Raw genomic sequence first — 55553 nt, forward strand, 5'->3', positions numbered from 1 at the left:
GTGGAGAGCGTGGGCTTCACCGGGGTCGAGACGTACATCAACACGGGCAACGTCCGCTTCAGCACCTCGATGCGCTCTCGTGCGCGCATCGAATCCGCCCTTGAAGCAGCCTTCGCCGCCGACCGGGGCTTCGAGGTTCCGACGATCGTGTTCTCGCAGGAGGAGTTCCGCCGCGTGGCAGAGGATGTCGCGGAGCTCTCCGCCGCCCATCCGGGGCTCGCGCGCCACTACGTCTACCTGCTGAAAGAGCCCCCGGCGCACGATGAGCGGGCGACCATCGAGGCGACCTCCGGAACCGAGGGTCGGATGGTGGTGCGCGGGCGGGCGGCCCACGCGCTCCTCCGCCCCGGCTATCAGGAGGGAAGGGTCGACCCGCTCGCCGCCGCGAAGCTGTTGGGCGTCGCGACCAACCGCACGCACACCGTCGTCACGGCCCTCGCCGAGCGGTGGTGTTGACAGACGGAACGCGGTGTCGGCGCCACCGCGTAGCATGGCCGCCGTGGCGCACGTGAATCGACCCCCCCTCGACGACGCGCCGCCGTTCGACCTCACTTCCCCCGACCTCCCGCCGCCTGACGACGACTGGTACCCGCCCGAGGACGCCTGGCTCCCCCCGGATGATGCGCCGCCGCCTGATGGTGCGCCGCCCCGGCCGACGGCCGCGCCGCCCGCCGCCCGCCGCGACTTCACCGGCACCGACCCTCGGATGGTGCTGAAGGAGGTCTACGGCTACGACGCGTTCCGCGGCGATCAGGCCGCCGTGGTGGAGCACGTCATCGCCGGCGGCGACGCCGTGGTGCTCATGCCGACCGGGGCGGGGAAGAGCGTCACCTACCAGGTTCCCGCCCTCGTCCGTCCTGGCACGGGGCTGGTGATCTCTCCCCTCATCGCCCTCATGCACGACCAGGTCGACGCACTCGTGGCCAACGGCGTGCGGGCGGCGTATCTCAACTCCACGCAGTCCCCGCCCGAGCGGTCGGCCACCGAGCGCGCCTACCTCGCGGGCGAGATCGACCTGCTCTACGTCGCGCCCGAGCGGCTGTCGCACGCCGCGACCACCGCGCTCCTGCAGCGCGGCCGGCTGAGCGTGATCGCCGTCGACGAGGCGCACTGCGTGTCGCAGTGGGGACACGACTTCCGGCCCGACTACCTCGCCCTCGGAGATCTCGCCGAGCGCTTCCCGGGCGTCCCGCGCCTCGCGCTCACCGCCACCGCTACCCGCGAGACCCATCGCGAGCTCACCGAGCGCCTTCGCCTCCCCGATGCCCGTCACTTCGTCGCGAGCTTCGACCGTCCCAACATCCAGTACCGCATCGAGCCGAAGGTCGAGCCGCGCAAGCAGCTGGTCTCGTTCATCCGCGCTCAGCCCGAGGGGTCGGCGGGCATCGTCTACGCCCTCAGCCGCAAGACCGTCGAGCAGACCGCCGAGTACCTCCGGGCCCAGCGCATCGACGCGCTGCCGTACCACGCAGGCCTCCCGGCCGAGATGCGCGCCGCCCACCAGGCCCGGTTCCTCCGCGACGACGGAGTAGTGATGGTGGCCACCATCGCGTTCGGCATGGGAATCGACAAGCCTGACGTGCGGTTCGTCGCGCACATCGACCTGCCCAAGTCGGTCGAGGGGTACTACCAGGAGACCGGGCGTGCCGGACGCGACGGCGAGCCGAGCATCGCATGGATGGCCTACGGGCTGGGCGATGTGGTCCAGCAGCGCCGCCTGATCGACGCCTCCCCGGGTGACCGCGTGTTCAAGACCCGCCTGGGCCAGCACCTGGACGCGATGCTCGCGCTGTGCGAGACGGTCGGATGCCGCCGGCAGAACCTCCTCGCCTACTTCGGCCAGCCCTCCGACCCCTGCGGCAACTGCGACACCTGCCTCGAGCCCCCCGAGACATGGGAGGGCACGGTCGCCGCGCAGAAGCTGCTGTCCACGATCGTGCGACTGCAGCGCGAGCGCAACCAGTCGTTCGGCGCCGGACAGCTCATCGACATCCTCCGCGGCAACAGCACCGAGCGTGTGCGGCAGCAGCGGCACGACCAGCTCGCCACCTTCGGGATCGGCGCGGACCTCTCCGAGCAGGATTGGCGCAGCGTCATCCGGCAGCTCCTCGCGCGTGGCATCCTCGTCGCCCGCGGCGAGTACGGCACGCTCGCCCTTGGCGAGGCGGCGCCCGACGTGCTCCGCGGCGACAGCGCGGTGCCGCTGCGCCGCGACGTGCTCGGGCGGTCGGGCGGCGGCGGTCGGGTCCGAAAGGCGGCGGCGAGCGAGACGCTGGATGACGGCGACAAGCCGCTGTTCGAGGCGCTCCGCGCCTGGCGCGCGTCCGTGGCGCGAGAACAGGGTGTGCCCGCATACATCGTCTTCGGCGATGCGACACTCCGCGCGCTCGCCGAGCGCCGACCCGAGAGCGCGGCCGACCTGGAAGGCATCCCCGGAATCGGGGCGAAGAAGCGCGAGGCGTACGGCGAGGCCGTTCTCGACGTGGTCCGGGCCGGCTGAGTCCGCGTCCCCTAGGCTCCTGGCAGGGGCGACGAGGCCCCTCGAATCATCGGGCGACGAGGCCCGTCGAGACATCGGGCGACGAGGCCCGGGAGGTCCACCCAGCCATGAGCAACATCGACATCGCCCAGGCGGCGCAGCTCGAATCCATCGGGGTGATCGCCGACGCGCTCGGCATCCCCGCCGATGCCCTCGAACCCTACGGCCGGTACAAGGCCAAGGTGGCGCTGAAGTTCGCCCACAGCATCCGGGATCGCCCGCGCGGCCATCTCGTTCTGGTCACCGCCGTCTCCCCGACGCCTGCGGGCGAGGGGAAGACCACCACGACCGTCGGCCTCGGCGACGCCCTGAACCGCATCGGCGCGCGCGCCGCGATCTGCCTACGGGAACCGGCCCTCGGCCCCGTGTTCGGGATGAAGGGCGGGGCGGCAGGCGGTGGGTACGCCCAGGTGGTGCCGATGGAGGACATCAACCTGCACTTCACGGGGGACTTCGCCGCGATCGGCGTGGCCACGAACCTGCTCGCGGCCCTCATCGACAACCACATCCACCACGGCAACGCGCTCGGCATCGACGTCCGCCGCGTCACCTGGCGGCGAGTTCTCGACGTCAACGACCGCGCCCTGCGCGATGTCGTCACGGGCCTCGGCGGCCCCGGGAACGGCTATCCCCGCGAGAGCGGCTTCGACATCGTCGTGGCGAGCGAGGTGATGGCGATCTTCTGCCTCGCCACCGATCTCGCCGACCTGAAGACGCGCCTCGGCGAGATCGTGATCGGCTACACGCGCGAGCGGCAGCCGGTGCGCGCCCGCGACCTCGATGCCCACGGGGCCATGGCGGCGCTCCTGCGCGACGCGCTGGCACCCAACCTCGTCCAGACGCTCGAGCACACCCCGGCCTTCGTCCACGGCGGGCCGTTCGCGAACATCGCGCACGGGTGCAACTCGTACCTCGCCACCGAGACGGCGCTGCACCTCGCGGATTACGTCGTCACCGAGGCGGGCTTCGGCTCCGACCTCGGTGCCGAGAAGTTCGTCGACATCCTCTGCCGTTCCACCGGGCTGCAGCCTTCGGCCGCTGTCATCGTCGCCACCGTGCGCGCGATGAAGTATCACGGCGGCGTCGAGGTCGCAGACCTCCCGAGGGAGGATGTCGCGGCGCTCCGCCGCGGCGCGGTCAACCTGCGACGCCACATCGAGATCGTGCACGGCGTGCTCGGTCTCCCGGTCGTCGTGGCGATCAACCACCGTGCCGAGGACACGGACGCAGAGGTCGCCGCGCTCCAAGAGGAGGCGGCGGCCGCCGGGGTCACCGCGATCGTCGCCCGGCACTTCGCCGAGGGCGGTCGAGGCGCCGAGGAGCTCGCCCACGAGGTCGTGCGCCTGTGCGACGAGCCGGCGGAGGCGGCGCTGACGTATCCCGACGACGCGACGCTGTGGGAGAAGATGCGCGCCATCGCCACACGCATCTACGGAGCATCCGATGTCACTGCCTCCAGCGCCGTGCGGGCGCAGATCCGTCGCCTGCAGGACGAGGGATACGGCGGATACCCGGTGTGCGTGGCGAAGACCCAGTACTCCTTCTCGACCGACCCGCGCCTGCGCGGCGCCCCGACCGGTCACGTCGTCGACATCCGCGAGGTGCGCCTGGCCGCCGGCGCCCGCTTCGTCGTGATGATCTGCGGCGACATCATGACGATGCCGGGCCTGCCGGCCGTACCCGCCGCGAACACCATCGACGTCACCGACGACGGGCGGATCATGGGCCTCTTCTGACCCGGGCTCTTCTGACCCTGGCTCGTCTGACCCTGGCCCTTTGAGGGCGTGCCTGGCACACTGGGCCGGTGCGATTCACGACGACACTTCGGCGCTTCGGGAACAACACCGGCATCGAGGTGCCGCCGGAGGTCATCGAGGCGCTCGGCGGAGGGAAGCGGCCCGCCGTGAGCGTGCGGATCGGTGATTTCGCGTTCACCAGCACCGTCGGGGTCATGCAGGGGCTCACACTCATTCCCTTCAGCGCCGAGCGGCGGGCGCAGAGCGGGCTGTCGGGCGGAGAAGAGATCACGGTCGACCTCGAGCTCGACAGTGCGCCGCGGACAGCGGTCGTCCCCGACGACCTCCGGGCGGCGCTCGACTCCGCGGGCAAGACCGACGCCTTCGCCCGGCTCTCGCCAAGCGCGCGGCGCGCGCACGTGACGCAGGTGGAGGGGGCGAAGGCCGCCGAGACGCGGGCGCGCCGGATCGCCGCCATCGTCGACCGCCTCTAGATCGCGCCGTCGCGCCCGGCTCCTCGACGCTGTTCACAACCGCGGGGATGCGGCGGCGACACGCCGGTCGAGACGTCGACGGTCCGGCGTGTCGGCCGCGAGACCCGCGGCTGTGCACGCGAGGGGGCCCGTTGCGGGGCGGGATGTCGCTTGGGCACAATCGGTCCCGGCGACATGGCCGGGACCCCTTGTGATCAACAAACAACGCACTTGGTGGCACGTTGTGGGACACCTACGGTTTAGGTGACTTCCTTCGACTCCTTCTGGAGAGGTGAGAAATGGCCGACGCCGCCGTTCGTCCTGAAACCCCCGCATCCGACTCCCGCACGCCTGCAGGCGGCGCGCCGACCGCTGCGCACACCGCGGCCGAGGCCGCCGAGGCCCGCATCGACATCGATGCCGTCACCAACCTGCTGCTCGGCACATGGGCCGACACCCGCCGCGAGGCGCGCGAGCTCATCAAGGACACCGCGTTCTGGCAGGTGAACGACCTCACCGTCGCCGAGCACCGCGAGCGCACCCTCACGCAGCTGCACCTCCTCGCCGACAACGGGGGCGGGCGCCGCGCGTTCCCCGCCGAGTACGGCGGCGGCGACGACAACGGCGCCAACCTCGCCGGCTTCGAAGAGCTCGTGCTCGCCGACCCGAGCCTCCAGATCAAGTCGGGCGTGCAGTGGGGCCTCTTCGCCTCGGCGATCTACCAGCTCGGGACCAAGAAGCACTGGGACAAGTGGCTCCGCCCCGTCATGTCGATGGAGCTCCCCGGAGCGTTCGCGATGACCGAGACCGGGCACGGCTCCGACGTCGCCGCCATCGGCACCACCGCCACCTACGACCCCGACACCGAGGAGTTCGTCATCCACACGCCGTTCCGCGCGGCGTGGAAGGACTACCTCGGCAACGCGGCGCTGCATGGGAAAGCCGCGACGGTGTTCGCGCAGCTGATCACGGGCGGCGTCAACTACGGGGTGCACTGCTTCTTCGTGCCGATCCGCGACGACGAGGGCGCCTTCCTCCCCGGCATCGGCGGCGAGGACGACGGCCCCAAGGGCGGCCTGAACGGCATCGACAACGGCCGGCTGCACTTCGACCACGTGCGCGTCCCGCGCGAGAACCTCCTCAACCGCTACGGCGACGTCGCGCCCGACGGCTCGTACTCGAGCCCGATCGACAGCCCCGGACGCCGCTTCTTCACGATGCTCGGCGCCCTCGTGCAGGGACGCGTCTCGCTCGACGGGGCCGTCACGACGGCATCCGCCCTGGCTCTCTACATCGCGATCACCTACGGCAACCAGCGCCGTCAGTTCGATTCGGGAGCCGGCACCGACGAGGTCATGCTGCTGGACTACGGCAAGCACCAGCGGCGGCTTCTGCCGCTCGTCGCGCAGAACTACGCCCAGTTCTTCGCCCACGACGAGCTGCTTCGCAAGTTCGACGGGGTCTTTTCGGGCCGCGCCGACACCCCCGAGGAGCGCGAAGACCTCGAGACCCTCGCCGCGGCCCTGAAGCCGCTGTCGACCTGGAACGCGCTGAACACGATCCAGGAGAGCCGCGAGGCGTGCGGGGGTCAGGGATTCCTGGCCGAGAACCGGATGACGGGGCTGCGCCACGACCTCGACGTGTACGTCACCTTCGAGGGCGACAACAACGTGCTCCTCCAGCTGGTCGGCAAGCGGCTGCTGTCGGACTACGCCAAGCAGTTCAAGGGCAAGGATGCTGCGGCGCTCGCCCGGTTCGCGGCGGCCCAGACGGCGGGCAAGGTCTTCCACGGTGCGGGTCTCCGCCGGCTCGGTCAGGCCGTCGCCGACTTCGGCTCGACCGCGCGCTCGGTGGAACTCGGACTCCGCGCCGAGCAGCAGCACGAGATCCTGTCGGGACGCGTCGAGCAGATGGTCGCCGATCTCGCCGCGGCGCTCCGCCCCGCCTCCAAGCTCGACACGGCCGAGGCGGCGGCGCTGTTCAATCGTCACCAGGCCGAGCTCATCGAGGCGGCCCGCGCGCACGGCGAGCTGCTGCAGTGGGAGGCCTTCTCGGACGGGGTCAAGGCCGTGACCGACCCCGGCACCCGCCAGGTGCTCACCTGGCTGCGCGATCTGTTCGGTCTTCACCTCATCGAGAAGAACCTCGCGTGGTACCTCATCAACGGGCGTCTTTCGACCCAGCGCGCCGCCGCGGTGTCGCGCTACATCGACCGGCTCTGCGCGCGGCTGCGGCCCCACGCCCAGGATCTCGTCGACGCCTACGGGTTCGCCCCCGAGCACGTGCGCGCCCCCATCGCGTCGGGCGCCGAGCGCGTGCGCCAGGAGGAGGCCCGCGAGTACTACCGTGCCCGCGCCGCCGCCGGCGACGAGCCGATCTCGGAGAAGGCGCTGCAGAAGGGCAGGACGCTGCAGACGAAGTGACGCACGCCGGGTGACAGGAAGGGCGCCCCCGAGGGGGCGCCCTTCCGCGTTCCGGTGCCGCCGAGGGGTCAGTTCAGCGTGAACGTGACCGTCCGCGCGTTCCCCGCGACGTCGTAGACGACGAGCGTGTTCTCGCCCGCGACCGCCCTGAACGTGCCGGGCTTGACGAAGTTGACATCGGACCAGGCGTTGTTCGTCAGATTCTTCGCGACCCCGTTGAGCTCGACGCGGTCGATCTTGCCCGCGTCGTAGAGCTTGAAGCTCACCAGGTCGTAGGTGCCGTCGGCTCCACGAGTGAACGAGACGCCGTCCTTGACCGTGACGGTGGGCGCGGTCGCGTCGACCGTCACGCTGAACGATCCGGTGCGGGAGATGTTGCCGGCGAGGTCCTGTGCGTTGTACCGAACTGTGTAGGCGCCGTCGGGCAGGACCACCGCGGCGGTGTGGGTGCCGCTCGTCGCACCGCCCACCGCCGACTGGGTGCTCTTGACGAGCACGCCGTCACGGTAGATGTTCGCCACGATGCGGTTCAGGCCGCGGTCGTCGGTGGCGTCGACACGGATGTCGAGGGCCGAGAACGGCCCAGCCGTGGACGGGGAGACGAGCGTGGCGGTGGGGCGGGTGGTGTCGGGAAGCTCCTCCAGCGTCACCGTGAAGGTCGGGTTCCAGAAGTAGTTGAGCACTTCGCTCGACGGGAAGTACCACGCGCCGTCGCGCTCGGTCACGGTGAGCTCGTTGACGTCGGCGGCGGTGACGGATGCCACGCGGAAGCCCGCCGGCGGAGTGACGCGCACCCCGAGGTCGCCCGGCAGGTGGCGGATGTAGCCGTACTGCCAGAAGGACTCGTACGTCCCGGGCTGGAAGTCGTACTCGGTGGCCGGATACCACGAGTCGCCCGAGCCGAGCTCGACGGTGGCCAGGCCGGAGGCGGGCTCTCCGTCGGCGAACTGCACGTCGGCGACGAGGCGGAGGGCCGACATGCCGACCAGGAGCGACTCACCGTCCGAGTCCACCGTCACCGAGGCGACTCCGGTGGGCGAGCCGAGGAAGCTGCCGACCGGGAGCTGCTCGATGTCCGCCGCCGATGCTGCATCGGTCGCGTCGAAGAAGACCTCTCCCCCCGGGCTGTTGGGGAACAGGAAGTGGACTTCAGTCTCGCCGAGGGGGAGACCCTCGAACACGAAGTCTCCGTCGCCGTTCGCGCTGGCGTCCCGCCACGTGCCGTCGGCTGCGAGCACGCGAGGCGCGCTCTCGTTCTTCCGGTCGACGTCACCGCTCGGGGCGGTCTTGCTGGGGTCGTACAGGCCGTCGGCGTATCGGTCGTCGAAACGCGTGACGGTCAATGTGCCGGTCGCGGCATCCGCTTCGGCGGCGATCGCCGGGAGCGGAGCTGCGATCAGCGCGGCGGCGAGCGCCGCCGTGCCGAGTGTCGGAGTGGAACGAGTTCGCATCGGATTCCTTTGTTCTTCTCGTGGTGTGAGGCGGGCTGCGACGCGCCGCGACCTCGACGCTAGGCGGGGCGAGCCTCATTGCGCTTCGACGTCAGCGGACGTTCATCCACCTGTCCGCGCGGCGTCACCGTTCCGGGTGCGGCAGCCAGCGTGTCGGCGGCGCCGCGCATACTGTTCGCATGAGTGTGGTCACGGGGCCCGACGGGCGCGACCGCTGCGCATGGGTCGGCGACGACCCCGAGTATCGGCGCTACCACGACGAGGAATGGGGACACCCGCTCCGCGGCGACCGGCCGCTCTTCGAGAAGATGAGCCTGGAGGGATTCCAGGCCGGGCTCTCGTGGATCACGATCCTTCGGAAGCGACCGGCGTTCCGGACCGCGTTTGCGGGGTTCGACCCGGCGGTCGTCGCCCGCTTCGACGAGGGTGACGTCGAGCGCCTGATGGCCGATGCGGGCATCGTGCGCAACCGGGCGAAGATCCTCGCCACGATCGACAACGCCCGCATCGTCGCTGAGATGCCCGAGGGGGCGCTCGATGCGCTGATGTGGGCATACGCGCCGGATGCTATGGGCAGGCCGCGCCCCCGGACGTTCGCCGACCTGCCGGCCACGACCCCCGAGTCCGACGCGCTGAGTCGCGACCTGAAGAAGCGCGGGTTCCGCTTCGTCGGCTCGACGACGATGTACGCCCTGATGCAGTCCTCAGGGCTCGTCGACGATCACCTCGTGGGATGCTGGCGCGCGACGTCTTGACACGTGATGCGCGATGCGTGATGTTTGACGCATGCGGACCACCCTCACCATCGACGACGATGTCCTCGCCGCGGCGAGACAGTTCGCCGACGCCCGCGGGTTGACGCTCGGCGAAGCGCTCTCGCAACTCGCTCGCGCGACGCTGACCGAGCGGCGTCGCTTCGGCACGCGCAACGGAATCGTTCTCCTGCCCGCCGACCCCGCTGCGGGCACCGCCGGCCTCGACGATGTGAACGCGCTCCGAGACGACGCCTGATGGCGGGGTTCCTCCTCGATGTCAACACCGTCATCGCTCTGATCGACCCTCTGCACGTGCATCACGAGCGGGCGCATCGCTGGTTCGCGTCGCGCGCCGAGGACACCTGGCACACGTGGCACACCTGTCCGATCGTCCAGAACGGCGTCGTCCGCGTCGTGAGTCATCCGAAGTACCCGAACAGTCAGCCCGCTCCCATCGTGATGGCGAGCCTGTCGAGTCTGGCGGCGCAGGCTGGCCACGAGTTCCTCCCCGACTCGGTCAGTCTCCTGGACGGATCCGTGCACACCGAGCGCCTCCTCGCCAGCTCACAGGTCACCGACACCTACCTCATCCATCTCGCGGCATCCCACGAGGTTCGGCTCGCGACCTTCGACACCAAGATCGTCGCCTCCGCAGTTCCGGGTGGGGCGAAGGTCGTCTTCCCCATCCCCTGACCGCGAGGCGATCGGACTGCGGACAGCCCCTGTCCGCAGTCGCTGGCACGCTGTAGGGTCTAGGCGCTCGAACAGACGGGAAACACATGACCGCTGCATCCGCTCATATCGCCGATTCGCATGGGCTCATCCGTGTCGTCGGTGCCCGCGAGAACAACCTCAAGAACGTCACCGTCGACATTCCCAAGCGCCGCCTCACCGTCTTCACCGGCGTCAGCGGATCGGGCAAGTCGTCGCTGGTGTTCGGCACGATCGCGAACGAGTCGCAGCGGCTCATCAACGAGACCTACCCGACCTTCGTGCAGCAGTTCATGGAGCAGCTGAGCCGCCCCGAGGTCGACGCGCTCGAGAACGTCAGCGCCTCGATCGTCGTCGACCAGGAGCGCATGGGCGCGAACTCCCGGTCGACCGTCGGCACCGCCACCGACGCGCAGGCCATGCTGCGGATCCTCTTCAGCAGGCTCGGGCAGCCGAGCGCGGGGGCCAGCTTCCACTACAGCTTCAACCTGCCGCAGGGCTGGTGCCCGCGCTGCGAGGGGCTCGGCGAGGTCAGCGACGTCGACCTCGACGAGCTTTTCGACCGTGACAAGTCCCTCGCCGAGGGGGCGCTGACGATTCCCGGCTACAACGTCGACGGGTGGATGGTGCGCATCTTCACCGAGTCGGGGTTCGTCGACCCCGACAAGAAGATCCGCGACTACTCCGACGACGAGCTGCACGCCCTGCTCTATCAGGAGCCGACGAAGGTCAAGGTCACCGGCATCAACATGACCTACGAAGGGCTCGTCCCGAAGGTCACGAAGTCCTTCCTGCAGAAGGACCGCGATGCCCTGCAGCCGCACGTCCGCGCCTTCGTCGACCGCGCGGTGAAGTTCACCGCCTGCCCGGAGTGCGGAGGATCGCGACTGAACGCCGCCGCGCGGTCATCCCTCATCGGCGGCGTCTCGATCGCGGATGCCGCGGCGATGCAGATCTCCGACCTTGCCGCCTGGCTCGACACCGTCGACGATCGCGAGGTCGGGCCGCTCATGTCGGGGCTGAAGCACCTCACAGCGACCTTCGTCGAAGTGGGGCTCGGTTATCTCTCGCTCGATCGGTCGTCGGGCACCCTGTCGGGGGGCGAGGCCCAGCGCACCAAGATGGTGCGGCACCTGGGGTCGTCGCTCACCGACATCACCTACGTCTTCGACGAGCCGACCGCCGGGCTGCACCCGCACGACATCCAGCGGATGAACGACCTCCTGCAGCGCCTGCGCGACAAGGGCAACACGGTGCTCGTGGTCGAGCACAAGCCCGAGGTCATCCAGATCGCCGATCACATCGTCGATCTCGGCCCGGGTGCCGGGCGGGCCGGTGGCGAGATCCAGTACACCGGGGATGTCGCGGGCCTGCGCGCCTCGCAGACCCTCACGGGCCGGCATCTCGACCATCGGGCGACGCTGAAGCCCACGACCCGGGAGCGGCGCGGCGCCCTGGAGATCCGCGGGGCGACGCAGCACAACCTCACCGGTGTCGACGTCGACATCCCCCTGGGCATCCTCACGGTCGTCACAGGAGTCGCGGGTTCGGGGAAGTCCTCGCTCATCCACGGCAACGTCCCGGCGTTCGACGATGTGGTCGTGGTCGACCAGTCGCCGATCAAGGGGTCGCGCCGCTCGAGCCCGGCGACCTACACCGGCATCCTCGACACCGTCCGCACCGCGTTCGCAAAGGCGAACGGGGTCAAGGCGTCGCTGTTCAGCGCCAACTCGGCGGGGGCGTGCCCGGTCTGCAAGGGCCTCGGCGTGATCATCACGACCCTCGGCTACACGCAGAGCGTCGAGACGCTCTGCGAGGTGTGCGACGGAACGGGATTCAGCGCCGAGGTGCGCGAGTACCTCCTCAACGGCAAGAACATCGCCGAGGTGCTGGCGATGTCGGCCGCCGAGGCGGCGGACTTCTTCCCGAGCGGCCCCGCGCACACCACGCTGGCGCGCCTCATCGACGTCGGGCTCGGGTACATCACGCTCGGGCAGGCGCTGAACACCCTCTCGGGCGGCGAGCGGCAGCGCCTGAAGCTGGCGATCTCGATGGCGAAGAAGGGCGCGATCTACGTCCTCGACGAACCGACGACGGGCCTGCATCTGGCCGATGTCGACAACCTGCTGCGCCTGCTCGACCGACTCGTCGACGCCGGAAACAGCGTCATCGTCATCGAGCACCACCAGGCCGTGATGGCGCACGCCGATTGGATCATCGACCTGGGCCCCGGCGCCGGCCACGACGGTGGGCGCATCGTCTTCGAGGGCACACCGGCCGACCTCGTCGCCACCGGCGACACGCTCACCGCGCGGCACCTGCGCACCTACGTCGGCGGTTGACCGCCCGGTCGCATGTCGGTCGCGCGGGCCACGGATCGCCCGGTGCGCGCCGATCCGCTCGCGCGACCACGCCGCCCGCGCCTCGCCTCGCGCGATCCGTCAGAAAGTGCTGCCCAGGATGCGGCGGGGCAGCGTTTTGTGACGGGTCGGCACCGGGCGCGAGGCGCGCGCCTCAGCCGAGCTGCGAGTGCTCGCCGAGACGGTGCCAGGTGCGGTTGTGGTAGACCAGCGCGTCGGCGGGCTCGCCCGGCTCGACATCGCGGGTGATCTGGTGCTGCAGCGCCTGCGCGGCGATGACGGTCGACGCGCCGGCATCCATCCGATTGATGATCGCGCAGCGCAGCCACGCCCGCGCACCCGGGAAGACAGGCTCCCCCGTGGGGAGCCGCGCCCACAGCGACGTGTCGGCGAAGCGGTCGATGCCGCTCGTCGCGGCGAGCTTGGCGAGTTCGAGGTCGTGCGCGTCGAGCAGGTGCACGACGACGGTGTCGGCCGCCGCGATCGTCGGGGCCGCCGACGAGATCGACGACAGCGAGAAGATCAGCAGCGGCGGCTCAGCGCTGACCGAGGACACCGAGGTGGCCGTCAGCGCGACCGGCCCGTCGCCGGCGTCGGCGGTGATGACGGCGACGCCGCCCGGGTGCCCGCGGAAGACGGTCTTGAACTCCTCGGCGCTGAGCGAGGCGGTCGGGAACGACGCGGGGTGGGTGCCAGCGGCGGAACGAGTCATGGGCGGCAGGCTAGCCCGCGACAGATCGTTCGCCGTCATCGCGTTTCGTGATGTTTCAGAGCTGGGCACGACAGAGAAAACCCCGCGGGCGTCCGAACGATTCCCACCGGGTCACCGGCCGGCGTCGTAGAGGTGCCTGGCGCCGTGACTGAGCACCTTCACGACGACCCCGCGGCGTCGGAGGGCCGCGACGGTCCGCGTCTCCTCCTCGATGTCGCGGCCGAGCGCGTGGACGTTGGCGACGACGAGGACGTCGCCCGGGCGGAGGGTGCCGAACAGGCGCACCAGCCGCTCCTCCCAGGTCTCCAACGTCTCGGGCGCGGGGTGGCGGAATCCCTCGATCGGCACGCCGAAACGGGTGAGCAGGTCGCGCTGCTCGACCACCGAGGGCATGTCGTCGCGCGAGATGACGAGGCCCACGAGCCGCGCACCCGAGGGCCGCGCGGCCCACCAGTCGCGATCGCGCTGCAGCTCGGTGAAGCATTTGGGGCAGTCGGCGGCGTCGTGCGCGAGCGGCACGGGGCTCGTCTCCATCGCCTCGCCGCCGAATCCTGCACTCATGACACCCATTCTCACCCGGGATGACGCGAGCCGCGACCTTTGTCGCGAGTGGGTCAGTCCTCTCCGTCGAGTCGGAGTTCGAGGCTCAGCTCGTCGGCGTCGAGCTCGGCGAGCGCGTGCCGGAGGACGGCCGTGCTGTAGGCCCCGCCGGACGACAGCTCGGTGAGCCGCCGACGCATCGCGCGGATGAGCACGAGGCGCAGCTCGAGGGCGTCGCGGAAGATCGCGGTGGTGTCGTCGTCGGGCGGACGGGTGTAGCGATCGCCGACACGGGCGACGAGCTCGGGCGGGAAGCTCTCGCCGTCCCGCCGGGCGAGGTCTTCGTCAGCGAGGGCGGCCACCGCGGCATCCCGCAGCTCCTGGTCCAGCCGCAAGCGCTCCTCACGGCCGACGGTCTCATCGCCCTCGCCGTCGAGGCCGAGCGCCCGGACAATCCAGGGGAGCGTCGAGCCCTGCAGCAGGAGGCTGCCGACCGCGACGAGGAAGGCGACGAAGACGAGCAGGTCGCGCGAGGGGGTCTCGGCTGGGAGGGTCTGTGCCGCCGCGAGCGTCACCACCCCTCGCATGCCCGCCCACACCATGATCGTGCCGTGCCGCCACCCGAGCGGGGTCGTGCGGTGGTATTCGAGGTCTTCGATGAAGCGCAGCACGCGCGGCCGCGCACGCGCGGGCACCCGGTCGGGCCAGGTGCGAACTCGGGGAAGATGCGTCGCCGCACGCCGGGCGCGACGCGACTCACCCCACACAAGGACCGAAACGAACACCACGCGCGCGGCGAGGATGATGAGGAGGGCCGTCGCTGCGAGGAAGACGGCCCGCTCCAGACCGCCGCCTCCGTCGGCGGACACCGAGTCCCAGAGGTCCTTCACCTCGAGTCCCATGACGAGGAACACGGCACCCTCGAGGACGAGTTCGACGGTGCGCCAGTTCAACTCGTCCGAGAGGCGCTGCTCGGGAGTGAAGCGGCGCGCCGCGCCCTGCCCGGTGACGATCCCGGCGACGACCGCGGCGACGAGGCCCGAGCCGCCGAGAGCTTCGGTGGGAAGGTATGCCACGAACGGCACGACGAACCCGATCGCGGTGTTTGCCGCGGGATTGCGCACGAGCGCACGCACGCGCAGATTGACGTACCCGATGACCGCGCCGACGACGATCGCCACGACGACGCCCCAGAGGAACGCCCCGACGATTCCACCCTCCGGCACCGATCCGGTGACCGCGGCCGCCACCATCGTGCGGAGGATCACCAGTGAGGTGGCGTCGTTGAGCAGGCTCTCGCCATCGAGCCACGTCGTGACCCGCCGCGAGATGCCGAGCCGCTTCGCGATGGACGTCGCAACCGCGTCGGTGGGGCTGAGGATCGCGCCGAGCGCGATCGCGAGATACAGATCGAGCCCCGGGATGACGGCGTGGAAGAAGAAGCCGAGCGCGACGGCGCTGACGAGCACGAGCAGCACGGCCAGACCCGAGATGGGTCGCACGTCGCGGCGGAATTCGATCGCGGGAAGCGACACCGCCGCCGAATACAGCAGAGGCGGCAGGACGCCCACCAGGATGACCTCGGGGTCGAGCTCGAACGGCGGCACGAACGGCAGCAGGCTGACGCCGAGCCCGAGAAGCACGAGCAGGAGCGGGCCGGCGAGCCGCAGGCGCGGACCGAGCGCGGTTGCGCCGGCGATGACGAGCACCGTCACCGTTCCGATGACGATGACCTCCGTCATGGCAGGATGCCCAGGCTCCGCACGGCCTCGCGCTCGGCGACGAGCTCGTCCACCGAGGCGTCGATGAGCCGTCGCGACCGCTCGTCGACGCCGAGATCGGAGACGACCCGGTACCCCGACCCGTCGGAGGTGACCGGGAACGAGCAGATGAGGCCCTCGGGCACGCCGTACTCCCCGTGCGAGACGACGGCCGCCGAGGTGCGGAATCCGCCCAGCACATCGCTGCGGACGTGCTCGACGGTCGCATGCGCCGCCGACGCGATCGACGACGACCCGCGCACCTCGATGATCTCGGCGCCGCGGCGCGCCACGCGGGGGACGAACTCGGCGTCGAGCCAGGCGATGGCCGCATCCACACCCCCTCGTCGCTCGGCGAGGGCGTCGATCAGCGGGCGTCCGGCGACGGTGGCGTGCGAGACGTCGGGGTACTGCGTGGCCGAGTGGTTCCCCCACACGATGACGCCGTCGATGTCGCGCGGATTCGCACCGAGAGCGGCGGCGAGCTGGCCGACGGCGCGATTGTGATCCAGGCGGGTGAGGGCGGTGAAGCGTTCGGGAGGGATGTCGGGGGCCGACGACTGCGCGATGAGGGCGTTGGTGTTCGCGGGGTTCCCCACGGTCACCACCCGCACGGCGTCGTCGGCGACGTCGCCCAGCGCCGCGCCCTGGGGGCCGAAGATCCCGGCGTTCGCAGCGAGGAGCTCGGCCCGCTCCATGCCCGGCCCGCGCGGCCGGGCACCGACGAGCAGGGCGATCTCGCATCCGTCGAACGCTGTGCGCGGGTCATCCGAGATCTCCACGTCCGAGAGCAGCGGGAAGGCGCAGTCCTGAAGTTCGAGCGCCGCCCCCTCGGCGGCCCGCATGCCGGCGGGGATCTCCAGCAGGCGCAGCCGCACCGGTCGCTCCGGACCGAGCATTTCGCCCGCAGCGATGCGGAAGAGCAGGGCGTACCCGATCTGCCCTCCGGCGCCGGTGAGGGTGATCGTCGTCGCGCGCATGGCTCCGAGCATAGGCCCGGGCGCCGTCGTCCCGTGAGGAGGCGGCGCGGGGCGGTACCGTGTGCAGATGACGTTCAATCAGAACGCACAGGTCGGCGGGAACACGGCGCGACGACGCGGCGGAGGGCTCGTTCTCGCCGGTGGGGGCGTAGCCGGTATCGGGGCGATCGCCGTGCTGCTGCTCAACCTCTTCACCGGCGGGGACTTCTCCGGACTCCTCGGCGAGGGAGTGCCCGGTGTCTCCGACGGCGGGGGCAGCGAGATCGCCTCCTGCGAGACGGGTGCAGACGCAAACCGCAACGACGAGTGCCGCCTCGCGGCCGGCTCACTGGTGCTGGATCAGTACTGGGCCGACCAGGTCGAGGGCTACCGTCAGCCGCAGCTGATCATCGTCGATCAGTCCACCTCGTCGGCGTGCGGCACCGCGTCCAACGCGACGGGGCCGTTCTACTGTCCTCCGGAGGAGACGGTGTACATCGACCCCACCTTCTTCGGGCTGCTGCGCGAGCGGTTCGGCGCGAGCGCGGGCGAGCTCGCGCAGCTCTACGTGCTCGCCCACGAATACGGTCACCACGTGCAGAACATCACCGGCATCACCCACCAGAACCCCGACAACGGCACCGGTCCCGACAGCAACGGCGTGCGGATCGAGCTGCAGGCGGACTGCTTCGCCGGGGCGTGGGTCGCGGCGATGACCGAACAGGTCGATCAGAACGGCGTGCCGTTCTTCGAGGCGCCGACCGGCACCCAGATCACCGATGCGCTGAACGCCGCCGCGACCGTCGGCGACGACCACATCCAGCGGGAGGCCGGGGCGCCGGTCAATCCCGAGAGCTGGACGCACGGCTCCAGCGAGCAGCGGCAGCGCTGGTTCGCCACGGGCTACGACGGCGGCGTGAACGCCTGCGATACCTTCGCGGTCTCGGGGAGCCGGCTGTGAGCGGCGGGCCGGCGCACCTCGACGGCATCCTCTATCCGCCGATCGAGCCGTACGCGACGGGCCAGCTCATCGTCGGCGACGGCAACCGCGTGTACTGGGAGGAGAGCGGGAACCCCGACGGCAAGCCGGTGGTGTTCCTCCACGGCGGGCCGGGCGCGGGCACGTCGCCCTGGCACCGCCGGTTCTTCGACCCCGAGCGCTACCGCATCGTGCTGTTCGATCAGCGCGGGTGCGGGCGGAGCACCCCGCACGCGTCGGCGCCCGACGCCGACCTGCGGTTCAACACCACCTGGCACCTCGTCGCCGACATCGAGCTGCTGCGCCGCAACCTCGGCATCGCCCGCTGGCAGGTCTTCGGCGGATCGTGGGGGAGCGCGCTAGCCCTGGCGTACGCCGAGACGCACCCCGAGAGAGTCACCGAGGTCGTCCTGCGCGGCGTGTTCACGCTGCGTCCGCACGAGCTGGAATGGTTCTACGAGGGCGGGGCGGCGGCGATCTTCCCCGACCTGTGGGAGGACTACCTCGCGCCGATCCCCGTGCTCGAGCGCTCCCGCATGATCGAGGCATACTGCCGGCGTCTCGCCGACCCCGACCCGGCCGTCCACGTGCAGGCGGCGAAGGCATGGACCCGCTGGGAGGCGGCGACCCTCACCCTCACGCCTGACGCCGACCTCGTCAGCACGATGACCGACGACGTCGCGGCGACCGCCTTCGCCCGCATCGAGAACCACTTCTTCATGCATGGCGGGTGGTTCACCGACGAGCAGCTGATCCGAGGGGCCACGGCGCTCCGCGACATCCCCGGGGTGATCGTGCAGGGCCGGTACGACGTCTGCACGCCGGTGATGACGGCCTGGGATCTCCACCGGGCCTGGCCGGAGGCCGAGCTCGTGATCGTCGACGACGCCGGGCACGCCGCCTCGGAGCCGGGGATCGCCGCCGCGCTGCGCGCGGCGACCGACCGGTTCGCGAGGGGCGACGTGCCCGGGCCGGACGACGTCACGGCGTGAGCCTCAGGGGGTGAAGGGCACGCTCCCCGCGCTGCAGTACGACCCCGGCGAGTGCACGACGTGGGCGATGCGCAATTCGGCGTCGTCGTCCCCGCTCACGGCGGGGGCGAGTTCGGGAGAGATCCGCCAGTCGAACGCCTCGGCGTCCGGGTTCTGCCGCGCGTGCTCGCGCAGTCCCAGGGGGACCAGTCGCAGTCGCCGGTCGACCCATTCGGCGTCCCACGGCCCTTCGCTGAGGATCTGCTCGGCCGCACGGAACTCGTAGTAGATGGTCCGGCGCAGGCGGTTGCCGGTCACGGCCTCGGATCCGTGGACGATCATGACGTCGTGGACGAGCACGTCGCCGGGGTTCAGCTCGACCTGGATGACCCCGGGCGCGTCCCAGCCGTACTCCTCCCGGAGCTGGCAGACGTCGACCGGCGCCCGGTGCGAGCCCGGCGCCACCCGCAGCGCTCCCTCGCCGGCCCGCGAGGCGTCGAGGTAGACGTCGATGTTGAAGATGCGGTGCGTCCGGGGGTGCACCGCGTCCTGGTGCCAGTCGATGGCGGCGCCGTCGCCGGCGTCCTTGAAGACCAGCGACTCGTAGGTCGGCACGAAGTTCTCGCCCGCGAGGCTCTCGGCGATGCCGAGCACCGCGGGGCTGCCGAGCAGCTCGAGGGAGGCGGACTGGCCCTTGTTGTGGAGGTAGTCCACACGGAACATCCGCTTCTGCCCGCCCCGGTTCGCCCAGGCGTAGTCGCCCGCGTCGGGGTGGTCGGGGCCCAGGGCGCGGCCCTGTGCCATCCAGGTATCGGATGCCGCGCGAAGACGCTCCAGCAGAGGAGCGGGGATCCGGTCGCGCAGGACCAGGTAACCGTGGGCGTCGAAGAAGGCGATCTCTTCGGCGGTCAGGTGCCACGAACGCGTCGGCGCGGCGGTGGTGAGAGTCGAGGTGTCGGTCATGGGAATGACGGTACGCAGGAGTTCACCGCACAACTTCCCGAGATCGATGGCAGAATTCCGGGATCATGAGGATGTCGGAGGATCGGCCGGAGTGGTTCGGATTGGCCTCGTTCCGCGGGGCCGTCCCGGCGATGTTCGCCGCCCACCGCCATGACGACCTGGAGGTCAACGCGTCACCCTCTCCGCTTGTCTATCTCGTCGACGGGCGGGAGACGATGATCCCGGCGGGAAGTCTCGGGGTGTTCTGGGCTGCCCGGCCCCATCGGCTCGTGACCCCCGTGGACGAGGTGAGCTGGCTCACGGTACCGCTGGGCGTGGCGCTCGGCTGGTCGCTCCCCGGCGCCTTCGTCGGGTCGCTGCTGGCGGGCGATCTCGTGCTGGTGTCGGAGGGGGCGGGCCTGGCGCTCGCGGAGCGGGCGGAGCTGTGGGCGGGAGCCCTCGCCCGCGACCCGGGCGACGCCGAGCGGCGGGCCGCCGAGCTCGAGGTCGAGGCGCTGATGCGACGGATCGCCGCGCGTCGCACGCACGTGGCGCCGGGGCATCCGGGGGTGAGGGGTACCGCCGGCGAGATGGCGGCCTTCATCTCGGAACGCGCCGCCGACGACATCCGCATCGACGACGTCGCCCGCGCGGTGCACCTGCATCCGCAGTACGCGATGACCCTGTTCCGGCGGGCCCTCGGCATCACGATCGGCGAGTACCTGCTGCAGTGCCGGGTCGCGCGGGCTCAACGGCTTCTGCTGACCACCGATCTACCGATCGCCGAGGTCGGGTTCGCGGCCGGGTTCCGATCGCAGAGCCAGTTCTACGCGCGGTTCCGCGACCGCTGCGGCGAGCCGCCGGCGGCCTACCGGCGTCGGCTGGCCGGCGCCTGACGCTGGAGGAGGTTCGTGGTGGGGTGCGGCTGGTAAGGGGGCGGTCACGCGTCGAGCAGACGCCACTCGGCGAAGAAGTCGCGCACCGTCTTCTCGCCGAGATCCCGCCGCACCGTCTCGAGGAGGCGGCTCGCCTCGGCGTCCGGCCCGGCGTTCACGCGCAGCACCGGGGCGTCGCTGTCGGAGCGCACCACCACGAGGTCGAAGGTCGGCGCGGCGAGGTCGTCGCCCCCGCCGATGACCGCCAGCGCGAACGCGCCGAGGTACTTCGCCGCACGCTTCAAGGGGGAGGGATGCCGCACCTCCAGCCGCGCCTCGAGCACACGAGCCGCCAGGGTGCTGTCGTCGAGGTTCACGCCGACTCCCGCCACACCGTCTCGCACTCCAGCATCACCTCGGCGCCTCCCGGTGCACCGCCGATGCGGTCGAGCACCAGCCGCGCCGCTTCGGCGCCGAGCCGCGCCGCGGGCTGGCGGACGGTCGAGAGAGCCGGCAGGGTGCGTCGCGCCCACGCCGAATCGTCGAAGCCGACCACGCCGACGTCCTCGGGCACCCGCCGCCCGGCCGCACGCAGGGCCTCCACCGCTCCGGCGGCGACGGCATCGGATGCCGCGAAGACGCCGTCGATGTCGGGTGAGCGCGCTAACAACGCCTGCATGCCGTCGCGTCCCGCCGAGTACGAATACAGCGGCACCGGCTCGACGAGACGGTCGTCGAAGCGCTCGCCGAGGGCCTCGCGGAAGCCGGCGAGACGGTCGGACCCCGAGTCGCGGTCGAGCGCCGCGGCGATCATGCCGATGCGCCGGCGGCCGGTCTCGACCAGGCGCGCAGTGATGGCCCGGGCGGAGCCGAGGTTGTCGATGACGACGAAGGAGGCCGAGGAGGCGCCCGGAGGATGGCCGACGTACGCCGCCGGCAGCTGGAGCCGCTCGACGACCCGGGTGATGGGGTCGTTCGCGCGGGCCGAGACGATGATCACGCCGTCGACGAAACCGCCGGAGAGGTAGCGGGCGACGCGGTCGGTGTCGCGCCCGGTGTCGGCGATGAGCACGGCCATCTGGTGGTCGGCCTCCGAGAGCGCGGCGTTCGCGCCCAGGAGGATCTCGCCGATGTTCGGGTCTTCGATGAAGAGCGAGTGCGGTTCGTGCACGATGAACCCGACCGCCTGACTGCGCTGCATCACGAGGTTGCGCGCCGCAGTGTTCGGCACGTAGCCGACCTTCGCGATCGCGGCCTCGATCGCCTCGCGGGCCGTGGCGGAGACATAGCGATCCCCGTTGACGTAGCGGCTGACGGTGCCCCGTGACACCCCGGCCTCCTGCGCCACATCGTGCACGGTCGCACGCTTGGGACGAACGGGCGGAGTGGTCACGAGGCCACTGTAGCCCCCGCCCCGGGAAGAATCCGCTTGACAGCCGACCGGCGGAGGTGTCAGTGTGTGTACGTTCACAGACTCTCGACGAGGAGTTGTCGTCCGGAAAACTGTGCACGTTCACACAGCCCCTCACCTCTGGAGATCCGTGGACCACCTCGCAACGACGCTCCCCCCGCAGAGCGACGACGCGCTTCTCACCGAGATCGACGCGTCGGCGGCTCGTCCGCGCTTCGCGCACCAGGGTGTCGCCTTCGGCTGCGACTACAACCCCGAACAGTGGACGCCCGAGGTGTGGCGCGAAGACGTCACCCTGATGCGCGAAGCCGGCGTCGATCTCGTCGCCATCAACATCTTCGGGTGGTCGGCCCTGCAGGGCCCCGACGGCGCCTTCCGCTTCGACGAACTCGACGAGGTCGTCGCCCTCCTCCACGAGAACGGCATCCGGGTCAACCTCGGCACCGGCACGTCGTCTCCGCCGCCGTGGCTGAGCACGCGGCATCCCGAGATCCTGCCGGTGATGGATGACGGCACCACCCGCTACCCGGGGGGCCGCCAGGCGTGGTGCCCGAGCTCGCCGGTGTTCCGCCGCTACGCCCTCGCCCTGGTCGACGCGGTCGCCGCCCGCTACGGCGCGCACCCCGCGGTCGCCCTCTGGCACGTCTCGAACGAACTCGGCTGCCACAACGCCGAATGCCACTGCACCGAGTCGACCCGCGCCTTCCGTCGGTGGCTGCGGGCGAAGTACGCGTCGATCGACGCGCTCAACGCCGCCTGGGGCACGAGCTTCTGGAGTCAGCGCTACACCGACTTCGACGAGATCCTCACCCCGATGCGCACGGTGTCGACGAGAAACCCCGGTCAGGTGCTCGACTACCGCCGCTTCTGCAGCGACGAGGTGCTCGATTACTACCGCGCCGAGCGCGACGTCATCCGCCGGCACAGCGGCATCCCGGTCACCACCAACTTCATGGTGACCGCCCACATCGACGCCCTCGACTACTGGACATGGGCGCCCGAGATGGACGTCGTCGCCAACGACCACTACCGCGACTCCCGGCTGGCCGACCCGCTCTCCGAGCTCGCCTTCACCGCCGATCTCACCCGCGGGCTCGCCGGCGGACAGCCGTGGCTGCTGATGGAGCACTCCACCGGCGCCGTGAACTGGCAGCCGGTGAACCTCGCCAAGGCACCCGGACAGATGACCCGCGACTCGCTCTCGCACGTCGCCCGCGGTGCCGACGCCGTCTGCTTCTTCCAGTGGCGCGCGTCGCTGCAGGGGTCGGAGAAGTTCCACTCGGCCCTCCTTCCCCACGCCGGCACCGACAGCGCGCTCTGGCGCGAGGTGCGTGAGCTCGGCGCGCTCGTCAGCCGCCTCGACGAGATCGCCGGCACCACCGTGACCGCCGACGTCGCGATGCTCTTCAGCTGGGAGTCGTGGTGGGCCGCCGACGCCGAGAACCGGCCGAACCACGCGCTCGGCTACCTCGATCAGGTTCACGCGCTCTACGGCGCGCTCCGCGACCTCGGGCACACCGTCGACGTGGTCCGCCCGGGGGCCGACCTCTCGCGCTACCGCCTCGTGGTCGTTCCGGGCCTGCACCTCGTCTCCGACGCCGACGCCCGTGCGCTCGACGGCGCCGCCGCGACCGGCACCCACGTCATGGTCACTTTCTACAGCGGCATCGTCGACGAGAACGACCGGGTTCGCCCCGGGGGTCACCCCGGCGCCTGGCGCGACCTGCTCGGCGTCCGCGTCGAGGAATTCGCGCCCGTCCTCCCTGGGACCGCGGTTGCCCTCGACACCGGCGCGACGGCGACGATGTGGACCGAGCGGATGTCGGTGACCGACGCCACGGTCGTGGCGCGGTTCGCCGACGGACCGTCGGCCGGGCTCCCGGCCATCACCTGCCGAACCGGCGGATCGGCCGGCACGGGCGATGCCTGGTACCTGGCGACGCTCCTCGATCCCCCGGCGCTCCGCGAGCTGCTCGCGGCCGCGGCCGAGGCGGCGGGCGTGGTCGCCGAGCCCGGCGCGGGGCGCGGGGTCGACGTCATCCGTCGTCGCGGAGACGACCGCTCCTACCGCTTCGTCATCAACAACACCGACCAGCCCGTCGAGATCGACGCGTTCGGTGAGGATCTCGTGACCGGGAGCCGCATCACCGGAACGGTCGTCGTTCCCGCGGGGGGCGTCCGTGTCATCCGCGAGCAGCCGACAGAGGAGACGGCATGACCACTTCGCCATCCATCGCCGGCACCGCCGGCACGGTCGCGGCGCCCGACGCGCCGGTGCAGAAGCGCAAGCGACCGCGCGTGCAGAACCCGTGGGCGATCGTCGCCTTCGTGTCGCCGTTCGCGCTAGTCTTCACGCTCTTCTACGTCATTCCCATCGGCTACGCGGTCTGGCAGTCGCTGCTCGTGGTCGAGCGCGAGGGCACGTTCGGTGAGGCCCGCGAGGTCTTCGGCGGGTTCGCGCAGTACGCGCTGGTGTTCCAGAACGCCGAGTTCTGGTCATCCGTGGGTCGGGTCTTCCTCTTCGGCGTCGTGCAGGTGCCGGTCATGCTCGGACTCGCGCTGCTGTTCGCCCTGCTGCTGGACTCGCCGCTTCTGCGGGGGAAGAAGTTCTTCCGCCTGGCGTTCTTCGTCCCGTACGCGGTGCCCGGCGTCATCGCCGCCATCATGTGGGGCTTCCTCTACTCGCCGAACCTGTCGCCCTTCGAAGCGGTGACGAGCCAGGTCGACTTCCTCTCGTCCGACCTCGTGCTCTGGTCGATCGCGAACGTCGTGACGTGGGTGTTCGTCGGCTACAACATGCTGATCATCTACTCGACGCTCCTGGCGATCCCCGGCGACATCTACGAGGCGGCACGCCTCGACGGTGCGGGGCAGGCCCGGATCGCGTGGTCGATCAAGATCCCGCTCATCCGCCCGGCTCTCGTCCTCACGGGCGTGCTGTCGATCATCGGGACGCTCCAGCTGCTCGCCGAGCCGCAGACCTTTCGGGCGTTCAGCTCGGCGGTCACCAGCAGCTACACCCCGAACATGACGATCTACGCCACGAGCTCGATCCCCAACGTCTCGCTCGCGGCGGCGTTCTCGGTGGTGCTGGCGCTGGCGACCTTCGTGCTGTCGTTCACGTTCCTGCGGATCACGAGGCGGAAGGCGGCGGCGTCATGACCACGACGACCACGATGACGGCCGTCAACCCGGCGGCGTCGCGCCGCCGGCGCGGCGGGCAGGACCCGGTATCGAGAGGACCCCGCGAGGGCGTCATCCCCCGCACCGCGGCGTTCCTGGTGATGGGGGTCTTCACCCTCTACTTCCTCACCCCGATCTGGTGGCTGCTCATCGCCTCCACGAAAGACCGCGACGACCTGTTCAGCACCAACCCGCTGTGGTTCGCCGACTTCCGGTTCTTCGAGAACGTCGGCGCTCTCGTCGCCTACCGCGACGGGGTGTACCTCCGGTGGCTGCTGAACAGCCTGCTGTACGCCGGGGTCGGCGCCGTGGTGGCGACCCTGCTGGCCTCGATGTGCGGGTACGCGCTGGCGAAGTACCGGTTCCCGGGCCGCGAGACGCTTTTCAACGTCGTCCTCGGTGGGGTGCTCGTTCCCGCCACCGCGCTGGCGCTCCCGCTGTTCCTGCTGTTCAGCCAGGTGCAGCTGACGAACACCTTCTGGGCGGTGTTCCTCCCGAGCATCGTCAGCCCGTTCGGTGTCTATCTGAGCCGCGTCTTCGCCGAGGCATCCGTTCCCGACGAACTGCTCGAGGCGAGCCGCCTGGATGGCGCGGGCGAGATCCGCACCTTCTTCACGGTGTCGATCCGCCTGATGTTCCCGGCGCTGGTGACGGTCTTCCTCTTCCAGTTCGTCTCCATCTGGAACAACTTCTTCCTGCCGCTGATCATGCTGCGCAGCGAAGAGCTGTTCCCGGTGACCTACGGCCTCTACGCCTGGAACTCCACGATCAACCAGTTCCCCGAGCTGCGCACCTTCGTGCTCGTCGGGTCGCTGCTGTCGATCGTCCCCCTGATCATCACGTTCCTGCTGCTTCAGCGGTATTGGCGCACGGGCCTCGGCACCGGCGCGCTGAAGTAACACCCCCCGCCCGGGCAGCAACCCGGGCACCACCACCGAGAGAAGGAAACAATGCGTTCAGCGAAACGAGCGGCCGCCGCAGCCCTGCTCACCGTGTCCGCGCTCGCCGTCGCCGGCTGTGCGGCCGGCGGAGGCTCGGGCAGTGGAGGCGACGCCGCCTCCTGCGAGCCGGCCGGCGAGGATGTCACCCTCACGTTCACCTCGTGGATCCCCGGCATCGAAGATGCCGTCGCGATGTGGAACGAAGAGAACCCCGACATCCAGGTCGAGGTGCAGACGGGCCCGTCGGGCAACGCCGGCACCTACCAGAACTTCTTCAACCAGCTCGAGGCCGGCAACGCCCCCGACCTCGGCCAGATCGAGTACGACGCCTTGCCGAACTTCCGCGTGCAGGACGGACTCGTCGACCTCGGCGCGTGCGAGGACGTGCTCGCCGCCGAGGACCAGTTCCTCGACTGGACCTGGGGCCAGGTCACCCTCGGCACCGAGGACGAGGTCTACGGCATCCCGCAGGACCAGGGCCCGATGGCGCTGTTCTACCGCAGCGACCTGTTCGAGCAGAACGGCATCCCCGTCCCCACCACGTGGGAGGAGTACCGCGAGGCGGCAGTGCAGATCCGCGAGCTCGGCGGCTACATCACCAACTTCTCCGACAGCGACATCAACCAGTTCGCCGGCTTCGTCTGGCAGGCCGGCGGTCAGTGGTTCGAGAACGACGGCGACGCCTGGACGGTGAACCTCACCGGCGAGGAGTCGACGACGGTCGCCGACTACTGGCAGGACCTCATCGAGAACGATCTCGTCTCGACCTACCCCGCGTGGACCGACGAGTGGAACAACGCCTACAACTCCGGCGAGGTCTGGACGTGGAACTCGGCCGTGTGGGGTGCGAACTCCATCCTCTCGGGTGCCCCCGACACCTCCGGCAACTGGTCGGTGGCCCTGGCCCCGCAGTGGAACGCCGGTGACGAGAAGGCCGGCAACTGGGGCGGCTCGTCCATCGCGGTGTTCAACGGCACCGACCACCTCTACGAGGCGGCGAAGTTCGCGCTGTGGCTGAACACCTCGGAAGAGGCGCTCACCTCGCTGAACGAGACCGCGCAGATCTACCCGGCCACGACGGCCGGCCTCGAGCTGCCGGTGCTGCAGGAGGGTGTGGAGTTCTACGGCGGCCAGCCCATCTACGACGTGTTCGCCCAGGCCGCGACCCAGGTCGACCCCAACTTCACCTGGGGCCCGACCATGACGCAGACCTACGGTGACGTCTCCGACGGCTTCAAGGCCGCCGCACAGGGCAACGGCACGCTGCTCGAGGCGCTCGAGGAGGGCCAGGCGGCCACGGTCTCGACGCTCGAGGCGCAGTCGATCCCCGTCGCGGAGTAATGCGCGCCGACCCCGGCGCGGTGTGATCCGCGCCGGGGGCCGGGGCCCCTCTCGCCGGGGCCCCTCTCGCCGGGGGCCCCGGCCCGACGAGCCCACCCTTTCCCCCACGTCGCCCGTCCTCTCGCGAGGACGCCGCGCCCGACCTCGAGCCCACCCCCCCGACGCCGTCCCCGCGCGACCCGCGCCGGGCGCGCGCCGGGCGGGATCGGGCTGGAGCTCTTTCGAGAAGGTGGCGCGAATGGCGGGCTTCGTGTGCGCAAGGTCGCCATTTGCGTCACCTTCGTCGGCAGCCGGATGCCGCGGAGCGGCGAGGTGGCGAAGCTGGTCGCCGTCACCCGCTGCCGGCGACCATCTGGGCCACCCGGTTCGGGCGGATCGATCGGGGTGGCGCTATTGGTCGGGGGTGTCACCGGTCGGCGACCAGTTGTGCCACCGCGATTCGAGTCCGGTGATCGGGGTGGCGCTATTGGTCGGGGGTGGCACCGGTCGGCGACCAGTTGTGCCACCGCGATTCGAGTCCGGTGATCGAGGTGGCGTGACTGGTCGGGGGTGGCGTCGATGGGACGCCCATTTGGGCCACCGCGATCCGCCCGAGTCGATCCGGGTGGCGCCTTCTGTCGGGGTGGCGCCTTCTGTCGGGGTGGCGCGTTTGGTCGGGGGTGGCGTCGAGGGGCGCGGCTGCGAACCCGCTCGCGCAACCCCGGGCTTCGGGGCACCCCGGCCGGGCAGAATGACCCCATGAGGTTCGTTCGCGCAGGACTGTACCTGGTGCAGGCGATCGTCGTCGGCGTCGTGATCACGCTGACCGGCATGCCCGCCACCGGCGAGGTGACGGCGCGCCTGGGGGGAACGGATGTCGCGATCGCGACCGTCCACGCCGGGTGGGCCACCGTGGTGCTCCTCGCCTTCGGCGCACTCGTCGACGCCGCCGTGGCGCGGGTCGAGCCCCTCGCCACGCGCGCGCGCCTGGTCACCTGGATCGGCTGGTCGCAGCTGTCGGGCGTCGCGGTGTTCCTCATCGCCCAGCTGAACAGCATCACCGAGCTGACGACCCTCGTCGCGCTCTATGCCCTCACCGCGGGCGCGGTGATGCTGCTCGCCCTCGACGGCGCTCTCGTCGCCCCGCGCCTCGAGCTCCCGGCGCCGCCCCGCGATGGCCGCGCGCCCGGGGACGCCGCCGACGCCCCCGCCACGACCCGCGGCATCCGGGGTCTCCGTCGCCCCGCGGCGCTCGCCGCCGTCATCGGCATCGTGCCCTGGGGGCTCATCGCATTCGCGCAGATCGGCGCGGGCCTCGTCGGCGGCGATCCGATCGGACTCGCGACGCGCATCGTCACGCTCGTCGTGCTCGCGCTGTCGATCGCGGTGTGGTTCCGGGGCTGGTTCCGCCCCGCGGACGCCGACGCTCCCGGCATCCTTCCCCTTATCGCGACGACCGCGCTCGCCTGGGGGGTGGTACTCGCCGCCGGCTGAGCCCGACCGGCTCACGACACCGCGCCTGAGCCCGCCGGCTCACGACACCGCGACTAGGCCCGGAACGCCCGCAGCATCGTCTTCGCCAGCGCCGGCCACCGCCGGTGCATGCGGAACCGCGTGAACCCCTCGCTGACGGTCGCGCCGGTTCGCGACGAGACGAACCACGGCGGCTTCGGCAGCACCGAAAAGCGGCCGCCGCGCACGAGCGCCGAGAGCGACCGTGGGAACGGCCGGAACGGACCGCGCGCGACCGACCGCTCCACGTCGTCGAGGAGCAGCGCGTTGTGCACGATGCCGATGCCGCTCCCTACGTCCTGCAGGGTTCCGCCGGGGAAGGCGCTCCACGTGAGGGTGGGGGTGAGGAAGACGAACGCCGTCCAGGCGTTGATCGCGATCGCGCCGTACCGCAGGTCGGCTAGCGCGCGTTCGACGCCGTCGCCGAGAGCCGCCTCGGTCGCCGGGTCGATCAGGATGTTCGCCCCCAGCGACCCGGTCAGCCGCTCGTTCGCGTGCGCGACCGCGGCGTCGAGGAACTGCTGGCCGACGCCGGGGAGCGAGATGACTCCGAGGACCGGTGCGAAGTACTCCGTCTCCTCGATCGGTCCGGGCACGACGCCCGCCTCCGTCTGCACCAGCAGCCGGGTGCCGTCGGCGCACCACAGCGCGTCGGGGTACGCCGCCGCGGCGGCATCCATCCGCTCCGCACTGCCGGGGTACCAGGACGTCCGGGTCGGCGCGCGGTCGTACGCGCCCCGCAGCGCGGCGAGGAACTGCCCGCGCTGCGGCCAGTCGCGGCTGATGAGCACGACCTGGCCGGCGATGCAGTTGTGCCCGGCGTTCTGCAGGCGCATGGTCGCGATGTGCTCGGCCTGGAAGCGGATGTCGGCAGCCGACCATTCGCCGGGTACGACGATGATCGGCGAGACCCCGCCGAGTTCTGCGGTGATCGGCTTCTTCAGCGCGGGCCTGTTCTCGCGACGGCGGCGACGGGCCTGCGGCCCGTCGCCCCACACGATCCGCTCGAAGGTCGCCGCAGAGCCGGTGATGTGCACGTGGTCGATGCCGCGGTGCGTCGTGAGAGCGGCGCCCACCTCGGGTCCGCCGGCGATCACGCGGAGGAATCCCGGTTCGATCAGCGGCGCGAGCGCGCGGGTGAAGACCGGCAGCAGCGCCTCCTGCGTCGGGTTGAGCTTCAGCATCACGACCCGGTTGTGGGCGAACAGCTCGTAGAGCACGTCGGCGACCGGGATCGACGTCACGTTGCCGGCGCCGAGCACGAGACCGACGCCGCCGGGGGTTCCGGGGGAGCGCTGGGCGAGACCTGCCCTTTCCCGGGCCTCGGCCTCGGTGACCCCCGGCTTGAGCCACACCTCGCCGGTGAAGCCCGACAGCAGCACGGAGTCGATCGGGCGGAGCGGAAAGGCGGCCACCCGTACCCGCCCCCCGGGCGCGGAGCCGACTCGCACCCCGTCGAGCGGATTGCCGCCTCCTGCCAACCGGTGGAGGGTCGCGGTCAGCGCGTCGACGAGTTCGATCGCGCCGTAGGGACCCGACAGCCACTCCTCGCCGCGGAGCGGGTGCCCGGGATCGAGACCCTTCGACTGTGCTGCCGCGGCGGCCCAGTCGGGCGCGGTGTCGCTCATGGTTGCGTGCACCCGGCCGAGGAGGCGGGCGCGCTGCGACAGGGTCAGCGCGGTCCAGGCGCGCGATCCCTCGCGCAGGTCGTCGAGGGCGACGTCGATGTCAGGTGCCGGCACGCGCCCAGCCTAGGTGGTGCGATCTACGGCGTGGCACCGGTGGGCGCCGCGGCGCCATTCCCGCCATCACGACCGCCGTCCGCACCGCCGTCGCCGTCGCCACCGACATCACCGACACCGTCGTCGCCGCCACCACCACCGCGACCGTCCCCGCCGTCGCCACCCAGCACCCGGAGCGCGTCGGCGACGGCACGCATGCCGACGAGGGTCTCGGCGAAGCTCGTCGACAGCGGCGACAGACCGATGCGCAGGCCCCCGGGATCGCGGTAGTCGGGGATGACGTCGTTCTGCCAGAGCCGCGCCGTCACGGCGCGCATCTGCGGATGCCGCAGCGTCACGTGACCGCCCCGCTCGGCCGCGTCGCGCGGCGACCCGAGGGTCACGCCGAAGGGTCCGAGCAGGTCGTCGGCGAGGTCGACGGCGAAGCCGGTGAGCGCGCGCGACTTCTCGCGGATCTGCCCCATCCCCGCCTCGTCGATCATCGCCAGGGTGTCCTGCATCGCGAGCATCCCGACGATCGGCGGGGTTCCGGAGAGAAACCGGCCCATGCCCGCGGCGGGCTCGTAGCGCGGCCCCATCGAGAAGACGTCGGCGGCGCCCATCCACCCCTGGATCGGCTGGGTGAGCGCGGACTGCAGCCGCGTCGCGACGTACGCGAAGGCCGGTGACCCCGGCCCACCGTTCAAGTACTTGTACGTGCAGCCGACCGCCAGGTCGGCGCCCCACGCGTCGAGCTCGACCGGCACCGACCCCGCCGAGTGGCAGACATCCCAGAGCAGCAATGCACCGGCGTCGCGGGCGACCGCGGTGAGCGCCGGCGCATCGGCCAGGTGTCCCGAGCGGTAGGCCACGTGCGACAGCACGACGAGCGCGGTCGCCGGCCCCACGACGGCGCGCAGCTGGTCGGGAGTGACCCCGGCGGCGGTGTCGACCTCGATCCATCGGATCGTCGCGCCCCGCTCAGCGGCGATCCCCTCGACGAGGAACCGGTCGGTGGGGAAGTTGTCGGTGTCGATCACGATCTCCACCCGGGCGGGGTCGCGTCGGCGCTGGTGGTCGACGGCGGCGCGCATCAGCTTGTACAGCAGCACCGTGGTCGAATCGCCCACGACGGTCTGTCCCGCAGCGGCCCCCAGGGTGACCCGGCCGATCTCATCGCCCACGGCGTAGGGGAGGCGCATCCACGACTCGTCCCAGCCGCGGATCAGTCGCCCGCCCCACTCGTCGGCGACGAAGCGGGCGAGGCGCTCGGCGGTCGCCCGCGGCGGCCGGCCGAGCGAGTTGCCGTCGAAGTAGACCAGCGACGTCTCGGCTCCGACGAACCGGTCGCGGAACTCACGCAGGGGGTCGGCGGCGTCGAGGGCGGATGCCGCGGCATCCCAGTCCTGCGCGCCGGCACGTGAGCGGGGGTCAGTCATGAGCGTCCTCACCGTCGTCGTCATCGAAGAGCACGTCCTCGGCCGGTACGACACGGGCCGAGGCGAGCCAGTCGGCGAGTGCGACGGGGTCGGTCTCTCCGTCGAGCCCGGGGGGTCGCCCGCGCAGGAACGTGCGCACCGCCGGGAGTGGAGCGGCGACCGGCCAGGGGTCGGTCAGCGCGGCGACGAGCGCGGGGCCGTCGCAGCCGGCGGCGATCAGGGCGCGGAGCTCCCGCGGGTTCACCCCCAGCGGCAGGTCGCCGTTGCCGAGGTCGGTGCCGTAGACGACCCGGCCTCCCGCCGCGCGGAACGCGCGGAGGTTCGCGCGGGCCGTCGCGGCGGCGGGCGGGTCGTCCCGGTGGATGTCGAGGGTCGAGATCCACACCTGCGCGGCGGCCGCGCGGGCGATGAGGTCGTCGTCGAGCTGCTCGCTGAAGGGTGTGTGCGCGAGGGCGTCGACTCCGGCGTCGAGGGCGCGCCGCGTCATCCCGTCACCTTCGACGTGCGCGACGACGGCGAGCCCTGAGGCATGCGCCGTGTCGACGATCACCGCGACGGCGTCCTCGGGGAGCGGGCGGTCGTGGTGCAGGACGATCTTGATGACGGATGCCCCGGCGAGCCGCTGCTCGTCCACCGCCGTCGCCGCGCCCCCGGGCCGCCCGATCAGCGATGAGGCGTCGGTGATCTGGCGCACGATCGCGGGAGGCGCCCACTCGCGCCCGGCGGGATAGCCGCCGAGGGTGGTGAGGAAAGCGCCGGCGTAGGTCACGTGCGGAAGCGCGCCGGCGGGTCGGGCGGCGAGGATCGCGGGGTCGCCGCCGAGGTCGACCACCGCCGCGACCCCGCCGAGCGGAAGCCGCTCGCCATCGACGAGGTGGAGGTGCACGTGGTGGTCGACGAACGCGGGGAGCGACACCCCTCGCTCGTCGGTGAGGGCGCGACGGACGGGTGCGGCATCCGGTCCGAGCAGGGCGCGGAGCGCCTCAGGATGCCGCATCGGGCACCTCGGTGCGCACGGCCCAGAGCTCGGGGAAGAAGGTGAGGTCCAGCGCGCGGCGGAGGAAGGGCACGCCGCTGGATCCCCCCGTCCCGGTCTTGCCGCCGATGATCCGCTCGACGGTCTTCAGGTGGCGGAAGCGCCAGAACTGGAAGTTCTCCTCCAGGTCGACGAGCTCTTCGCACGTTTCGTATGCCGCCCAGTGCGCCCCGGTGTCGGCGTAGATGGACGTGAAGACCGGCACGAGTTCGGGGGTGAAGGTCCACGCCTGGGTGACGTCGCGGTCGAGGACCTCGCTCGGGATCTCGTAGCCGGTGCGGGCGAGGAGGCGGAGGAACTCGTCGTAGAGACTCGGCTGCTCGAGCGCCGTGCGGACCAGCTCGTGAGCGACCGGGTCGGCGTCGAACACCTTCAGGACCGCGGCGTTCTTGTTTCCGAGGGTGAACTCCACGGCGCGGTACTGCGCGGACTGGAAGCCGCTCGCCTTGCCGAGGACACTTCGGAACTGGGCGTACTCGGTCGGAGTGAGGGTCGCCAGCACCGACCACTGCTCCGTCAGGGTGCGCTGGATGTGCTTGACCCTCGCGATGCACTTCAGGGCGGGGGCGAGCTCGTCCCCGCGCAGCAGCCGGCACGCCTCGGCGAGCTCGTGCAGGACGAGCTTCAGCCACAGCTCGGTGGTCTGGTGCTGCACGATGAACAGAAGCTCGTCGTGGTGCTCGGGATCGCTGAGCGGCAGCTGCGCCGACAGCAGGGTGGGAAGTTGCAGGTAGCCGCCGTAGCTCATCCGGTCGGAGAAGTCGGTCTCGACCGTGGGCTCCAGGGGTCGGGTGTTGCGCTCGACCGTCACCCGGTCAGCCTAACCAGTCGCGGGCGAAGCGCCGGAGGAGGACGGCGGGCGGGTCGGTCGGGGCGGGCTGCCGTACGTCGGGCGGCGCGGGCTGCGGTGCGTCGGGCGGGGCGGGTCGGGCGGTTCACCGGACGGTGACCAGCACCCGCTGCCATCCCGTCGATCCGTCGGGTGCGATGGGCGCCCGCTCCTGGATCTGCGTCTCGCCGTCGCGGTTGACCGCGCGGACGGCGATGTAGTGCGTGCCGCCCGGGGCGTCCCAGTCGAGGAACCACTGCACCCAGGTGTCGTCATTGATCGGCGTCGACAGGGTCGCCTGCTGCCAGGGGCCGTCGTCGATGCTCACCTCTACGCGCTCGATGCCGACGGTCTGGGCCCAGGCCATACCGGCGATCGGGGTGCGGCCCGCGGGGATCGGCGTCCCCGCGCGCGGGGTGTCGATGCGCGACGAGAACTTGATCGGTGCCTCCGCGCCGTAACCGCGCGGGGTCCAGTAGGCCTCGTCCTGGGCGAAGGTCGTGACGGTCAGCTGGGTCAGCCACTTCGTCGCCGAGACGTAGCCGTAGAGGCCGGGCACCACCATCCGCACCGGGAAGCCGTGGTCGAACGGAAGCGGCTCGCCGTTCATGCCCACGGCGAGGATCGCGTCGATGCCATCGTCGGTGACCGCGCTCAGCGGGGTGGACGCGGTGTAGCCGTCGACGCTGCGCGAGAGCACCATGTCGGCTCCCGCCTGAGGCCCGGCCATGCGCAGCACGTCGCGCAGCGGCACGCCCAGCCACACCGCGTTGCCGACGAGGCCGCCCCCGACCTCGTTCGAGACGCACGTCAGGGTGACGGCGTACTCGTCCAGGCCCATGCCCACGAGGTCGTCGAAGGTCAGCTCGACGGGGGTGTCGACCATGCCGTCGATGCGCAGCCGCCAGGTGGTGGGGTCGACGGAGGGAACGGTGAGGGCGGTGTCGACGCGGTAGAAGTCGTCGTTCGGGGTGATGAGCGGAGTGAGGCCGGGGATGTCGAAGCTCGCCCCGTCGGGGATTGTCACCGTGGTTCGCGGGGCCGGGAGGGCCAGCTCTTCGCGGATGGCCGAGAGCGACGAGGTCGCGGCGTTGACGACCCGCGAGCCCGCGCCGACGACGACGGCGCCCGCGGCGGTGAGGAGGCTCGCGCGGAGGAACGAGCGGCGACCGACCGATGCGGGGGTGTCCGCCGCGGCGGCGGGCGTCGGTGCGCCGGTGGTGGGTGCGGTCGTGGTCGCAGGTGCGGTCGCTCGCGGCGCGCGCCACCGGCGGAGGCGATTGATGAGCAGGATGAGGGCGAGGACGCCCACGATCATTCCCGCGAGGGGCGGGAGGACGCTCAGCGGAGTCGCGCCGGCGCGGGTGAGTGTCGCGGCACCCGACAGGATGCCCGCGATCGCGAGGGCGATAACGCCGAGCGGGGGCCGGACGTACTGCAGGATGCCCGCCACGGCTGCTGCGACGACCACGCCGAACCCGATCCCGATCAGCAGAACGACCTTGTCGGCGTCGCCGAAGGTCGAGATCGCGAACTCCTTGACCGGCTGCGGGACGATATCGATGAGGAACGACCCCACCGCGAGGATCGGGCTCGCGCTGCGCGCCACGATGAGGGCGACGAGTTCGGCGGCGGCGAGGAACGCGGCCGCGGCGATGATCCCGGATGCCGCGGCCCACCCGATCGGGCGGCGTGCGGTCTTGGAGGTGGTCGGGTTTCCTCCGCTGGTGGGGTTCACCTCACTTGTTCGTCGCGGGGCGGGGATCGGATGGTGCGGCAGCGGTCTCTCGGCTCAGGATCGAGGTGTCACGAGTGGTCGCGCTCCGCGCCTGAGGGCGACCACTCGTGCCACCTCGATGCGGCGCGCAGACTCCGTGTGGCGGGGATGGTCGCGTGTCGCGCCTGCGGGCGACCATTCGTGCCACATCGATGCGGCGTGCGAGATCCGTGTGGCGGAAGTCGTCGCGCCCCGCGCCTGCGGGCGACCATTGGTGCCACCAGGCCGCGGTGCGCAAGATCCGTGTGGCGGGAAGTGGTCGCGCTCGAGGTCGGACGGCGACCGTTCGTGTCACCTCGATCTGTCGCGCCGCGGCTGTGATCCCGGGCGCTGCGCGTCAGACGAGCGCGAGCTCGCGGAGCTTGGCCTCGACGTCGGCGTTCGAGGGCTCGACGTGGTGCGACGCGTCGGGGTAGACCACGACGGGGATGTTCGTCCGACCCGAGATCTCGCGCGCGACATCGGCGGCTTCGGGTGTCGCGACGAGATCGACGTAGGTGTAGGCGACGCCGAGCTCATCGAGCTGCTTCTTGGTGCGGATGCAGTCGCGGCACCAGTCCGCGCCGAACATGGTGATGGGGGTGGCGTTGTCGGTCATCCGTCAATCCTTTCGTGCCGACCATGGACAACACCTGAGCGGCCCCGACGCATTCCCCCAGGCGCGCGCAGGCCCCCGGCTGATCGTGCGACGATGGTCGGCAGTGCAGCTCTCGATCATCGTCCCGACCTTCAATGAGGCTCCGAACATCCCGGAGCTGGTCGCGCGCGTCTCGGCGGCCGTCGAGGGCATCGATGCCGAGATCATCGTGGTCGACGACAGCACCGACGACACGCCCGCCGTGGTCGAGACGGTCGCCGCCACCGCGCCGATCCCCGTCCGTCTGATCCATCGCGCGAAGCGCACCGGCGGTCTCGGCGGGGCGGTCATGGCCGGCATGGAGGCTGCGGCCGCAGATGCGTGCCTGGTGATGGACGCCGATCTGCAGCATCCGCCCGAGAAGATCCCCGAGCTCTATCGACGCTTCATCGAGGGCGACGTCGACGTGGTCATCGCCTCGCGCTACGCCGGCGGCGGCACCTCCGGCGGTCTCGCCGACCGCACCCGCGTGCTCGTCTCGAGCGCGTCGACCGCGCTGACCAAGGCGATGTTCCCCATCCGGCTGCACGAGGTCACCGACCCGATGACGGGGTTCTTCCTCATCGATCGCCGCGCCGTCGACCCGTCGACGCTGATGCCGCGCGGGTTCAAGATCCTGCTCGAGATCCTCGCGCGGCGCTCGCTGCGCATCGCCGAGGTGCCCTTCGATTTCGCCGAGCGCCATGCCGGCCGGTCGAAGGCGTCGTTCCGTCAGGGCCTGCACTTCCTCGCCCAGCTCACGGCGCTGCGCTTCGGCAAGATGTCGCTGTTCGCCCTCATCGGCGGGCTCGGGGCGGTGGCGAACCTCGCGATCATGTGGGTGCTGATCCAGTTCGGCGTCGGATACATCGTCGCAGCGGTCATCGCCGCCGAAGCGACGATCATCGGCAACTTCGTGCTGCAGGAGCGCTTCGTCTTCCACGACATGAAGCACCAGGCATCCGGGGTCTGGTCCCGTTTCGCCAAGTCGTTCGCGTTCAACAACACCGAGGCGCTGATCCGCATCCCGGTCATCGCCCTGCTCGTGGAGACCTGGCACATCTCGAGCGTGATCGCCGCCGGGATGACGCTTGTCGTGGCCTTCCTTGTGCGTTTCATGTTCCATTCGCTGGTCGTCTACGCACCTCGCCGTGCGGGAGCCCCGAGCCGTGCACGCCAGCTCGTCGATGAGCTCGACGCGCAAGCGATGTCGCCCGGCGAGCTCTGAGCGGGGGCGCATCCCGCGCGTCGCGTTCGCGCTGCCCCGTTCGCGCTGTCCCGTTCGCCCTGCCGCCCTGCCCTGCCGCCCCGCGGCACTGTCGCCCTGTCGCCCGCGTCACGCGCTCGCGCTCGCGCGGGAGATCTACGCTCGAGCGGATCGATCGTGCCGCTCGCATCCGCGTGAGCGCAGAAATCCGCGTCAGCGCGAAAACGAAGAGCGCGCCCGCGTCACGCGCTCGCGCCACGCGCTCGCGCCACGCGCTCGCGCCACGCGCTCGCGCGGAGATCCACGCTCCCGCGGATCGATCGCGCGCAAAAATCCGCGTGAGTGCAGATGTCCGCGGGAGTGTGAACAGCAGAGACGCACGTGGTCTCGAGGGAACCCGAAAACCCTGCTCAGCCGATGAGGTTCACCAGCGCATCCAGACCCATCCCGTAGTTGATGCGGATGGTCGGGAGAGCGAGTTTGTCCGTGCCGATCGTGACGTATCCCGGCTCGATGGTGCGCGCCATCTCGAAGCCCGCCTGGCGCAGGCCCTCCTTCGCGGTCTCGTTGTAGTGACCGAAGGGGTAGGCCATGACCTCCTTGGCCCCGAGAATCTGAGCGGATGTCTCCATGTCGGCCACGATCTCGGAAACGGCGTAGTTCGTGATCCGCCCATCGCCGTTCGCCCCGGCCTCGTGCATGTCGTGCGTGTGCGAGCGCTGCAGCACCCACGGCGACGGGGCTCCGTCCTGACGCCACCGGGTGATCACGAACGAGGTCGTGAGCAGCTGGTACTTGTCGACGACGGGCACGGCCAGGTAGAGCCAGGTCTGGTGCGCATCATCGTCGGTGATGATCACCGACCGGTTCGGCAGCCACAGCCGCCCGTCGATGAAAGCGCTCAGCTCATCCCAGGTCGGCAGGTAGAACCCGCCGGTGGCGATGTGGTTCATGTGCGCGTCGAAGTCGCCGATGTATGCGTAGTTGCCCCGCAGCCACCCGCTCTCGCCCTCGGGGTTGGTGGTGAACTGGTGGTACATCAGGATGGGGATGCGCGCGTCCTCCGCGGCGTTCTCCTCGGGGGTCTTCCACGCCGCGTAGAGCGTCACCTGCCTGTCGGTGCACGCGACCATCTCCGATCCGTTCACCCGCGCCGGCACGTTGTACGCGCCGGCATCCTCGGGGGTCGCGTACCACCCGGCGAAGACCGCGCCGTCGAGGCCCGGGATCGGAAGCCCGGCGTACAGCGCCCCCTGCATCTGGAGCACCGGCGCCTGGTCGACACCGTCGCCCGAGAAGCTGATCGCGCACGCGTTGGGGTCGTCGGTGCTCGCGAGCAGCGTCTCGACGGGGGTGAGCGGCGTGGCTTCGGGCGCCGGCTCCGCCGACGTCTCGGGCGCGGTCGACGCGTCGGCGTCGGCGTCGGCTGCGGGCGCCGGAGCAGTCCGGGTGAGTGCCGCGATCGTGACGGTGGCGACGAGGATGACCACGAGCACGGTGGCCGCGATCGTCGCGACCAGGCGCCTCCGGCGCCGCACCCGCGCGCTGGCGCGCCGCCTCCCCGATCGGCCACCGTGCGACATCGCGCGCCCCCTCCATGGCGCCCCCGCGCCGAAGGCATCGTAGCGGCTTCCTGCCCGCGTCATCGGTAGCGCTCGGCCGAAGGATCCGCGTCGTGATGCCGCCTCCGACCCTCGACCGCTATATTTTTCGGTATGCCGAAAAATCGTGCGGCGCTCACCGGTGCGCTCCTCACGGGGATGCTGGCGCTCGCCGCGGCGCTCGCGGGATGCGCCGGCGGCGCGACCGACGGGCCTGCGGAGGACGACCGCCCGGTCGTGCTCACCACCTTCACCGTGCTCGCCGACATCGCGCAGAACGTCGCCGGTGAGCACCTGCGCGTGGAGTCGCTCACCAAGGCGGGGGCCGAGATCCACGGGTACGAGCCGACGCCCGGCGACGTCCGCCGCGCCGCCGATGCCGACCTCATCCTCGACAACGGTCTGGGCCTGGAGGCCTGGTTCGTGCAGTTCGTCGAGTCGGTCGATGTGCCGCACGTGGTGGTCTCTGGCGGCGTCGACCCGATCGACATCTCCGGTGACGCCTACGAGGGTCTGCCGAATCCGCATGCGTGGATGAGTCCTGTGAACGCCGCGATCTACATCGACAACATCGTGGCCGCCTTCGCCGAGCTCGACCCCGACAACGCCGACGACTACGCCGCGAACGGCGAGGCCTACGCGTCTGAGGTGCAGGCGGTCTACGACGACCTGCTCGCCGAGCTCGATGCGGTGCCCGAGGCGCAACGCGTGCTCGTCACCTGCGAGGGCGCGTTCTCGTACCTCGCGCGCGATGCCGGGCTCGACGAGGCGTACATCTGGCCGGTGAACGCCGAGCAGCAGGCGACCCCGCAGCGGATCGCCGCCGTCATCGAACGGGTCGACGCCGACGGCATCCCCTCTGTCTTCTGCGAGTCCACGGTGTCGGACCGCCCGATGCAGCAGGTCGTCGAGGCGACCGGCGCCGCCTTCGGCGGCACCCTCTACGTCGACTCCCTCTCCGAGCCCGACGGCCCCGTGCCGACCTACCTCGATCTGCTCCGCCATGACGCCGACCTGATCGCCGCGGGGCTTCAGGGGGAGAGCGGATGACGCATCCTATCGAGGTGTCGCACATCACCGTCCGCTATGGCGACGTCGTCGCGCTGCGCGACGTCTCGCTCGAGGTCGGCGCGGGTCGCGTCACGGGCCTCATCGGCATGAACGGGTCGGGCAAGTCGACCCTCTTCGCCGCGATCGTGGGGCGCCTGCGCCCCGACAGCGGCACCGTCCGCCTCGACGGTGCCGACCCGGCGACCGCCCGCCGACGCGGGCTCGTCGGGTACGTCCCGCAGTCGGAGGCGGTGGACTGGACGTTCCCGGTCTCGGTGCGCGACGTCGTGATGATGGGGCGTTACGGCCGGCTGGGTCCCACCCGCCGCGCCGCCGCCGCCGACCGCCGCGCGGTCGACGATGCCCTCGCCCGGGTCGACCTCGAGGATCTCTCCGACCGGCAGATCGGCCGCCTCTCGGGCGGCCAGCGCAAACGCGCGTTCGTCGCCCGCGCCATCGCGCAGGATGCCGGCATCCTGCTGCTGGACGAACCCTTCGCCGGGGTCGACAAGCGCTCCGAGGCGACCATCGTCGGGCTCCTCCGCGACCTCGCCGCGGCGGGCCGGACCGTCCTCGTCTCGACCCACGACCTGCACGCCCTGCCCGACCTCGCCGACGAGGCCGTGCTGCTGATGAACCGCGTCCTCTTCCACGGGCCGGTCGCCCAGGCCCTCGAGCCCGCGACGCTCGCGCGCGCGTTCGGGCTCGACGAGCAGGTCGATCAGCGGCAGCCGGCAGACGAGGGGGATGCCGCATGACCCCCCTCGACATCCTCCTCGAGCCGCTGCAGTACGACTTCATGGTGCGCGCGCTCGCCACCACGGTCGTCGCGGCGATCGTCTGCGCGCTGCTGTCGTGCTGGCTCGTGCTCGTCGGCTGGTCGCTCATGGGCGACGCGGTCTCGCACGCCGTCCTTCCGGGGGTCGTCCTCGCCTACGTCGTCGGCGCTCCGTTCGCGCTCGGCGCGCTCGTCTTCGGACTTCTCGCGGTCGCGCTCATCGGTCTTATCCGCGGCACCAGCAGGGTGAAAGAGGATGCCGCGATCGGCATCGTCTTCACGACGCTCTTCGCCCTCGGGCTCGTCCTCATCTCAGTCACCCCGAGTCAGACCGACCTCAGTCACATCATCTTCGGGAACATCCTCGGCATCTCCGACGCCGAGTTCGTACAGGTGGTCGTCCTCGCCGTCGTGGCGTTCGCGGTGCTCATCGTCAAGCGCCGCGACCTGACGCTCTACGCGTTCGACCCGACGCACGCGTTCGCGATCGGGCTGTCGCCGCGCGTTCTCGGGGCGCTGCTCCTGGGCGTGCTCGCCCTCACCGCCGTCGTCGCGCTGCAGGTGGTCGGGGTGATCCTCGTCGTTGCCATGCTCATCATCCCGGGGGCGACCGCGTACCTCCTCACCGACCGCTTCGGTCGCATGCTCGTCCTCGCCCCGGTCGTATCGGCGACGGCGTCGGTGATCGGCATCTATCTGAGCTACTGGCTCGATGCGGCATCCGGTGGTCTGGTCGTGCTCGTGCAGGGGGCCTTCTTCACCCTGGCCTACCTCTTCGCCCCGAGGCAGGGGATCATCGGGCGCCGGATCTCCGCTCGCCGCGTTCGTCGCGAGGCGGCGTCACCCGACCGTCAGGGGGCGTCGCCCGCGAGGACCCGCACGTCCGAGCCCTGACGCTCGAACCGCAGCGGCGTGCCCTCGGGGTAGCGCTCCAGCAGCTCGGCGGGCATCCCGGGCTGGACGCGGAACGACACCGATGCGCTGAACGCGCCCACACCGCAGCCGAGGAACACCTGCCGCTGCGCCTCGCCGCCGTCGCCGACGACGAGGAGGCACTCGTCGGTGCCACCGCCTATCCACTCCTCCTTGCTCGTGAAGACGGTGAGCCCGTAGAACTCGTCGAACCCGCGGAGCGACTCCGCGGGGATGCCGAGGAAGTCGGGCGGCGTGAAGGCGGGATCGGTGGCGAGGGTGCCCACCTGCTGCCCCCCGCCGGTGCGCTCGACGGTGGTTGCGCCGGCGACGGCGATGACGGCGCCGATCGCCGCAGCGGCGACCACCGAGGCGACCCACGGAACCCGGCGACGGGGAAACCAGGCGCGAAGGGGAGGCCTCTCCTCGGCGTGTGGGACGGGGGATGCCGCGGCGTCGGCGTCGGCGGTCGGGGGCGGCGTCTCGGTGCCGGCCGTCGTCGGGGACGGCCTCTCGGCGTCGGGCGTCGTGGCGGTCAATCGTGCCGGCGCGGCGGTGGTCGTCTCGGACGGGGAAGCCGGTGCGGCCGCCGAGGCCTGTGACACCGGCCGTGGTGCCGCCGGGGTCCCCGCCACCGAAGACGCCTTCGCGGCGCCATCCGGCCGTTCGTCCTTCGCCCGCACGGCCGCCTCGAGTGCGCGCAGCCGCTCGAGCGCCTCGGGGTCGGCGTCGAGGTCCGCGCCCGGACCCCACGCGCGTTCCCGCAGGCGTCGCAGCTCGTGTTCGGCGGTGGCGTCGCTCATCGCTCGGCTCCGCCCGCTTCGACGGAAACCTCCTGCCCGACGAACACGCCCACACGCGTGCCGTCGGAGACGAACTGGATGGGCGTTCCCACCGGGAACTCGGCGATGAGGTCGCGGGGGAGGCCCGGGGCGACGGTGAACTGCGCCGAGGCGGGGAAATCCCCCGCACCGCACCCCACGAACAGGCGGCCCTGGAACGTCTGCGACTGGTAGTTGACATCGCCGCCGGCGGTGATGACGAGGCATTCGTCCGAGCCCGGCCCGAGCCACGGCCGGTCGGTGGCCATGACGACCATCCCGTGGAAATCCTCGAAGCCGCGCACCGACCACGTCTCGGAGTCCATGAACAGCGGCGACGCGAAGTCCTCCTCGACGTTCAGCGTCGCGACCTGACGGATGCCGCCGGTGTCGGCGGCGGCACCCATCACACCGGCGGTGATGCCCGCCCCGATCACGAGGGCTCCGACGAGCGAGGCCGCCCACGTGGCAGCGGGTCGGGGGCGGTGCGGACGCGCGGGAGCGGCGTCGTCGGCCTCGCTCGCGGCATCCTCATCTTCGGGAATCAGCAGGATGTCGGTGGCGGCGCCCGTGGCGTCGGGATGCCGCGCCGCGACGCGCGGCGCAGTCGCCGTCACCGCGGGGGGCGCCGGCGGTGACGGGGAAGGGGCGGGCAGGGCGCGGGCTTCGAGGTCGTCGAGCCGCGCGAGGGCCGCCGGGTCGAGGTGAAGGTCGGCATCGGGGCCGAAGGCGCGACGCCGGAGGGTGCGCAGTTCGGCGGCCTCGCTGTCATCGAGCGGGGCGGTGCCCCGTCGCGGACCGTCCTCCATGCCGTCAGCCTACGGCGGCGGAGGAGCGGTGGGGTCGGCGTAACCTGCCGATTCAGCCGGCGGCGGCGAGGGTGAGGGCGGGCTGGGGCTCGGGCTCAGGAGTCGGCGCGAACAGGCGCGCGTCGAGGTTGAGGCCGCCCGAGGAACTCGCCTCGTTCGCGAGTTTCTGCAGCAGGGGCCCGTCGATCTTCTCGGCGTCGACCGAGCTGAAGGTGAAGCGCAGCGGGATCGCCGGGTGCAGCCAGAGCGTCGTGCGTCCGGGCGCCTCGTCGTCGGTGTGGCGCCACGTGATGGTGAAGGATTCGTTCCGTCGGAGCTTCGTCGCCGCCAGCACCTTCACGTGCGCGAGCATGCGGTCAGGCATCGGAATTGCCTGCGTGTCGCTTCCGTAATAGAGATAACCCATTTCCACTCCTTCGCCAGGCCCACCCAGCGTTTGGGATCGAGGTATCGACACCGGGAGCGAGCCAATGGCGACGTGGTCAACGCTAACAGAAAAGTTCACCGATTTAGTTAAATTGATGTAATACTCAGACGGTGAACCCCGTCGCCCGGCGTGGGCACCAGGATGGAGGCGATGACCATCGCACGACAGCCATCCACGCTGCGCCGGGCCCTCTCCGGATACTTCGACGCGCGCTCGGCAGCGTTCGCGCGAGCCCGGCGAGACCTCAACATGGGGGACGGCGACGCCCGGGCACTGATGTTCATCTGCGAACGCCCAGGGGTGCGCGCGGCCGACATCGCCGCCTATCTGGGAATCACCGCCGCTGGCGCCACGGCGCTCATCGACCGACTGGTCGAACGCGGTGTCGCGACGCGCGAGTACGACCCGGACGATCGCCGCGTCATCCGCATCAACCCCGCCATCGACCTCTCGGATGACCCGTGGTCATCGCTGTGCCGGTTCGACGACGACTTCGAGGATGCCGTGGCACTGCGCGATGTGACTCGGATCGAGGAGCTCTCGACGCTCCTCGACGACCTGACGGTCGCGGTCGCGTCCCGCTGAGACCGCGGGTGGCGGCTTAGGGCTGGTCACCCTCGAGGTACTGCGCTGACTTGCGCTCGAGGAACCGGCAGAGTCGGGCGACGTAGGTGAGATCCTCGGCGAGGGCGCTGACCTGTTCGGGCGGCATCGACACAGGACTGTCGCGTGGTTCGAAACTCACCAGCCAGCGCGCCGAGCCGGGTTGCTCGGGTCGGATCGCGGTCGTCGTGGAGAGTCGCTCGAACTTCACCCCGACGAGCCCGGTGTCCGCTCCGTCCGCCCCGTCCTGCGGGATCACGCGCACCGTGCCCGCGAAGCCGGCGTGCTCGCCGGAGGCGAGGAACTCCTCCAACCATGCCTGGAGGGTGGCGGCGTTGCGGAAGGGCATGAAGAACCGTTCAGATCGATGACACGTCACCTGGATTATGCGTCATGTCGGGCGTTTGCGGCACAAAATTCGCACTTGACCACAGGCAGAGCGGCGATCGGTGTGAGATCCGCGTGATTCTGTGGGGTTCGGTGAACGGCCCTTTCTCCGTCACGGAATGTACCTCCAGCCCTCCTCGACCGCTCGGTATGCGCAGAGGAGGATGCCGGCGGCCAGCGTCCCGGTCGCGGCCACCGCGAGCGCGGCCGGCCATCTGAGCCCGTCGACGCGCAGGACGCTCAGCGCGGCTCCGATGAGGAGCGCGAGCGCGAGAATCTGCAGGAAGACACCGAACCCGACGAGCAGCGCTGCTTCATCGTCGCGGACCGATAACGCCAGGCTCACTGCCGCTGCGGCAGCGGAGAGAATCGCGCCGGCGCACAACAGCCCCACGACGAAGCGACCGCTGGAACAGCCGTCCCCGCGGAGGCGCCGTCCGGGGTGAGTCCGTACGGGAACGGGGGCAGACCCGTGGAGGACGCGGTCGAATGTCGGGCGGGCTTCGTCCGTGAGACGAGGTGGGGCCAGCGCTCTGGCGTCGTCGCCGGCATCCTCATCCGCGTCGATTCCCACGTTCAGGAGACTATTCGTCCTCGGGCATCGTGGGCCCGACCGTTGACGACGCGGGTGCCCGGGAATGAAGAAACCCCCGTGTGTAGAAGCCACACGAGGGTCCCAGTGGCTCCGACGGGCGTCGATCCCGTGACCTCACGATTTTCAGTCGTGCGCTCTACCAACTGAGCTACAGAGCCGCGCAGCATCCGTATCGCGAACGACGCGATGCCACGTCCTAGACGAAAGGCCTCCTCGAAAGAAGGCCCGCCGCTTGGAGCGACCCTGACGGGACTTGAACCCGCGACCTCCGCCGTGACAGGGCGGCACGCTAACCAACTGCGCTACAGGGCCATGCTTATTCAATTGTGCCTTACGGAGTGACCCCAACGGGATTCGAACCCGTGCTACCGCCGTGAAAGGGCGGCGTCCTAGGCCGCTAAACGATGGGGCCGATGAACGAACCCGGAGGCTCACTCGCCGACGCCCAAGCATACGCAATCCCCGACGCTTGCGCCAATCGAGCCATCGGATGCCGCGCAGACCCGCGCGTCGCGCGAGTGTGTGCGCCCGTCGAAGGGGACACTGTCCCCGACGACCGACCGGACTCGACCCCTTCGATTCCGGTGATCACCGTTGCGATTGTGACTGATGTTGCTAGTGTGATGCACGTCTACTTCTGCCTGTGTGCGAAGGAGAGGGCCTGTGGACTCCGACGCTGTGCATGACGACTGCGGCTGCGCGCCCACGTCGCGCGAGAAGGCGATGCTCTGGCCCGATCTCAGCCGCCGTGGTCTGCTGGGTCTCGGTATCGCCGGCATCGCGGCCGCAGGTGCCCTCGCAGGCCCCGCGTTGGCACCGGCCTTCGCCGTCGACTACCCGTCGTGGGAAGACGTCGAGCGCGCCAAGCAGAACGAGGGCGCGAAGGCCGCCGAGATCACCCGCATCGAGGGCCTCATCGCCGGTCTCGCCGCCGACGTCGCCGCCAAGCAGGCCGAGGCGATCCGCGCCGGAGACGAGTACTACGAGGCGCAGCAGGCGTACTTCGAGGCGGCCTATCGCGCCGATGAGCTGCAGCGCCAGGCGGACGAGCAGGCGCTGAAGGCCACGGATGCCGCGAACAAGGCCGGCCGCGTGGCCGCCGAGCTGTATCGCAACGGTGGGGACGACACCTCGCTCGAGCTCTTCTTCGCCGGGTCCGCCGCCAGTGCCGACGATCTGCTGGCGCGCCTCGGCACGATGGACAAGCTCGTCGAGCGCAACCGCGACGTCTACGCCGACGCCATCAGCGCCCGCAACTCGGCGCAGAGCCTCAGCGACCAGGCCGCCGTGCAGCGCGCGGAGCGCGACCGCCTGCAGAAGGAGGCGGAGCAGAAGATGGTCGCCGCCCAGGAGGCGGCGGCTGCGGCCGAGGCGGCGCTCGCCGCGCAGGAGACCCACCGCGTCGAGCTCGAGGCCCAGCTCGCCGCCCTGCGCGACACGACCGCGAAGACGATCGCCGACTATCAGGCGGGCGTCGAGGCTCGCCGCAAGGCCGAGGAAGAGCGCAAGCGCCGCGAGCAGGAAGCGGCCGCGGCCGCAGCCGCGGAGGCCGCGCGCCTCGCCGAAGAAGAGCGCAAGCGTCGCGAAGCGCAGCAGAACAGCGGCGGCGGTGGCGGAGGCGGCGGATCGTCCTCCGGCGGAGGCGGAGGCGGCGGTGGTGGCGGCGGCGGAAACGGCGGCGGAGTCGTCGGCAGCGGCTGGGCGCGTCCGTCGTCGGGCTGGCGCTCCTCCGGCTACGGGTGGCGCACCAGCCAGTGCGGTTCACAGGGGTGCGCGAGCTCCTTCCACGCCGGGGTCGACCTCGCCGCCGGGTGTGGCGCGGGCATCTTCGCCGCCTCGGCGGGCCGCGTGACGTACTCGGGCTACAACGGCGGCTACGGCAACTACGTCCGGATCGATCACGGCGGCGGCATCGGCACCGGCTACGGTCACATGTCGGCGATCTACGTCGGCTACGGTCAGTGGGTCAACGCCGGCCAGCTGATCGGCGCCGAGGGGAACACGGGGCGATCGTTCGGCTGCCACCTGCACTACGAGTGCTACGTCAACGGCGCGACGACGAACCCGATCGACTTCATGGCCGCGCGGGGCATCGGCGTCTGACGCGCGTCCGGCGGGTCTCGCTCACGCGTCGCGGAGAGAGACCGTCACCTCGCGGATCAGGTCGCGACACTTGCGCAGGTCGCCGTCGTCGACACCGAGGCGTTCGATCGCCCGCTCGATGCCCGCCAGCTCCTCGAAAAGTGCCTCGCGTTGGCGGACACCCTGCGTCCGGCGGCCGATCTCTCCGATCGCCCGGATAAGTCGTGCGGCGACACGGGGGTCACCGCTGCCGTAGCGACGCACCCCTCCGAGCCCCAGATCGACGAGGGCGCGGAAATCCGGGTTGCGCGGGATCAGCCGAACGGTTCCCGCCTCGTCCGCCCAGCACGCGGGAAGGTCGGGCCGTGAGGCGATGTCGGCGAGCAGATCGGCGAGGTGGCCGACGGCGTACTCCGCGGTCGTCGGGTCGTTGACCCCGGGAGAGAGAGCCTTCATCGCGACATCGGCGATCTGGCGGATGCCGAAGCTGACGTCCTGTGAGGGCGTCGGTTCGTAGGACAGGCTCATCCGGCCGAGCAGCCACTCATCCACGCCGGCGTCGGCCCTCGTGAGCGCCGTGTCGCGGTGCCACCATCGGAGCACGGGCGAACCCGCCACGATGCTGTCGCCGATCGTGCAGAGCTCTTCGACCACGATGTCGTGCTCTCGTGCGAGGGCGATGAGGCCGGCACGGTCGACACCGGTCAGGAAGCCGGACGTCGTCGCTGCGACGTCGCGCGAAGCGCGCGGGGTCGGCGGGATCGACGCCGGTGCGCGGGGCCGCGCCCGCCACAGAAGATCGATCGTCCGGGACGCCTCTCGATGCGCGTCGCGCATCATCGTCTCGAGCCGCAGTTGCCGAGCGAGGTGGGCGAGGAAGAACGTGAGCATCACCACGCTCGTCAGGGTGGCGACGGATGCCACGGTGACCGCGATCCGAGGGACGAAGGCGTCGGCTCCTTCGGTGGCGTCTTCCACGGTGCGGAGCACCGTCAGCGCGTAGGCGAAGGTGCCCATGAAGGTCGCCAGGGTGGCGTGAACCATCCGGTCGGCGGCGAACATCCGCAGCAGACGCGGTGACCCCTGGCTGCTGGCCAGCTGCAGCGCGAGGACGGTCAGTGAGAAGGTGAGCGAGGTGACGGTGATGACGGACCCTGCGATGGCGGAGAGCACCGCGCGCGCCGCCTCGACGCCGCCGCCGAACAGCAGCGCAGCGAACGTCGGCGACAGATCCTGGTCCACCACGCGATCGACCTCGGGCACGAGCACCCCGAGCGCGACGGCGACGACGGTGGCCGCCAGCGGAATCGGCCAGAGCCGCGACGCGATCGCCTCGTTGATGGCGGCCACGCGTAGTCCTGGTCCGTTGCCCGCCACCGTCGTCATCCGATCTCTCTGTGGCCTGGCGCGCCTCAGTCGAGCGTGTTCGGCGACTCGCCCTCACCCTGGGTGCGGGTCTCGCCCTCGTGCTCCTCGAAGCGGACGAAGGCCTCGCTCACGAGACGCTCGGCCTCGGCGGCGTTCGCCCACTGGTCGACCTTGACCCACTTGTTGGGCTCGAGGTCCTTGTAGTGCTCGAAGAAGTGCCCGATCTCGTTCTTGGTGTACTCGGGGATGTCGTCGACGTCCTGGATGTGCGCCCAGCGCGGGTCCTTCGCCAGCACCGCGACGACCTTGTCGTCGCCGCCCGCCTCATCCACCATCTTCAGCACGCCGACCGGGCGGACCTTCGCCAGGATGCCGGGCATGAGGTCCTGATCGAGGAGCACCAGCACGTCGAGCGGGTCGCCGTCTTCGCCAAGGGTGTTCTCGAAGAACCCGTAGTTGGTCGGGTACCCCATCGGGGTGAAGAGGATGCGATCGAGGAAGACCCGTCCGGTGCCGTGGTCGACCTCGTACTTGATCTTGCTGTTGCGCGGGATCTCGATGACGGCGTCGTATGCGCCCATGCCTGTGCTCCTTCAGAACGGTGGGTAGCCGGCGACCAGCCTAGTCGCGGCCGTCCCGCCGCTCAGGATCGTCGCAGCTGCACGACCGACACAATGGCGATGGCGAGGCCCGCGACGACCATGAACCACCCGAGGACGGGCCCGCCGTTGGTGAGGAGGGCGCCGACCCCCGCGGCGAGCAGAAGGATCGCGACCACGAGGCCGATGATCATGTACAGCCGGTAGCGGGTGCGACCCATCTCGGATTCGGATTCCATGGCCACACCGTAGGGCGCGGAGCGCGACCTGTCGACGGTCGCCACGCCGCCGGTGGGTAGCGTGGGGGCGTGACGCACCGACCCTCGCTCGACCCGGTTGTCGCCGCCGTGCGCCTCGCGGTGCGACGCGGCCTCGCCTCCGTGCCCGACGGATCGCGGATCGTGGTCGGCCTGTCGGGCGGTGCCGACTCGCTCGCCCTCACCGCGGCGACGGTGTTCGAGTCCGCGCGGCGGGGGATCAGGGTGGTCGCGATCACGGTCGACCACGGGCTGCAGGAGGGGTCGGAGGATGCCGCGGAGGCGGCCCGCGACGCCGCGGAGGCTCTGGGCGCCGCGGCGCGAGTGGTCCGGGTGGAGGTGCGGGGCGCCGGTGGTCCCGAGGCGGCGGCCCGCGACGCGCGTTACCGCGCGCTCCGGGACGCGGCGCGGGTGGAAGGAGCGGCGGCGATCCTCACCGGCCACACCCTCGACGATCAGGCCGAGACGGTGCTGCTGGGTCTGGCCCGCGGATCGGGCGCGGCGAGCCTGCAGGGCATGGCAGCGGCATCCGATCTCGACGGGATGCCGCTGCTGCGGCCACTTCTCACCGTGCCCCGCGAGACCACCCGGGCCGCGTGCGCGGCGGAGGGGCTCACGCCCTGGGACGACCCGCACAACGCCGACGCGCGCTTCGCGCGGGTGCGGGTGCGCGAGCGGGTGCTGCCGGTGCTCGAGGCCGAGCTCGGCCCGGGCGTCGCCGAAGCGCTCGCCCGCACCGCCGAGCAGCTGCGGGAGGACGCTGCGGCCTTCGAGGAGATGATCGACGAGACGATCGAAGACATCGTCGAGCACGCCGAGGCGGGCATCGCGGTCTCGGTCGCGGCGCTCGCCGCCAACCCGCCGGCGCTCCGGCACCGCATCATCCGCCACGTCGTGGCCGCCGAATTCGGCGAGAGCCTCACCCGCGTGCAGACCCTCGAGGTCGCGCGCCTGGTCACGGATTGGGCCGGCCAGGGCCCGATCGACCTCCCGGCGTGCCGCGCCGCGCGCGTCGGCGGTCGCGTGGTCTTCACCGCCCGCTGACCGCCCGGGCGCGCCCCCCGCCCCGCTCGGCGCGGAACACTCGGCGCCGTAAGCTGGAGCGCATGCGCGCGGCCGACATCGAAGGCGACATCACCCGGGTTCTGTTCACCGAGGAGGAGATCCGCAGCAAGCTCGACGAGATCGCGGCGCGGGTCGCCGCCGACTACGAGGGCAAGGACGTCGTCCTGGTCGGCGTCTTGAAGGGCGCCATCATGGTGATGGCCGACTTCTCGCGGGCTCTGCCGGTGTCGTACCCGATGGACTGGATGGCGGTGTCGTCGTACGGCACCGGGACCCGCTCGAGCGGTGTGGTGCAGATCCGCAAGGATCTCGACACCGACCTGCACGACAAGCACGTGCTGATCGTCGAGGACATCATCGACTCCGGACTGACCCTCCGCTGGCTGCTCGACAACTTCGCCTCGCGCGGTGTCGCATCCGTCGAGGTGTTCGCGCTGTTCCGCAAGCCGGATGCTGCGAAGGTGCACGTCGACTGCAAGTACGTCGGGTTCGACATCCCCAATGACTTCGTGATCGGCTACGGCCTCGACTACGCCGAGAAGTACCGCAACCTCCGCGACGTCGCGGTGCTCGCGCCGCACGTGTACGCCTGACGCGCCCCGCATCTCGCGTCGATTCCGCCCACGACGAACGCACAGGCCGGGCATAGAGAGCCCGCGATACCCTGAATCCACCGTTGCCGCGGCTCCCGTCACGCCCACGGCTCGTCGAGGAAGGGATCGGGCCCCGCCCGCACCATGAACCTGAAGAAGATCACCAGGAACCCGCTGTTCTACATCGTGCTGATCGGGATCTTCCTGATCGTGGGCTTCTCGCTGATCTCGAGCCTCGGGGGCGCGAGGCAGATCTCCACGCAGGAGGGTCTGGAACTCCTCGACGGCGGCACGGTGACCGAGGTCCTCAACACCGACGGCGACCAGCGCGTCGACCTCACCCTCGCCGAGCCCTACGAGGGCGCCACCGAGGTGCAGTTCTACTACGTCCAGGCCCGCGCCGAAGAGGTCGTCAACGCCATCAACGCCGCGAACCCCGAGGACGGCTTCAACGATTCGGTGCCGCAGCCGTCGTGGTTCGACGGCTTCCTGTCGCTGATGATCCCGCTGCTGCTCCTGGGTCTGCTGTTCTGGTTCCTGCTCTCCAGCGCTCAGGGCGGCGGCAGCAAGGTCATGCAGTTCGGCAAGTCGCGCGCGAAGCTCGTGACGAAGGAGATGCCGCAGGTCACCTTCGTCGACGTCGCCGGGGCCGATGAGGCCATCGAGGAGATGCAGGAGATCAAGGACTTCCTGAAGGACCCGGCCAAGTTCCAGGCGGTCGGCGCCCGCATCCCGAAGGGCGTGCTGCTCTACGGCCCTCCCGGGACCGGAAAGACCCTGCTGGCCCGCGCCGTCGCGGGCGAGGCGGGCGTTCCCTTCTACTCGATCTCGGGTTCGGACTTCGTCGAGATGTTCGTCGGCGTCGGCGCCAGCCGCGTGCGAGACCTGTTCAACCAGGCCAAGGAGAACGCGCCGGCCATCATCTTCATCGACGAGATCGACGCCGTCGGCCGCCACCGCGGCGCCGGCATGGGCGGGGGTCACGACGAGCGCGAGCAGACCCTGAACCAGATGCTCGTCGAGATGGACGGCTTCGACCCCAAGGCGAACGTCATCGTCATCGCGGCGACGAACCGTCCCGACATCCTCGATCCCGCGCTCCTTCGCCCCGGCCGATTCGACCGGCAGATCGGCGTCGACGCCCCCGACCTCAAGGGCCGGCAGAAGATCCTGCAGGTGCACGGCCGCGGAAAGCCGCTGGCCGACAGCGTCGACCTCGAGGTCGTCGCCCGCAAGACCCCCGGGTTCACCGGCGCCGACCTCGCGAACGTGCTCAACGAGGCCGCCCTGCTCACCGCCCGCTCCAACGCGCAGCTCATCGACAACCGCGCGCTCGACGAGGCGATCGACCGGGTCATCGCGGGCCCGCAGCGCCGTACTCGTGTCATGCGCGACAAGGAGAAGCTCATCACCGCGTACCACGAGGGCGGCCACGCCCTCGCCGCGGCGGCGATGAACCACACCGACCCGGTGACGAAGGTCACGATCCTCCCGCGCGGCAAGGCCCTCGGCTACACGATGGTGCTGCCGCTGGACGACAAGTACTCGATCACCCGCAACGAGCTGCAGGATCAGCTCACCTACGCCATGGGTGGCCGCGTCGCCGAGGAGATCGTCTTCCACGACCCCACCACCGGTGCGTCCAACGACATCGAGAAGGCCACCAGCATCGCGCGCAAGATGGTCACCGAGTACGGGATGACCACGCAGGTGGGTCCGGTCAAGCTGGGCCAGTCCTCGGGCGAGGTGTTCATGGGCCGCGACATGGGTCACGGTCGCGACTTCTCTGAGCGCATCGCCGAGCGGGTCGACGCGGAGGTGCGCGCCCTCATCGAGCAGGCGCACAACGAGGCGTACGAGGTCATCAACGCCAACCGCGACACGCTCGACAAGCTCGCCCTGGCGCTACTGGAGAAGGAGACGCTGGATCACATCGAGCTCGCCGAGATCTTCTCCGGCATCACCAAGCTCCCGCCACGTCCGCAGTGGCTCTCCAGCAGCGACCGCCCGGTCTCGACCCTTCCCCCGGTCGACGTCCCGCGTCGCGCCGAGCCCGCGGGCGTGGCGGCTTCGACCGCCGCCGAGGAGCCGGCCGCCGAGAAAGCGCCGGTGCGTCGGCCGAGCGGACAGGCGCGCCCGGCGACCGCGTAGGCTCGGCCCGTGGCCGTTGATCGAGAGCGCGTCGCCGCGCTCGTGACCGAGATCCTCTCCGCGATCGGGGAGGATCCCGATCGTCCGGGGCTGAAGCTCACGCCGCAGCGCGTCGCCGACGCCTACGCGGAATTCTTCGCCGGTGTCGGGGAGGATCCCGCCGAGCCGCTCTCGCACACCATCTCGGTGAGCCGCGGCCCGGCGCCCGACACGCTGCCCTCGGGCGCGGTGATGCTCCGCGACATCCACTTCCGCTCCGTCTGCGAGCATCACCTCCTGCTCTTCCGCGGCAAGGCGCACATCGCGTACCTGCCGGGGGAGCAGGTCGTCGGTCTCGGCGCGCTGCCGAAGGTCGTCGACGTGCTCGCCTCGCGCCCGCAGGTGCAGGAGCGCCTCGGCGAGCAGATCGCCGACACCATCTGGGACGCACTGGACACCCGCGGTGTGCTGGTGGTCCTCGAGGCGACGCACGGGTGCGTCACCTTCCGGGGCGAACGCCAGCGGGATGCCTCGACGGTGACGATCGCCGCGCGCGGCGAATTCACCGACCCGGCCGCGCGCACCGAGCTCATGCTGCTCATGGGAGCGCCGCGCGAATGACGGTCGTGATGGGCATCGTCAACGTCACGCCCGACTCCTTCAGCGACGGCGGGCGCTACCTCGCGCAGGATGCCGCGATCGCCCGCGGGCTCGCCCTCCGTGCCGCCGGGGCCGACATCGTCGACATCGGCGGCGAGTCGACCCGTCCCGGTGCCGAGCGGGTCGCACCGTCGGTCGAGGAGGAGCGCGTGCTCCCCGTGATCCGGGCGCTCGCCGCCGAAGGGGCGACGGTCAGCATCGACACGATGAACGCCTCGACAGCCGTCGCCGCCGTCGAGGCGGGGGCCGCGATCGTCAACGACGTCTCGGGCGGCCTCGCCGACCCCGGGATGCTCACAGCCGTCGCCGGGTCGGGCGCCGAGGTCGTCCTCGGCCACTGGCGTGGACCCTCGAGCGACATGTACGCCCGCGCCGAGTACGGCGACGTCGTCCGCGAGGTCGTCACCGAGCTCGCGGCGCGTCTGGAGGCGGCGGCGGTCGCCGGCATCGCGCCATCCCGCGTCATCCTCGATCCGGGCATCGGGTTCGGAAAGCGCGGCGACCAGAACTGGTCGGTGCTGCGAGGACTCCCGCGCATCCTCGGCATCGGCCCCCGCGTGCTCGTCGGAACCAGCCGTAAGCGGTTCCTCGCCGAGGTGCTCGTCGCCGGCGGCACCCCGACCGGGGCGCTCGACGAGGCGACCGAAGATCGGCGCGATCTCGCCACCGCGGTCACGAGCGCGCTCGCCGCGCGCGAGGGGGTGTGGGGCGTCCGTGTGCACGACGTCCGCGCCACACGCGACGCGCTCCGCGTCGCCGAGGCGTGGGAGGGAGAGCGTCGGTGGACGGCGACACGATCGCGCTGACGGGTCTGCGGGTCTTCGGCTACCACGGCGTCTACGACGACGAGCGGCAGGACGGCCAGGACTTCGTCGTCGACCTCGACCTGACACTCGACACCCGACCCGCGGCGGCCAGCGACGACGTCGCCGACACCGTGCACTACGGCGAGGTCGCCGAGGAGGTCGCCGCGATCGTCGCTGGCGACCCGGTGAACCTGCTCGAGACGCTCGCCGACCGCATCGGCCGTGCGGTGCTCGCGCGGCCGCGCGTCTCCGCCGTCCGCGTCACCGTCCACAAACCGCAGGCGCCGATTCCGCTGACCTTCGCCGACGTCTCGGTGACGATCACACGGCGGCGGACCGACACAGAAGGGCATGCCGATGAGTCGCCGACTGGCTGAAGGACTGCAGACGGATGACGCGCCGCGCCGTCGCGACGAGGCGATCGCCGTGGTCGCGCTGGGGTCGAACCTCGGCGACCGGAAGGCGACCCTCGAGGCGGCCCTGACCGATCTCGCGCGCCTGCCCCTCGTGACGCACGTGAGGACAGCGTCGCCGATCGAGTCGGTCGCGCTGACGCCGGAGGGCCGCGACGCTGAGGCCCCTGCGTATCTCAACTCCGTGGCGCTTCTCACCACGCGCCTCGCGCCCACCGTGCTCCTCGGGTACCTGCACGCCATCGAGGCGCGGCACGGCCGCGAGCGGGCCGAGCGGTGGGCCGACCGCACGCTCGATCTCGACCTCATCGCGTACGGCGAGGTCACCAGCGAGGGGCCGGTGCTGATCCTCCCGCACCCTCGGGCCGCGGAGCGCGACTTCGTCCTCGGGCCGTGGCTGCAGGTCGACCCCGATGCGG

General features: G+C 70.8%; 53 protein-coding genes and 3 tRNA genes (2 of these 56 cut by a window edge). 30 read left to right on the forward strand and 26 right to left on the reverse strand.

From position 1 onward, the window contains the following. The 5 genes from T9R20_RS01140 to T9R20_RS01160 all read left to right on the forward strand — a co-directional run. Nucleotides 1-456 carry the 3' portion of a DUF1697 domain-containing protein gene (locus T9R20_RS01140; protein ID WP_322410735.1) on the forward strand. 81 nt of this gene lie to the left of the window's left edge, so the window shows 456 of its 537 coding nt (coding positions 82-537); its start codon lies beyond the left edge, outside the window; its stop codon occupies nucleotides 454-456. A gap of 34 nt (nucleotides 457-490) precedes the next feature. After that, nucleotides 491-2500, forward strand: a complete 2010-nt coding sequence (gene recQ, locus T9R20_RS01145) for a DNA helicase RecQ (protein ID WP_416182923.1) — start codon at nucleotides 491-493, stop codon at nucleotides 2498-2500. Nucleotides 2501-2607: 107 nt separating this feature from the next. Beyond that, the gene (locus tag T9R20_RS01150) at nucleotides 2608-4275 is read left to right on the forward strand and encodes a formate--tetrahydrofolate ligase (protein ID WP_322410737.1); all 1668 of its coding nucleotides are present in this window, start codon (nucleotides 2608-2610) and stop codon (nucleotides 4273-4275) included. Between the two features lie 68 nt (nucleotides 4276-4343). Then, complete coding sequence (locus T9R20_RS01155) at nucleotides 4344-4769, forward strand: YdeI/OmpD-associated family protein (RefSeq protein ID WP_322410738.1); 426 nt, start codon at nucleotides 4344-4346, stop codon at nucleotides 4767-4769. A gap of 278 nt (nucleotides 4770-5047) precedes the next feature. Next, nucleotides 5048-7171: an acyl-CoA dehydrogenase gene (locus tag T9R20_RS01160; RefSeq protein WP_322410739.1), complete on the forward strand. Its 2124-nt coding sequence runs from the start codon at nucleotides 5048-5050 to the stop codon at nucleotides 7169-7171. 68 nt (nucleotides 7172-7239) lie between these two features. Here T9R20_RS01160 and T9R20_RS01165 read toward each other — a convergent pair whose 3' ends face one another. Next, nucleotides 7240-8622 carry a hypothetical protein gene (locus T9R20_RS01165; RefSeq protein ID WP_322410740.1) on the reverse strand — a complete coding sequence of 461 codons (1383 nt, stop codon included), beginning with the start codon at nucleotides 8620-8622 and terminating at the stop codon, nucleotides 7240-7242. A 179-nt stretch (nucleotides 8623-8801) separates the two neighbouring features. Here T9R20_RS01165 and T9R20_RS01170 point away from each other — a divergent pair, with 179 nt between their 5' ends. The 4 genes from T9R20_RS01170 (at nucleotide 8802) to T9R20_RS01185 (ending at nucleotide 12430) form a co-directional block, all read left to right on the forward strand. Beyond that, a complete protein-coding gene (locus T9R20_RS01170; protein WP_322410741.1) occupies nucleotides 8802-9377 on the forward strand; it encodes a DNA-3-methyladenine glycosylase I in 576 nt (191 codons plus the stop codon). A gap of 31 nt (nucleotides 9378-9408) precedes the next feature. Continuing rightward, nucleotides 9409-9633, forward strand: coding sequence for a hypothetical protein (locus tag T9R20_RS01175; protein WP_322410742.1), 225 nt, complete (start codon nucleotides 9409-9411; stop codon nucleotides 9631-9633). Beyond that, a complete protein-coding gene (locus tag T9R20_RS01180) occupies nucleotides 9633-10070 on the forward strand; it encodes a TA system VapC family ribonuclease toxin (protein WP_322410743.1) in 438 nt (145 codons plus the stop codon). The genes T9R20_RS01175 and T9R20_RS01180 overlap by 1 nt, the downstream gene beginning before the upstream one ends. Nucleotides 10071-10156: 86 nt before the next feature. Next, nucleotides 10157-12430: an excinuclease ABC subunit UvrA gene (locus T9R20_RS01185; RefSeq protein ID WP_322410744.1), complete on the forward strand. Its 2274-nt coding sequence runs from the start codon at nucleotides 10157-10159 to the stop codon at nucleotides 12428-12430. 172 nt (nucleotides 12431-12602) lie between these two features. Here T9R20_RS01185 and T9R20_RS01190 read toward each other — a convergent pair whose 3' ends face one another. From T9R20_RS01190 to T9R20_RS01205, 4 genes are all read right to left on the reverse strand, one after another. Continuing rightward, nucleotides 12603-13160, reverse strand: a complete 558-nt coding sequence (locus T9R20_RS01190) for a flavin reductase family protein (protein ID WP_322410745.1) — start codon at nucleotides 13158-13160, stop codon at nucleotides 12603-12605. Nucleotides 13161-13271: 111 nt separating this feature from the next. Then, the gene (locus T9R20_RS01195) at nucleotides 13272-13721 is read right to left on the reverse strand and encodes a recombinase family protein (protein ID WP_322410746.1); all 450 of its coding nucleotides are present in this window, start codon (nucleotides 13719-13721) and stop codon (nucleotides 13272-13274) included. A gap of 53 nt (nucleotides 13722-13774) precedes the next feature. Further along, nucleotides 13775-15442: a cation:proton antiporter gene (locus T9R20_RS01200; protein WP_322410747.1), complete on the reverse strand. Its 1668-nt coding sequence runs from the start codon at nucleotides 15440-15442 to the stop codon at nucleotides 13775-13777. Beyond that, nucleotides 15439-16440: a malate dehydrogenase gene (locus T9R20_RS01205; RefSeq protein WP_322410748.1), complete on the reverse strand. Its 1002-nt coding sequence runs from the start codon at nucleotides 16438-16440 to the stop codon at nucleotides 15439-15441. The genes T9R20_RS01200 and T9R20_RS01205 overlap by 4 nt, the downstream gene beginning before the upstream one ends. Nucleotides 16441-16507: 67 nt before the next feature. Here T9R20_RS01205 and T9R20_RS01210 point away from each other — a divergent pair, with 67 nt between their 5' ends. Next, a complete protein-coding gene (locus T9R20_RS01210) occupies nucleotides 16508-17380 on the forward strand; it encodes a neutral zinc metallopeptidase (RefSeq protein WP_322410749.1) in 873 nt (290 codons plus the stop codon). Next, nucleotides 17377-18390 carry a prolyl aminopeptidase gene (gene pip, locus T9R20_RS01215; RefSeq protein WP_322410750.1) on the forward strand — a complete coding sequence of 338 codons (1014 nt, stop codon included), beginning with the start codon at nucleotides 17377-17379 and terminating at the stop codon, nucleotides 18388-18390. The genes T9R20_RS01210 and pip overlap by 4 nt, the downstream gene beginning before the upstream one ends. A gap of 3 nt (nucleotides 18391-18393) precedes the next feature. Here pip and T9R20_RS01220 read toward each other — a convergent pair whose 3' ends face one another. Continuing rightward, nucleotides 18394-19332, reverse strand: coding sequence for a phytanoyl-CoA dioxygenase family protein (locus tag T9R20_RS01220; RefSeq protein ID WP_322410751.1), 939 nt, complete (start codon nucleotides 19330-19332; stop codon nucleotides 18394-18396). A 65-nt stretch (nucleotides 19333-19397) separates the two neighbouring features. Here T9R20_RS01220 and T9R20_RS01225 point away from each other — a divergent pair, with 65 nt between their 5' ends. After that, on the forward strand, nucleotides 19398-20207 hold the full coding sequence (locus T9R20_RS01225; protein ID WP_322410752.1) for a helix-turn-helix domain-containing protein: 810 nt from the start codon (nucleotides 19398-19400) through the stop codon (nucleotides 20205-20207). Between the two features lie 44 nt (nucleotides 20208-20251). On the opposite strand, the gene T9R20_RS01230 is transcribed toward T9R20_RS01225, so the two are convergent. Together T9R20_RS01230 and T9R20_RS01235 are read right to left on the reverse strand one after the other, a co-directional pair. Further along, the gene (locus T9R20_RS01230; RefSeq protein ID WP_322410753.1) at nucleotides 20252-20563 is read right to left on the reverse strand and encodes a hypothetical protein; all 312 of its coding nucleotides are present in this window, start codon (nucleotides 20561-20563) and stop codon (nucleotides 20252-20254) included. Further along, nucleotides 20560-21579, reverse strand: a complete 1020-nt coding sequence (locus tag T9R20_RS01235; protein ID WP_322410754.1) for a LacI family DNA-binding transcriptional regulator — start codon at nucleotides 21577-21579, stop codon at nucleotides 20560-20562. Before T9R20_RS01235 ends, T9R20_RS01230 begins: the two co-directional genes overlap by 4 nt. Before the next feature lie 205 nt (nucleotides 21580-21784). On the opposite strand from T9R20_RS01235, the gene T9R20_RS01240 reads away from it, so the two are divergent. The 5 genes from T9R20_RS01240 (at nucleotide 21785) to T9R20_RS01260 (ending at nucleotide 28535) form a co-directional block, all read left to right on the forward strand. Continuing rightward, on the forward strand, nucleotides 21785-23815 hold the full coding sequence (locus T9R20_RS01240) for a beta-galactosidase (RefSeq protein WP_322412218.1): 2031 nt from the start codon (nucleotides 21785-21787) through the stop codon (nucleotides 23813-23815). Beyond that, nucleotides 23812-24759: a sugar ABC transporter permease gene (locus T9R20_RS01245; RefSeq protein ID WP_322410755.1), complete on the forward strand. Its 948-nt coding sequence runs from the start codon at nucleotides 23812-23814 to the stop codon at nucleotides 24757-24759. The genes T9R20_RS01240 and T9R20_RS01245 overlap by 4 nt, the downstream gene beginning before the upstream one ends. A gap of 14 nt (nucleotides 24760-24773) precedes the next feature. Beyond that, a complete protein-coding gene (locus tag T9R20_RS01250; RefSeq protein ID WP_322412219.1) occupies nucleotides 24774-25679 on the forward strand; it encodes a carbohydrate ABC transporter permease in 906 nt (301 codons plus the stop codon). Nucleotides 25680-25730: 51 nt separating this feature from the next. Beyond that, the gene (locus T9R20_RS01255; protein WP_322410756.1) at nucleotides 25731-27062 is read left to right on the forward strand and encodes an extracellular solute-binding protein; all 1332 of its coding nucleotides are present in this window, start codon (nucleotides 25731-25733) and stop codon (nucleotides 27060-27062) included. Nucleotides 27063-27800: 738 nt separating this feature from the next. Further along, nucleotides 27801-28535: a hypothetical protein gene (locus tag T9R20_RS01260; RefSeq protein WP_322410757.1), complete on the forward strand. Its 735-nt coding sequence runs from the start codon at nucleotides 27801-27803 to the stop codon at nucleotides 28533-28535. 53 nt (nucleotides 28536-28588) lie between these two features. On the opposite strand, the gene T9R20_RS01265 is transcribed toward T9R20_RS01260, so the two are convergent. The 6 genes from T9R20_RS01265 to T9R20_RS01290 all read right to left on the reverse strand — a co-directional run bounded on the left by T9R20_RS01265 (nucleotide 28589) and on the right by T9R20_RS01290 (nucleotide 35953). Then, complete coding sequence (locus tag T9R20_RS01265; protein ID WP_322410758.1) at nucleotides 28589-30295, reverse strand: aldehyde dehydrogenase family protein; 1707 nt, start codon at nucleotides 30293-30295, stop codon at nucleotides 28589-28591. Between the two features lie 23 nt (nucleotides 30296-30318). Then, complete coding sequence (locus tag T9R20_RS01270) at nucleotides 30319-31713, reverse strand: kynureninase (RefSeq protein ID WP_322410759.1); 1395 nt, start codon at nucleotides 31711-31713, stop codon at nucleotides 30319-30321. Next, nucleotides 31706-32710 carry a hypothetical protein gene (locus T9R20_RS01275; RefSeq protein ID WP_322410760.1) on the reverse strand — a complete coding sequence of 335 codons (1005 nt, stop codon included), beginning with the start codon at nucleotides 32708-32710 and terminating at the stop codon, nucleotides 31706-31708. The genes T9R20_RS01270 and T9R20_RS01275 overlap by 8 nt, the downstream gene beginning before the upstream one ends. After that, nucleotides 32697-33560, reverse strand: coding sequence for a tryptophan 2,3-dioxygenase (gene kynA / locus T9R20_RS01280; protein ID WP_322410761.1), 864 nt, complete (start codon nucleotides 33558-33560; stop codon nucleotides 32697-32699). Before kynA ends, T9R20_RS01275 begins: the two co-directional genes overlap by 14 nt. A gap of 124 nt (nucleotides 33561-33684) precedes the next feature. Next, entirely contained in the window at nucleotides 33685-35316 is a 1632-nt protein-coding gene (locus T9R20_RS01285; protein WP_322410762.1) for a molybdopterin-dependent oxidoreductase, read from the reverse strand. Between the two features lie 376 nt (nucleotides 35317-35692). Further along, a complete protein-coding gene (locus T9R20_RS01290; protein ID WP_322410763.1) occupies nucleotides 35693-35953 on the reverse strand; it encodes a glutaredoxin family protein in 261 nt (86 codons plus the stop codon). A 103-nt stretch (nucleotides 35954-36056) separates the two neighbouring features. Here T9R20_RS01290 and T9R20_RS01295 point away from each other — a divergent pair, with 103 nt between their 5' ends. After that, nucleotides 36057-37199 (forward strand): glycosyltransferase family 2 protein, encoded by a 1143-nt coding sequence (locus T9R20_RS01295; RefSeq protein WP_322410764.1) that lies wholly within the window; start codon nucleotides 36057-36059, stop codon nucleotides 37197-37199. A 389-nt stretch (nucleotides 37200-37588) separates the two neighbouring features. Here T9R20_RS01295 and T9R20_RS01300 read toward each other — a convergent pair whose 3' ends face one another. Further along, nucleotides 37589-38761: a polysaccharide deacetylase family protein gene (locus T9R20_RS01300; RefSeq protein WP_322410765.1), complete on the reverse strand. Its 1173-nt coding sequence runs from the start codon at nucleotides 38759-38761 to the stop codon at nucleotides 37589-37591. 132 nt (nucleotides 38762-38893) lie between these two features. Between T9R20_RS01300 and T9R20_RS01305 the strand changes: the two genes are divergently transcribed. From T9R20_RS01305 to T9R20_RS01315, 3 genes are read left to right on the forward strand one after another with little or no spacing between them, the layout of a single operon-like run. Beyond that, the gene (locus T9R20_RS01305; RefSeq protein ID WP_416182924.1) at nucleotides 38894-39829 is read left to right on the forward strand and encodes a metal ABC transporter substrate-binding protein; all 936 of its coding nucleotides are present in this window, start codon (nucleotides 38894-38896) and stop codon (nucleotides 39827-39829) included. Beyond that, on the forward strand, nucleotides 39826-40587 hold the full coding sequence (locus T9R20_RS01310; RefSeq protein ID WP_322410766.1) for a metal ABC transporter ATP-binding protein: 762 nt from the start codon (nucleotides 39826-39828) through the stop codon (nucleotides 40585-40587). Before T9R20_RS01305 ends, T9R20_RS01310 begins: the two co-directional genes overlap by 4 nt. Further along, a complete protein-coding gene (locus tag T9R20_RS01315; RefSeq protein WP_322410767.1) occupies nucleotides 40584-41501 on the forward strand; it encodes a metal ABC transporter permease in 918 nt (305 codons plus the stop codon). The genes T9R20_RS01310 and T9R20_RS01315 overlap by 4 nt, the downstream gene beginning before the upstream one ends. Here T9R20_RS01315 and T9R20_RS01320 read toward each other — a convergent pair. The 3 genes from T9R20_RS01320 to T9R20_RS01330 are packed head-to-tail and all read right to left on the reverse strand — an operon-like array spanning nucleotide 41459 to nucleotide 43513. Beyond that, nucleotides 41459-42322 (reverse strand): hypothetical protein, encoded by an 864-nt coding sequence (locus T9R20_RS01320; RefSeq protein ID WP_322410768.1) that lies wholly within the window; start codon nucleotides 42320-42322, stop codon nucleotides 41459-41461. The genes T9R20_RS01315 and T9R20_RS01320 overlap by 43 nt on opposite strands. Continuing rightward, complete coding sequence (locus tag T9R20_RS01325; protein ID WP_322410769.1) at nucleotides 42319-43149, reverse strand: hypothetical protein; 831 nt, start codon at nucleotides 43147-43149, stop codon at nucleotides 42319-42321. Before T9R20_RS01325 ends, T9R20_RS01320 begins: the two co-directional genes overlap by 4 nt. A 52-nt stretch (nucleotides 43150-43201) precedes the next feature. Further along, a complete protein-coding gene (locus tag T9R20_RS01330; RefSeq protein ID WP_322410770.1) occupies nucleotides 43202-43513 on the reverse strand; it encodes a hypothetical protein in 312 nt (103 codons plus the stop codon). 213 nt (nucleotides 43514-43726) lie between these two features. On the opposite strand from T9R20_RS01330, the gene T9R20_RS01335 reads away from it, so the two are divergent. Further along, the gene (locus T9R20_RS01335; protein ID WP_322410771.1) at nucleotides 43727-44161 is read left to right on the forward strand and encodes a helix-turn-helix domain-containing protein; all 435 of its coding nucleotides are present in this window, start codon (nucleotides 43727-43729) and stop codon (nucleotides 44159-44161) included. 16 nt (nucleotides 44162-44177) lie between these two features. Here T9R20_RS01335 and T9R20_RS01340 read toward each other — a convergent pair whose 3' ends face one another. The 5 genes from T9R20_RS01340 to T9R20_RS01360 form a co-directional block, all read right to left on the reverse strand. Beyond that, on the reverse strand, nucleotides 44178-44528 hold the full coding sequence (locus T9R20_RS01340) for a hypothetical protein (RefSeq protein ID WP_322410772.1): 351 nt from the start codon (nucleotides 44526-44528) through the stop codon (nucleotides 44178-44180). 150 nt (nucleotides 44529-44678) lie between these two features. After that, a complete protein-coding gene (locus tag T9R20_RS01345) occupies nucleotides 44679-45140 on the reverse strand; it encodes a hypothetical protein (protein ID WP_322410773.1) in 462 nt (153 codons plus the stop codon). A 106-nt stretch (nucleotides 45141-45246) separates the two neighbouring features. Next, nucleotides 45247-45319: transfer RNA gene (locus tag T9R20_RS01350), tRNA-Phe, on the reverse strand. Between the two features lie 80 nt (nucleotides 45320-45399). Then, nucleotides 45400-45473, reverse strand: a tRNA-Asp gene (locus tag T9R20_RS01355). A gap of 27 nt (nucleotides 45474-45500) precedes the next feature. After that, a tRNA-Glu gene (locus T9R20_RS01360) sits at nucleotides 45501-45573 on the reverse strand. 311 nt (nucleotides 45574-45884) lie between these two features. Here T9R20_RS01360 and T9R20_RS01365 point away from each other — a divergent pair. Further along, nucleotides 45885-47264 carry a peptidoglycan DD-metalloendopeptidase family protein gene (locus T9R20_RS01365; RefSeq protein WP_322412221.1) on the forward strand — a complete coding sequence of 460 codons (1380 nt, stop codon included), beginning with the start codon at nucleotides 45885-45887 and terminating at the stop codon, nucleotides 47262-47264. Nucleotides 47265-47285: 21 nt separating this feature from the next. Here T9R20_RS01365 and T9R20_RS01370 read toward each other — a convergent pair whose 3' ends face one another. From T9R20_RS01370 to T9R20_RS01380, 3 genes are all read right to left on the reverse strand, one after another. After that, nucleotides 47286-48629, reverse strand: coding sequence for a DUF2254 domain-containing protein (locus T9R20_RS01370; RefSeq protein WP_322410774.1), 1344 nt, complete (start codon nucleotides 48627-48629; stop codon nucleotides 47286-47288). Nucleotides 48630-48655: 26 nt separating this feature from the next. Next, nucleotides 48656-49192, reverse strand: a complete 537-nt coding sequence (gene ppa, locus T9R20_RS01375; RefSeq protein WP_124292192.1) for an inorganic diphosphatase — start codon at nucleotides 49190-49192, stop codon at nucleotides 48656-48658. A 62-nt stretch (nucleotides 49193-49254) separates the two neighbouring features. Further along, nucleotides 49255-49449 carry a hypothetical protein gene (locus tag T9R20_RS01380; RefSeq protein ID WP_322410775.1) on the reverse strand — a complete coding sequence of 65 codons (195 nt, stop codon included), beginning with the start codon at nucleotides 49447-49449 and terminating at the stop codon, nucleotides 49255-49257. 69 nt (nucleotides 49450-49518) lie between these two features. Between T9R20_RS01380 and tilS the strand changes: the two genes are divergently transcribed. The 7 genes from tilS to folK all read left to right on the forward strand — a co-directional run. Further along, complete coding sequence (gene tilS, locus T9R20_RS01385) at nucleotides 49519-50511, forward strand: tRNA lysidine(34) synthetase TilS (RefSeq protein WP_322410776.1); 993 nt, start codon at nucleotides 49519-49521, stop codon at nucleotides 50509-50511. 62 nt (nucleotides 50512-50573) lie between these two features. Next, the gene (gene hpt / locus T9R20_RS01390; protein WP_322410777.1) at nucleotides 50574-51125 is read left to right on the forward strand and encodes a hypoxanthine phosphoribosyltransferase; all 552 of its coding nucleotides are present in this window, start codon (nucleotides 50574-50576) and stop codon (nucleotides 51123-51125) included. Between the two features lie 144 nt (nucleotides 51126-51269). Next, the gene (ftsH, locus tag T9R20_RS01395; protein WP_322410778.1) at nucleotides 51270-53276 is read left to right on the forward strand and encodes an ATP-dependent zinc metalloprotease FtsH; all 2007 of its coding nucleotides are present in this window, start codon (nucleotides 51270-51272) and stop codon (nucleotides 53274-53276) included. 9 nt (nucleotides 53277-53285) lie between these two features. Beyond that, nucleotides 53286-53876 (forward strand): GTP cyclohydrolase I, encoded by a 591-nt coding sequence (folE, locus tag T9R20_RS01400; protein ID WP_322410779.1) that lies wholly within the window; start codon nucleotides 53286-53288, stop codon nucleotides 53874-53876. Further along, the gene (gene folP, locus T9R20_RS01405) at nucleotides 53873-54721 is read left to right on the forward strand and encodes a dihydropteroate synthase (protein ID WP_322410780.1); all 849 of its coding nucleotides are present in this window, start codon (nucleotides 53873-53875) and stop codon (nucleotides 54719-54721) included. Before folE ends, folP begins: the two co-directional genes overlap by 4 nt. Continuing rightward, nucleotides 54697-55098, forward strand: a complete 402-nt coding sequence (gene folB / locus T9R20_RS01410; RefSeq protein ID WP_322410781.1) for a dihydroneopterin aldolase — start codon at nucleotides 54697-54699, stop codon at nucleotides 55096-55098. The genes folP and folB overlap by 25 nt, the downstream gene beginning before the upstream one ends. Continuing rightward, on the forward strand, nucleotides 55079-55553 hold the 5' portion of the coding sequence (gene folK, locus T9R20_RS01415) for a 2-amino-4-hydroxy-6-hydroxymethyldihydropteridine diphosphokinase (RefSeq protein ID WP_322410782.1). It continues 59 nt past the right edge of the window; 475 of the gene's 534 nt are visible here — the first part of the coding sequence; its start codon is at nucleotides 55079-55081; the stop codon falls past the right edge of the window. The genes folB and folK overlap by 20 nt, the downstream gene beginning before the upstream one ends.

The organism is Microbacterium invictum, assembly GCF_034421375.1.
GTDB lineage: Bacteria > Actinomycetota > Actinomycetes > Actinomycetales > Microbacteriaceae > Microbacterium > Microbacterium invictum_A.

What these genes read in the sequence shown, in the direction of transcription:
- T9R20_RS01160 (WP_322410739.1), top strand. Translation starts at nt 5,048, where the DNA reads ATGGCCGACGCCGCCGTTCGTCCTGAAACCCCCGCATCCGACTCCCGC.
- T9R20_RS01190 (WP_322410745.1), bottom strand. Translation starts at nt 13,160, where the DNA reads ATGACTCGTTCCGCCGCTGGCACCCACCCCGCGTCGTTCCCGACCGCC.
- T9R20_RS01270 (WP_322410759.1), bottom strand. Translation starts at nt 31,713, where the DNA reads ATGACTGACCCCCGCTCACGTGCCGGCGCGCAGGACTGGGATGCCGCG.
- folP (WP_322410780.1), top strand. Translation starts at nt 53,873, where the DNA reads ATGACGGTCGTGATGGGCATCGTCAACGTCACGCCCGACTCCTTCAGC.
- T9R20_RS01365 (WP_322412221.1), top strand. Translation starts at nt 45,885, where the DNA reads ATGCTCTGGCCCGATCTCAGCCGCCGTGGTCTGCTGGGTCTCGGTATC.
- T9R20_RS01200 (WP_322410747.1), bottom strand. Translation starts at nt 15,442, where the DNA reads ATGACGGAGGTCATCGTCATCGGAACGGTGACGGTGCTCGTCATCGCC.
- T9R20_RS01370 (WP_322410774.1), bottom strand. Translation starts at nt 48,629, where the DNA reads ATGACGACGGTGGCGGGCAACGGACCAGGACTACGCGTGGCCGCCATC.
- ppa (WP_124292192.1), bottom strand. Translation starts at nt 49,192, where the DNA reads ATGGGCGCATACGACGCCGTCATCGAGATCCCGCGCAACAGCAAGATC.
- T9R20_RS01150 (WP_322410737.1), top strand. Translation starts at nt 2,608, where the DNA reads ATGAGCAACATCGACATCGCCCAGGCGGCGCAGCTCGAATCCATCGGG.
- T9R20_RS01175 (WP_322410742.1), top strand. Translation starts at nt 9,409, where the DNA reads ATGCGGACCACCCTCACCATCGACGACGATGTCCTCGCCGCGGCGAGA.
- T9R20_RS01300 (WP_322410765.1), bottom strand. Translation starts at nt 38,761, where the DNA reads ATGTCGCACGGTGGCCGATCGGGGAGGCGGCGCGCCAGCGCGCGGGTG.
- T9R20_RS01290 (WP_322410763.1), bottom strand. Translation starts at nt 35,953, where the DNA reads ATGACCGACAACGCCACCCCCATCACCATGTTCGGCGCGGACTGGTGC.
- T9R20_RS01225 (WP_322410752.1), top strand. Translation starts at nt 19,398, where the DNA reads ATGAGGATGTCGGAGGATCGGCCGGAGTGGTTCGGATTGGCCTCGTTC.
- T9R20_RS01335 (WP_322410771.1), top strand. Translation starts at nt 43,727, where the DNA reads ATGACCATCGCACGACAGCCATCCACGCTGCGCCGGGCCCTCTCCGGA.
- hpt (WP_322410777.1), top strand. Translation starts at nt 50,574, where the DNA reads ATGCGCGCGGCCGACATCGAAGGCGACATCACCCGGGTTCTGTTCACC.
- T9R20_RS01310 (WP_322410766.1), top strand. Translation starts at nt 39,826, where the DNA reads ATGACGCATCCTATCGAGGTGTCGCACATCACCGTCCGCTATGGCGAC.
- T9R20_RS01170 (WP_322410741.1), top strand. Translation starts at nt 8,802, where the DNA reads ATGAGTGTGGTCACGGGGCCCGACGGGCGCGACCGCTGCGCATGGGTC.
- T9R20_RS01340 (WP_322410772.1), bottom strand. Translation starts at nt 44,528, where the DNA reads ATGCCCTTCCGCAACGCCGCCACCCTCCAGGCATGGTTGGAGGAGTTC.
- T9R20_RS01380 (WP_322410775.1), bottom strand. Translation starts at nt 49,449, where the DNA reads ATGGAATCCGAATCCGAGATGGGTCGCACCCGCTACCGGCTGTACATG.
- T9R20_RS01250 (WP_322412219.1), top strand. Translation starts at nt 24,774, where the DNA reads ATGACGGCCGTCAACCCGGCGGCGTCGCGCCGCCGGCGCGGCGGGCAG.
- T9R20_RS01220 (WP_322410751.1), bottom strand. Translation starts at nt 19,332, where the DNA reads ATGACCGACACCTCGACTCTCACCACCGCCGCGCCGACGCGTTCGTGG.
- T9R20_RS01275 (WP_322410760.1), bottom strand. Translation starts at nt 32,710, where the DNA reads ATGCGGCATCCTGAGGCGCTCCGCGCCCTGCTCGGACCGGATGCCGCA.
- T9R20_RS01330 (WP_322410770.1), bottom strand. Translation starts at nt 43,513, where the DNA reads ATGCCTGACCGCATGCTCGCGCACGTGAAGGTGCTGGCGGCGACGAAG.
- recQ (WP_416182923.1), top strand. Translation starts at nt 491, where the DNA reads ATGGCCGCCGTGGCGCACGTGAATCGACCCCCCCTCGACGACGCGCCG.
- T9R20_RS01325 (WP_322410769.1), bottom strand. Translation starts at nt 43,149, where the DNA reads ATGGAGGACGGTCCGCGACGGGGCACCGCCCCGCTCGATGACAGCGAG.
- T9R20_RS01260 (WP_322410757.1), top strand. Translation starts at nt 27,801, where the DNA reads ATGAGGTTCGTTCGCGCAGGACTGTACCTGGTGCAGGCGATCGTCGTC.
- T9R20_RS01305 (WP_416182924.1), top strand. Translation starts at nt 38,894, where the DNA reads ATGCCGAAAAATCGTGCGGCGCTCACCGGTGCGCTCCTCACGGGGATG.
- T9R20_RS01180 (WP_322410743.1), top strand. Translation starts at nt 9,633, where the DNA reads ATGGCGGGGTTCCTCCTCGATGTCAACACCGTCATCGCTCTGATCGAC.
- T9R20_RS01245 (WP_322410755.1), top strand. Translation starts at nt 23,812, where the DNA reads ATGACCACTTCGCCATCCATCGCCGGCACCGCCGGCACGGTCGCGGCG.
- T9R20_RS01205 (WP_322410748.1), bottom strand. Translation starts at nt 16,440, where the DNA reads ATGCGCGCGACGACGATCACCCTCACCGGCGCCGGAGGGCAGATCGGG.
- T9R20_RS01255 (WP_322410756.1), top strand. Translation starts at nt 25,731, where the DNA reads ATGCGTTCAGCGAAACGAGCGGCCGCCGCAGCCCTGCTCACCGTGTCC.
- T9R20_RS01210 (WP_322410749.1), top strand. Translation starts at nt 16,508, where the DNA reads ATGACGTTCAATCAGAACGCACAGGTCGGCGGGAACACGGCGCGACGA.
- T9R20_RS01165 (WP_322410740.1), bottom strand. Translation starts at nt 8,622, where the DNA reads ATGCGAACTCGTTCCACTCCGACACTCGGCACGGCGGCGCTCGCCGCC.
- T9R20_RS01320 (WP_322410768.1), bottom strand. Translation starts at nt 42,322, where the DNA reads ATGAGCGACGCCACCGCCGAACACGAGCTGCGACGCCTGCGGGAACGC.
- T9R20_RS01185 (WP_322410744.1), top strand. Translation starts at nt 10,157, where the DNA reads ATGACCGCTGCATCCGCTCATATCGCCGATTCGCATGGGCTCATCCGT.
- ftsH (WP_322410778.1), top strand. Translation starts at nt 51,270, where the DNA reads ATGAACCTGAAGAAGATCACCAGGAACCCGCTGTTCTACATCGTGCTG.
- T9R20_RS01195 (WP_322410746.1), bottom strand. Translation starts at nt 13,721, where the DNA reads ATGAGTGCAGGATTCGGCGGCGAGGCGATGGAGACGAGCCCCGTGCCG.
- T9R20_RS01315 (WP_322410767.1), top strand. Translation starts at nt 40,584, where the DNA reads ATGACCCCCCTCGACATCCTCCTCGAGCCGCTGCAGTACGACTTCATG.